This window comes from Acinetobacter sp. GRABPA_MV_2 (assembly GCF_056725885.1).
The window spans coordinates 57,672-115,342 of the sequence record NZ_JBWZNA010000002.1 but is presented as its reverse complement, the minus strand read 5'-3'; the positions used below and the strand labels follow the sequence as shown (position 1 = coordinate 115,342).

The window sequence follows — 57,671 nt, the reverse complement described above, 5'->3', positions numbered from 1 at the left end:
ATTGCATCGCTAATGAATTACCTGCTAAATCACAGGTCACTAAACCATATTCTTTTTTAAAACTAAAAGTAAAACCTTTTCCATCAGCAAGATTTTTAACTGAATACCCTAACTTTTCTAACCAAATACGAAACGCAATCAAATTTTTAGCTTTAACAACCTTTTTCACGTGAGAACTCCTTCTATCCGTGGCATTACATCTCATTTATTAATAGGGTTTTAATTAGATTTTTTAAAGGGGGAAAACTTTGTTTTATTTTGCAACTTGTAAAAAAAGTAAAATAGAGAAAGAAATATTTTTAATTTTATAAAAATATGAAGGTGTTATGTAACTAAAAAATAAGATTTTTTTAGTTAAGGTGTTGTTTGTTTGAGCATTGTTTAGAAAATATGGAATGAATAATATTTTTTAAATAAGGACGAAATTAAAATAAAGTAAATGTAAAAAATAATTACGATCAACAACCCTATGCAAAAAAGATACAGTTTTTTAAATGAAACTGTATCTTTGTATAAGAAGCTTAATTTTAAAAATTATCTTTAAGTGACCGTAGGTGAGCAAAGTCTTCAGCGCTTTCTGCACGAAGAAAAGGATTGGTTGCTAATTCGAGTTCAATGGTACTTGGTAGAGTGATTGATCCTTTATTACGTAGCTCACGGACTTCTTGAACTCGTTCAGATAAGGCGTGGTTATGTGGCTCTACCGTTAAGGCAAATTCGGCATTTGAAAGGGTGTATTCATGCGTACAATAAACTTTGGTTTGTGTTGGTAATGCTGCTAGACGGCTCAGTGAGTGATACATTTGTTCAGCCGTACCTTCAAATAATCGACCACATCCCATTGCAAACAAAGTGTCACCGCAGAATACAGCTTCTAACTCTTCAATAAAATACACAATGTGCCCTAAGGTGTGACCTGGGGTCGCAATAATCTCTACTTTTAATTCATTAAACTTTAGATGGTCATTGTGCTGTAAGGGGTGAGTAATTCCCGGAATCTTTGTGAGCTCATCACGTGGACCATAGACAGTAATATTTTGGGCAGCCGATAAATCCGCAACACCACCGATATGGTCTTTATGCCAATGAGTGAGCCAGATTTGTTTTAAAGTGAGTTGATGATTTTGACAAAATTGAGTCACAAGATCAGCTTGTGTTGGATCAACTGCAACAGCCTCTTGGGTTTCAGTGTCTTCTAAAATCCAGATATAGTTTTGGAGGGCATTTTGTACATCAATAAAATGAATTCTATAACGCATTGTTTTATCCTAAAACCAAATCCAAAGAGTAAGTAATCACTGTTTTTGATAATAACAGAAAATGGTATTAATCCACTCACTCCACCTTTTTATGAGAATGACTTATATGAAACAAAAAAGCCCCCATTTCGGGAGCTTTTTATATAAATAATTTAACGGATCTTAGAGAGCCAGTTACCTAACGTCTGTACAATCTGTACTAAGAGCAATAGGATAATCACTGTTAAAATCACAACGCTTGTATCAAAACGTTGGTAACCATAAGAAATCGCTAAATCACCAATACCACCTGCGCCAACGGCACCAGCCATTGCCGTTGCACCAATTAGGCTAATTGTTGCTGTGGTCAAGTTTAAGATGAGCGAACTGCGTGCTTCTGGCAAAATAAAGCGATAGATAATTTGCCAAGGTGTAGCACCCATAGCCTGAGCAGATTCAATAATTCCTTCATTTACTTCAAGTAATGAAGTTTCAATCAGACGTCCCATATATGGACCAACGTAAATCGTTAAAGGAACGATCGCTGCCCAAGTACCAATTGAAGTGCCTACCAATAGCTTGGTAAGAGGAATAACTGCAATAAGTAAAATAATAAATGGGAGAGAGCGTAGCGCATTTACAATTGGATTGAGCAAATGGTAAATAAATTTATTTGGTAGAATGCCTTCTGGGCGAGTTACAAGCAGAATAACACCTTGGATGAAACCCCAAATACCACCAAATAAAAGCGCAAAAAACACCATATGAAATGTTTCTTGCAATGCTGTTACAAACTGATCTATTGAAAGGGAACTGTGCCAGAAAGGTTGAGTAAGTTCAGTTAACCACTGTACGATTAAATCTCTCATACTTGATCTCCTGATTGAACTACACTCACTTCATTTTTTTCTAAAAACTCGATAGCCTGTTTAACCAACTGAGGCTCACCTAAAAGTTGCACAAACATTTGACCTATCACTGTGCCATTAATTTCAGTCATATTGGCAAACAAGATATTTAAACTAATATCAAATTGTTTAATAAGTGATTGAATTACTGGCTCTTGAGCCGAGCGGCCTAAGAATTGTAAGCAGTAGATGCTGTGATGATGCTGGTTTTCTAGTTGATTTAAAATATTAACCGGCAACTGTTGATGTAAAACAGTTTGTATGAAGTTTTTAGTTGTTGGATGTTGAGGATTGCTAAAAATATCAATGGTTGAGCCTTGCTCAATCACTTTACCAGCTTCCATAACTGCAACGTGATCACAAATGGATTCAATTACATCCATTTCATGAGTAACCATAACAATTGTAATCTTTTGTTCTTGATTAATTTTCTTTAAAAGCTCGAGAACGGATTGTGTAGTTTGTGGATCTAATGCAGATGTGGCTTCATCACATAATAAAATTTTAGGATGATTTGCCAAAGCACGAGCAATACCAACACGTTGCTTTTGACCGCCAGAAAGTTCATCTGGATAAGCATCTTTTTTATGCTTAAGATCAATAAAATCTAATAATTCATTTAAGCGCTTTTCTCGTTCTGCTTTTTTGTAATTCAGCAGGCGCATTGGCATTTCGATATTTTCAGCAACTGTTTTGGTTTGAAGTAAATTAAAATGCTGAAAAATCATACCAATATTTGCACGTTCTTGACGTAATGAACGCGCATCCAAAGCAGTGAAGTCCTTTTGATTAATGATAACCTGACCTTCATCTGGGCGTTCAAGTAAATTAATCAGGCGAATTAAGGTACTTTTACCTGCACCACTATAGCCAATGATGCCAAAAATGCTGCCCTCTGGAATCTCTAAATTGATTTGGTCGAGTGCGCGTATGGTTTGGCTTTTGAGCTGATAGTGCTTTGAAATGTTTTTAAATTGGATCATATCGTCAAAAACTATGCTGGAAAGAAAAAACAGGCAAAGAGAATTTGCCTGTTTCGCGTTTGGGGGTATTATATTACTATTTAGCTTCTGAGAGATAGCTGATTGGTTGATCTACGTCAACTTTTGTTCCACCAAAACGTTCTGTTACATATTTTTTAGCTGCTTCTGTGTGGTAAAGCTTACCAACTTTTTGCAGAACTGCATCATTTTTACGTGATTCAGCAGTTGCGAGAACGTTTACATTAAGTCTTGTGCTTTGATCAACAGGCTCATAGAAAATAGAATCTTTAAGTACGTTCAAACCACCTTCCATTGCTAAAGTGTTACCTAATGCAACGGCATCAACTTCGTCTTTAATACGTAATGCAGTTGCCATTTGGATTGGTTTGATATCAATCTTTTTGCTATTTTCGATAATATCGTTTGGACTACCTTGAGCGGGGTCAAAATTAGCTTTAAGTTTGATTAAGCCAGCACTTTGTAATAAAAGTAAAGCGCGAGCCTCGTTGGCAGCATCATTTGGGATTGCAATAGTTGCACCTTCAGGAAGCTCTTCAACTTTTTTATGTTTACTTGAATAAATGCCCATTGGCTCAAGATATGTGGTCGAAACCGCTGCAATTTTATCTTGGTTTGATTTGTTAAATGCAACAAGATAAGAATAAGATTGGAAAGCATTCAAATCTACTTCTTTATTTGCAATTGCTGTATTCATAGAAACATAGTCTGTGAAGTTTTTTACTTCTAGTTTCAGTCCAGCAGCTTGGGTTTCAGGTAAGGTTGCGATATAACGCCAAATATCAGCATCAGAGCCTGTAGAGGCAATCACAACTGTTTGTAATTGGGAGCTATCATTGTTTTGTTCTGTTTGTGGTGTACTTTCTTGTTTACCACATGCTGCCAATAATACTACTGACATACTTAAAAAAAGGCTGATCAGCTTTTTCATGTAAAAAAGTCCTGATTGAGGAGATATGGAACAATCCGTATTGATCTATATCAATATGAAAAGGGAGGAGTTGGAATTACAACTGTTTAAACTCTGTTATCTTTTTCTGGGGTTCCATAATTTGCTTGCATATTTGGGCTATGACAGAGGGTAATTGTTTATAAACAAAAACTGTTTCCCCAAACAGTTAATCCCCAAACTGTAGCCAAACGAGTGTTCATAAATTTAGAACATTAAAAACTCTCTACCGTCATAATGAGTAGAGCAAGTCGCTATGGAAATTATTAAAACAGCAGTGTTTATTGACAGTTCCAACAGTGTGCTAATGATATCAATAAAAGTGTGATTGATATAGGGGGGGCTTTTTTCTATTTATTTATATCTTTGAAAATATAATAAAATTTATGTTTTTTATAATGTGACACATTATAAAAAAGCTCCCTAAAGAGAGAGCTTTTTCATTATTTTAGTTTTATTCAGCTTTTTCACGGGCAATAGCACGGTAACCAATGTCACTGCGATATTGCATACCTGTGAAGGTCACTTGTCCACATACTTCTAATGCATTGATTTGTGCTTCAAGAACGCTGTCACCCAATGCAGTTACACAAAGAACTCGACCACCAGAAGTTACGATGTGACCATCTTCACGAGTTGCAGTGCCTGCATGGAAGATTTTAGTATCTTCTGGTGATTGTCCAATACCAGAAATTACATCACCTTTGCGTACGCTATCAGGATAGCCTTCGGCTGCAAGTACAATACCGATTGACTTACGTTCATCCCATTCAGCTTCTTTTGGTAAGTTGCCGGCAATACCAGCTTCTACCAATTCAACAAGAGATGACTTTAAGCGCATCATGATTGGCTGAGTTTCAGGATCACCAAAACGACAGTTGAACTCGATTACACGTGGTTGACCTTGTTCATCAATCATTAAGCCAGCATATAAGAAACCAGTGTAGACATGTCCGTCAGCAGCCATACCTTCAACAGTTGGACGCATGATTTCAGTCATAACACGTTCGAAAATTTCAGAAGTTACCACCGGAGCAGGAGAGTAAGCACCCATACCGCCAGTATTAGGGCCTTGGTCCCCTTCAAAAATACGCTTGTGATCTTGTGAAGTTGCCATTGGTAAAATGTTTTTACCATCAATCATACAAATGAAAGAAGCTTCTTCACCTGCGAGGAACTGTTCAATTACAACACGTGAACCAGCATCACCAAATTTGTTGCCTGCAAGCATGTCATCAATTGCAGCAAAAGCTTCTTCGTTGGTCATGGCAACGATTACACCTTTACCAGCAGCGAGACCATCTGCCTTAATTACAATTGGTGCACCATTTTTTTCAACATAAGCTTTAGCTGCATCAACTTCTGTAAATACTTCGTAAAAAGCAGTTGGAATGTTATGACGCTTTAAAAAATGTTTAGCGAATGCTTTTGAGCCTTCAAGCTGTGCTGCGTATTGAGTTGGTCCCCAAATTTTTAAACCCGCTTCACGAGCAGCATCTACTACACCATTAACTAAAGGTGCTTCTGGACCCACAATAATAAGTTCAACATTATTTTCTTTAGCAAAAGCGATAATTGCTGGGTTGTCTAAAATATCAAGCTGAACATTAACGCATTTGTCTTCAGTCGCAGTTCCCGCATTACCAGGTGCAACGAAAACTTGAGTAACTTTGGTATCTTGCGCGATTTTCCATGCTAAAGCATGTTCACGACCACCACTACCTAAAACTAAAATATTCATTTTTAATTTGTTCCTTAACTTTAATCCTTTTCATCCCCCTCTATCCATCAAGGTGGAGTTTAGCTCCATTATTGTGGAAAACCCTCCTGAATAAAAGGAGGGTTAGGGAGGACTAAATTTAAATTAGTGGCGGAAATGGCGCATACCAGTGAAGACCATTGCAATACCAGCTTCGTCTGCTGCTGCGATTACTTCTTCATCACGCATAGAACCACCTGGTTGAATAATGCATTTAATACCAGCTTTAGCCGCATTATCAATACCGTCACGGAACGGGAAGAATGCATCAGAAGCCATTACCGCACCTTCAACAACTAAACCAGCATGTTCAGCTTTAATTGCAGCAATACGAGCTGAGTTAACACGGCTCATTTGACCTGCACCTACACCAATAGTTTGGCGGTTTTTAGCATAAACAATTGCGTTTGATTTTACATATTTCGCAACTTTCCATGCGAAAATAAGGTCATCAATTTCTTGCTCAGTCGGTGCACGCTTAGTGACTACTTTAAGATCATCTTTAGTGATCATACCTAAGTCTTGATCTTGAACAAGTAAGCCACCATTTACGCGTTTATAGTCAAGTTGCGGTGCGCGTGCATCAATTGCAGGTAACTCGCCACATACTAAAACACGTACGTTTTTCTTAGCGCCAGTTACTTCAAGTACGCCATCAGCGATACTTGGAGCAATAATCACTTCAACGAATTGACGCTCTACAATTGCTTGAGCGGTTGCAACATCTAATTCACGGTTGAATGCAATGATACCGCCGAAAGCAGATTCTGGGTCAGTTGCATAAGCTAGATCATAAGCAGCTTTAATGCCGTCTAAAGAAACAGCAACACCACAAGGATTAGCATGTTTTACAATAACACAAGCAGGTTTTGCGAATGATTTAACACATTCAAGTGCTGCATCTGTATCTGCAATGTTGTTATAAGACAATTCTTTGCCTTGTAACTGTTTTGCAGTAGAAACTGATGCTTCTTTTGCATTTGCTTCAACATAGAAAGCGGCAGATTGATGTGGGTTTTCACCGTAACGTAAATCTTGTGCTTTGTTCAATTGAGTATTGAACGTACGAGGGAATAAGTCAGCTTCGCCTTCGGTCTTACCAATGCGAGCGCCTAAGTAAGAAGCGATCATGCCGTCGTATTGAGCTGTATGTTCAAATGCTTTAACAGCTAAATCAAAACGCGTTTCATAAGAAAGTGAACCAGCTGTTTTTAATTCATTGATTACAGTGTCGTAATCGGAAGCATTAACTACAATACCTACTGAAGCATGGTTTTTAGCAGCCGCACGAACCATTGTAGGACCACCGATGTCGATATTTTCGATTGCATCAGGAAGAGTACAGTCAGGTTTTGCAACAGTTGCAGCAAATGGATAAAGGTTTACAACAACAAGATCAATCGGATCAATGTTGTGTTCTTCCATAACTGCTTCGTCTAAACCACGACGAGCAAGAATACCGCCATGAATTTTTGGATGTAAAGTCTTAACACGACCATCCATCATTTCAGGGAAGCCAGTATGTTCAGATACTTCAACAACCGCGATATTATTATCTTTAAGCAACTTATATGTGCCGCCTGTAGATAATAGTTCTACCCCTAAAGCTGCAAGGTTTTGAGCAAATTCGACAATTCCTGTCTTATCAGATACAGAAATCAAAGCACGTTTAATAGTCATGATGTTTAATTCAACAATTTCAAGTCTACGGATTAAAACCAATAAGCATAAAAAAATGCCCACGACGTCGTGAGCATTTTATCATTTATTCACTCATTAAACCGTGAGCTTTTAACTTTTTACGTAAAGTGCCACGGTTGAGTCCAAGAATTTCTGCAGCACGCGTTTGATTACCACGTGTATATTCAAGAACTACAGATAAAAGAGGTTTCTCCATTTCTGCTAGCACCATGTCATATACCTGAGATGGTTGCTCACCTTGCAATTGTGCAAAATAATGACGAACTGCGCGATCCACGTGGATGCGAAGAGCAACATCAGATTGTGCAGTAAAAATAGGAGATTTGCTATTCATGCGAGTTAATCCGAAAATCAAATACTAACTTGGGTAAAGTAGTATATAAATGTGGTCTAAAAATACGGAGTCCTGTTTTAGATCCTAAAACAGTGACTCTAAAACATAAGAACAATTAGCTTGCCATATTTCTTCGTATTGAATAAAAAATAAGCGTAACAATAATTAAATATTTGTTACAGCCCCCTCAAAAACAAAAAAAGTTAGGCTATGTGCTTAAAGTAGAAAAGCACACATGCTTAACAGTATTTTTTTGGGATTGAGAGCGAGGAGTATATGAGTCAAAGCTTTCGTGGCGCGTATAATACCATTGTCTAGGAAAAAGTGAGCAAATTAACTGCATTTTTTTTTATTTTTTTTTCACTTTTTTTACATTTTAGGGGTGGACAATTTCTAATCGATAATTTACTAGCCTTTTTTTGCTTTTGTTTAGCTCAAATTGAAATCGAAAAGGAGTATTGGAAGGAATGCGTTGAATACCCCTTAAGTTTTCAACTAGATATTGTTGAGGAGTTAATATGATTTCCTCTGTTTTGTCTGGCTCTGTTGCAAAAATCAACTTTAGATTAGGAAGTTCAATACTTTTATCATTCTGGTTGAGCAATATGCCTGAGAACTGAGTATGGTCTGCATTAATTCTGCGAACTTTTAACTTTTCTATATAGATAAGTTGATAAAGTTCGGCTGATTTATTGCAATGCAGTATTTGACAAACATAATTAAATGCATGGCTGACGGTTGGGCTTGCATGCATGAGTTTAGGATTAAACCAAAGAATTTGAAAAGTAAAAACTAAAATTAAAATAAGGTTGGCAGAAATCCATAGCGTGTAGTACAGCCAACTATGCTTTTTATTGTTGTCTTGTTCTTGTGATGATGCCTGCTCAGCTAAATTAAGATTTGGTAGAGCATTAATAGGTTCGTTGTGAAAGTAATTTAAGTTGTTGAGATAGGTTAAAAGATCAATATTAGAATTCTCAACTTTTTGATCAAATATATCTAATACGTGAGAATGCGTCATATACTTTGTTTGCATTGAACCATTAGCTAAAGTATTGGAATTGACCATAACTGGCTGTTCAATATTAATCAGATTGGTTAGTGCATTAAAGTTTGAATCACATTTAGGACAACAAACCATACCCTGAGCAACAGTCAATTGAGTAAGAGATACTTTATAGACTGTTAAACACTTAGGGCAGCGGGTTTGTTTTTCATTCATGAGTTAAAATCTCAATTTATTTTTTACGTTTTCCTGAAATGCGACACCAGTTTTCTTCGCGTTTTTCGACATCTAATATATCAAAAAATTCAGAATAAACACCTGAAACATCAGCAACTTGCTCTTCGATTACGCCGGCAAGTGCAAACTCGCCCTCAGATTTAGTTAAATTTGCAAACTCAGACGCAAGTGCCATCAATGGGCCAGCTAAAATGTTTGCAACTAAAACGTCTGCTTGCAGAGGTTTGAATTCTTGATCGAATTCTTCAGGGAGACCTACATATAGTCGATCTAATACCCCATTAAGTTCAGCATTTTGTTTTGTTGCTAAAACAGCTTGCGGATCAATATCAGTGGCATATACTTTTTTAGCGCCTAATAATAAAGCGGCTACACCTAAAATGCCTGAACCACAACCATAATCAATTACGATTTTATCTTTAACGTCAGTTTTGCCCAACCATTGTAAGCATAGGAACGTACTTGCATGGTTACCTGTACCAAATGCAAGACCTGGATCTAGCTTAATATTAGTTGCTTCTGCTTCTGGAGGTTCTAGCCATTCAGGTACGATCCAGAACTTTTCCCCAATTTGGATTGGCTCATAATAATCCATCCATGCGCGTTCCCACACTTGATCTTCAAGTTCTTCATGGCGCATAGGAACATCTGGGAGTTGAGCTTTTAAGAAAGCTTCTAAAGTGTCGACATCAATTGGGTCTTGTTCGTCTTGTTGATAGATGCCAGTCACAATAACTTTGTTCCATAAAGGTGTTTCACCCGGTAATGGTTCAAGTAAAGCCTGATCTTCAGCATCATCCAGCGTTACGCTTACCGCACCTAGAGACATTAAAAGTGTTTCTGTGAACTCAACTTGTTCTTGATCAACGGTAATGTGTATTTGTAACCACTTCACGAAAAGGACCTAAAAATTTTATTTAAAGGCGTATTGTAGCGGACTAGACCATTTTAAAAAAGAAAGCGGCCCATCTTTAATGGACCGTCTTTGAAAATACTGATGAGATATAGCGGAAAATAAATGACTTCTTCTATACCTATGTTAAAACAGATTAAGGAGCAGGGGCCTTAAATTGTAACTTGCCATTTTCGTTTGGTTGGCAAGTACCGTTAAAGGTCACACCGTTGTGATTGTAAGAAACCCATTCACCTTGCTGTTTTTTTGCACAGACTCGAATTTGTTTTTGCATTTCGGCTTTGCTCGTATCAGCAGCATGGGTAAAAGTTACGCCTGAAAAACAAATTAGAGATGCAGTTAAGATTTTTAACATGGTCGTTTTCATTTTGTATTCCTTCTCGTTGCGTTAATTTTAAAGTCATAGAAGTGCTGTACATTTTTTATTCTAAGATGAATTAATTTTAAAAACATTCACTTTGTATTGAATTCATGAAACAAAATGTCAAATCATGTGGCATAGCGTAAATTATGTGAAGACAATTTTGTAATTATGTACATCAATAAGCAGATAATTTTGCTATAATGTTCCGTCTTTTTTTTCTGGTGTTTTTGTACTCATGCACTATCCTAAAGTTTATGATGTTATCGTTATCGGTGGCGGTCACGCAGGTACGGAAGCGGCCCTTGCTGCTGCGCGTATGGGACGACAGACTTTGCTTTTGACCCATAACATTGAGACTTTGGGCCAAATGAGTTGTAACCCAGCAATTGGTGGTATTGGTAAGTCTCACCTAGTCCGAGAAATTGATGCTCTTGGTGGCGCAATGGCTTTAGCTGCCGATAAAGGCGGTATTCAGTTCCGTATTTTAAACTCGCGTAAAGGTGCTGCAGTACGTGCAACACGTGCTCAGGCGGACCGCGTGCGTTATAAAGCTGCTATTCGTGATACTTTGGAAAATCAAGCAAATCTTGACATTTTCCAGCAAGCAGCTGATGACCTGATTGTTGAAGGCGATACCGTTAAAGGTGTTGTTACCCAAATGGGTATCCGCTTTGATGCTAAAACAGTTGTGCTGACTACAGGTACATTCTTGGGTGGTGTAATCCACGTTGGTTTAGAAAAATCAAGCGGTGGTCGTGCGGGGGATCCTCCTTCTATTGCACTTGCTCAACGTTTACGTGAATTAAAATTACCAGTGGGACGTTTAAAAACTGGTACTCCACCACGTATTGATGCACGTTCAGTTGATTTTTCAGTCATGATTCCACAGCCGGGTGATTTCCCGTCTCCAGTGATGTCATTCATGGGTGATGCTTCTATGCATCCTGAACAAGTAAACTGTTATATCACGCATACAAATGAAAAAACCCACGACATTATTCGTGGTGGTTTAGACCGTTCACCAATGTACACTGGTGTTATTGAAGGTGTAGGTCCGCGTTACTGTCCATCAATCGAAGATAAGATTCACCGTTTCGCTGATAAAGACTCACATCAAGTATTCTTGGAGCCAGAAGGTCTAGATACACACGAGCTTTATCCAAACGGTATTTCAACTTCACTTCCATTTGATGTGCAGTTTGAACTTGTTCGCTCTATTCGTGGTATGGAAAATGCGCATATTTTGCGTCCAGGCTATGCGATTGAATACGATTATTTCAACCCGCAAGCTTTGAAATTTACCCTCGAAACTAAAGCGATTAATGGCTTGTATTTCGCTGGTCAAATTAATGGTACAACAGGTTACGAAGAAGCTGGTGCTCAAGGTTTACTTGCAGGTTTAAATGCTGCACGCCGTGCGTGGGAGCAGGAAGAGTGGACACCTAAACGTGACCAAGCTTATATGGGTGTGCTAGTTGATGACCTCATCACGTTAGGTACTAAAGAACCGTACCGTATGTTTACTTCACGTGCTGAATATCGTTTGATGTTACGTGAAGATAATGCGGATCAGCGCTTAACTTCTATTGGTCGTGAACTTGGTTTGGTTGATGATGTACGTTGGGCTGCTTATTGCGAAAAAATGGAAGCGGTTGAGCGTGAAACCTCTCGTCTACAACATTTATGGGCAGCACCAAATAACCCTATGGGTAAAAAATTCGTTGAAATGACGGGTGCTGATTTGAGTAAGGAATGTAGTGCGATTGATTTGCTTAAACGTCCTAATATCACCTTCGGTCAAATTGCTGAACTTACTGGTTCTGAAGTTTCAGAACAAGTGGGTGAGCAAATTGAAATTGCTGTGAAATATGAAGGTTACATTAACCGTCAGCACGAAGATGTTGCTCAATTAAAGCGTCTTGAAGAAACCAAAATACCTGCCGATTTTGACTATGATGTAGTGTCAGGCTTATCACGTGAAATTACACAGAAGTTAAAAACAGTTCTTCCAGAAACTTTAGCTCAAGCAAGCCGTATTCCTGGTGTTACGCCAGCTGCCGTTCAGCTTGTAATGATCACAATTCGTAAGAACAATATGATTAAGAAAACAGCTTAATTATTTAAATGTACAAAAGCCCAGTTAAGACTGGGCTTTTTTTATTTCTGTTCAAAAAATATATGGAAACTTCCTAAGGAAGAAAAGAGATTTCGCTTCCTTTATTTCTTATTTCACATATTTTGAGCCGCCAGTTATATTAAATTCACGTTCAAACAAGAGGGCTTTAATGATGACAATGAAATCAATTCGCTACAATGGATATGAAATGGCATGCCAAAGCTCATGTTCAAAATAGCGCAAAAGAAAGAGCAGATCAGTTTTGGTGGGGGAGAGCATCTTGATCTGAAAACAAGTAAAAATATAAGAACAATATAAAATTAAGAAAATTACAATTCAAAATCTAAAGAGAACCTTATGGTTCTCTTTTTTTATATCTATTTACTCTCAGTTTCAATTTCTCGCACAGCATTGTGTACTTGTACTGGTTCAATATGGAGTAATTTCTTACCAAAACTACGTAACCACCATACCAATTGAGATGTAAAAGGTACAGTCGCTGTGACTTCTACAATATTTTCCTCAAGTGGAGTAATTGTTTGATCTTTACTTAACTGACTTTCATAAAAAGTTTTAGCAGTTTGCTCTGTCATGGTTAAGGTGAGCTGAATTGATTCAGTTGGCTGGTTGTAGTCCACTCTAAAGCCTAAAGCACCTGAATCAATATAATGATCAATATCAAAATTAACAGGATGTAGTGCTCGACTGTCTAATACTTTTGCTGATTTAAAACGGTGCAGAGCAAAAGTTTGAACTTCAGTTTTGTCATGTCGTGTGCAAATTAAATAAATTACTGCACCTTTTTGTACCAATGCTAACGGATTTAAGATATACGTTCGGTCTTCACCCTGATTGACTCGTGCTCGATAAATGCATTCTATTTGCTTGTCTTGGAGCAAGCCTTCATAAATTGCTTGTTGAGCATTTCGATCGACTACAGGTGGAATAAGAGGTTGACTTGCAGGAACAATACGTACACGGTTAATCCACTGTCTCACATTATTTTGAGTAGAAAGACTTCGTTTGGCTAAATCAAACCATGGTCCCATCTCATCAAGCAGGCTTGGAGGGAGTAAGTGCTTAAGGTGCTCCTCAACCATCATAAAGGTTACTGCTTGAGAACTTGTCATGTGAGGTAAGCTTTGAATAGGTGCATCCGATTGCCACCGCCACCCTTGAGGTACGGCTTTATTGCTCTCTATCGGGAAGCGTTGAGCAATTTGATTTAAGTCACGTTGAATAGTCCTTAAACTAATATCAATACCTTCACGTTCAAGCATTTCTTGTAATTCTCGAGTTCCGATCCATTTACCGGTCGGTAGGCGAGATAAAATCTGCCATTGGCGATATAAACTATTCGAAGTTTCTTTTTCTATTACAGACATAAGCGTAATACATCTATATCCAATTGCTTTGGTGTCAACACAATAAAAAATCTTTACAGATTTAGCAAGTTTGTCAGATTCGGTTTATAGCCCGTTGGGCAAACGATGTTAATATTTAGAAGAAAGTTAGAACAATAATGCCGTAAAAGTACTATAGATATATAAGTGGCACTGAAATTGCTTATTTAAAAATGAAATATAGATAAATGATAAGACGAGGTGGTTATGTCAGAACAAGAGCATGAATTACATATTGATAATGATTTTTTTATACAAGAGCAGACAACAACGGCACTCATTAACCCAACCTCTTTTTTAGAACATATTTCTGTTCAAACTAATCTCTTTGAGCAACTCAAATCACAGTTCTTTAATGAGATGCTTGATGATGTAACGTCAAATGGTGAAGCTTCTAAAAAAATTGAACAATGGTTGAGCATCCGTACTTTAGATGAGCTAAAGGAGCTAAATACCCAAGCAAAACAGCATTTTCTTTACCATGGGATCACTTTTAATGTTTATGGTGATAAAGAAGGGACGGAACGCACTATCCCATTTGATTTAATTCCAAGAGTAATCGAGAAAAAACAATGGGAAAAGATTGCCTCAGGCTGTGCGCAACGTGTTAAAGCATTAAATTATTTCCTGGACGATATTTATCATGGACAACATATTTTAAAAGAGCAAATTATCCCTGAAGAACAAATTATGGGGAATGATGCTTTCCAGCCTCATATGCTTAAACATTCTTTAAAGGGGAAAATTTATTCACAAATTAGTGGGATTGATATTATTCGTGACGATGAAGGGGAGTTCTTTGTATTAGAAGATAACTTGAGAACACCTTCAGGTGTGTCTTATATGATTGAAAGCCGAAATATTAGCCAGAAATTAATGCCTGAGCTATGTACAGCCAATAATTTACAAGGAATTGAGCATTATCCAAAACTTTTAAAAGAAATATTGCAAGAGAATTCACCTGCCGATCAACCTTTTATCGTGGTGCTAACACCAGGACGTTTTAATAGTGCTTATTATGAGCATGCTTTTTTAGCGCGTGAAATGGATGTGCCCTTAGTTACAAATCGTGATTTATTTGTAGAAAATGATCAAGTTTTTGTCAAAACTATTCGTGGGCGTCAAAAAGTAGACGTAATTTACCGCCGTTTAGATGATGATTTTCTAGATCCTTTAGCATTTCGACCAGACAGTGCTTTAGGTGTTGCAGGTCTTATGTCTGCTTATTTGCAAAAAAATGTTGTGATTGCAAATGCACCTGGAACTGGTGTGGCCGATGATAAATCTATTTATCCTTATGTAGATCAAATGATTCAATATTATCTGGATGAAACACCAATTCTAAAAAATGTACCTACTTATCAGTGCCGTAAGGAAGAACACTTAGATTATGTACTCTCTAATCTTGATCAATTAGTCGTTAAAGAAGCACAAGGTTCAGGCGGATATGGCATGTTGATTGGGCCTAAAGCAAGCTCATGCGAAATTGATGACTTTAGAAAAAAATTAATTGCTATGCCACATATGTATATTGCACAGCCTACATTAGCTTTATCCGTTGCTCCAACTTTAACGACAGGCGGCGTAGCTGAGCGTCATATTGACTTACGTCCATTTGTATTAAGTTCACCTTATCGTACCGAGATTGTACCTGGTGGCTTAACCCGAGTTGCAATGCAAGCTGGCTCCTTGGTCGTAAATTCATCTCAAGGTGGCGGTATAAAAGATACATGGGTTGTCGAAACGTTACATTCCTGATTGTGGGTTAAAGAGGAACTTTATGGTTTTACTCAATTCGAGTGCGCATCAAATATATTGGTTGGGCCGATATTTGATGCGAGTTAAATTTGCAGCCTCTCATTTACCCTTTACAGAAGATGAGAAAGCAACAAAATTTGCAGCAGCATTTGGTTTGGTTATAGAAAATGCAGAATTACTAAATCACTATATGTTAGACAAGAAGCAAACATTTTCATTACTGAACCAGCTCATTATTGCTAAAGATAATATTCAGGAACTAAGAGGTATTTTGTCATCACATGCTTATGCAGAATTAAATAATGTTATTAATACACTTCAACCTCAACCTGATGCATTAAGTAAAGCTGTCGAACAATGCACACAAATACTAGAAGCAGAACATGAGGATGTACGTTTATTTTTGCATTTAGGCCAAAAAATAGAGCAATTTGATATAGAGCTGCGTTTTGGAGAAGATTTATCTGTTCTTGTATTAGAACTAGATTTGGTGGTGCAACAGCTTGCTAATTTGAATTGGGAAAATATAGATGAAAATTGGCAAGTATTAAAGCAGCAACTTACTTGGGATGCTTACTATACTTTTACACAGCAGTTAGAAAATATGTTTGAGGGCTGATTATGAAATTGATGGTTAATCATCAAACGCATTATAGCTATACTGAAACTGCTCGGAACAGCATTCAGTATATTAAAATGATGCCTCAAACATCGCCTCATCAACATGTTATAAATTGGGCAATTAGCGTGCCGGGTGATAAGACAATAAAGAGAGATATATTTAACAATGTATGGATGACGGCTAGTCAGCGTTATCCATATCAACATCTGACATTTATGGCTCAAGGCATTGTTGAGCTTCAAAATGTAGAATTGGGTTGTGTTGATCTCTCTACACCTACAAATTTGTTTTTGCAGATGACAGGTGCAACTCGATGTGATTCGGAAATGTTGGACTTTGCCAAAAATATTGTAGTGGCTAAGGACCGACAGCATATTGCGTTATTAAGCGAATATATCTTGCAAAAAATACTTTACCAACCTGAAAGTACTTCGGTTCAGACAACTGCGATTGAAGCATTTCATGCAGGTCAAGGAGTATGTCAAGATCATGCTCACATTTTAATTGCGATGTGTCGTGCGCTACAATTACCTGCACGTTATGTCTCTGGTTATCTATTTGATCAAAACTATCCGCACCTTGCCAGTCACGCTTGGGCGGAGGTATTTTTAGAAAATCAGTGGTATTGTTTTGATGTAAGCAATCAATTGTTTACACCCAAACATCACATCTACCTTGCTGTAGGACGTGACTATCTCGATGTGGCACCTATTCGTGGCGTAAGAGAGCAAGGTGGAGTTGAGAACATGATGTCTGTGGTTCAAGTGTTGGCATGTTGAATGTAAAGAGAATGAAATGACCTATTGTTGTGCGCTAAGATTGGAACAAGGTTTAGTGTTTATTAGTGACACAAGGACCAATGCAGGAGTTGACCATATTTCTGTGTTCCGAAAACTGCATACTTTCGGTGTTACCGGAGAACGTTTTATTGCCTTGCAAACAGCAGGTAACTTAGCAACAACGCAAGCTGTTATAGGTCATTTACAAAATGCCCTTACTTTGCAGCAAGAGCCTAACCTATATAGTGTTAATACGATGTTTGAGGCGGCTGAACTAATTGGCAAAACCTTAAAAACTGTTTTAGAGGATATTAGTTCGGACACCCAAGAACAAATGAATTATGCCTGTAGTATTTTGGTAGGTGGGCAGATTAAAGGTGGGGATATGCAACTCTATAATGTCTATCCACAAGGCAATTTTATTTGTGCAACTACAGACACACCTTATTTTCAAATAGGTGAAAGTAAATATGGAAAGCCTATTCTGGATCGAGCTTTATATTATGCAATGCCACTAGACGATGCATTACGTTGTAGCCTGATTTCTTTTGATTCGACTTTGCGTTCAAATGTTTCTGTTGGCTTACCACTTGATGCATTGGTCTACATTAAAGATAGCTTTGTTATCCCCATGGGAAAACGAATAACCGAGGATGATCCTTATTTCTCACAGATTAGTAAACAATGGTCAGATACTCTTCGTCGGGGATTACAGGAAATGCCAAAACCTACAGATGATTACTGGCGATAAATTTTGCGTGTTTAAATAAAAAAATCCAAGCATGCTTGGATTTTTTTTATATTTATTATTTAACTGCTTTTACGAGTGGGGCGATTACTTAAGCGACAGAGTAATTCATATCCTATCGTTCCGTTTGCATCCGCAACATCATCAACTAAGCGATGTGGACCCCAGAGTTCAACTGGAGTGCCTAATTTTACTTGCATGCCTGTCACGTCGATTGCAATCATATCCATGCTCACTCTTCCTACAACTGCACAGAGATGTTTATCAATAGCGACATAGTTTTGTTTAACATAAGCTCGTGGATAACCATCACCGTAACCTATAGAAACAATCGCGATATCCATTGCTTGCTTGGCGCAAAAAGTAGAGCCGTAACCGACATGTTCATTAGTTTGAATATGATTAAGTGCAATCACTTCTGCTGAGAAAGTCATCACTGGTTTTAAGTCAAGATCATAGACTGTTTGATCTGCAAAAGGTGAGGCGCCGTAAAGCATGATACCCGGACGAACATAATCAAAATGTAACTCTGGCCATTTATAAATGGCAGCTGAGTTACAGCAAGAAGCTAAAACTGGATCACAAGCTTGTTTAACTTGTAGAAATTGTTGTTTTTGTTGCTCGTTAAGTGGATGGTCTACATCTGCATTTGCGAAATGCATCGCAAGTACACAAGTAAATCCTTCAGATTTTAAAGTTTTAATAACTTCAATAATTTCTGGATTTTTAAAACCTAGACGATTCATGCCGCTGTTAAGCTTAACCCAGACTTTTAAACCTTGGTTGATGTACGCTTGTTTGTGCTTAATCAACCATTCAAACTGTTGTTGATGGTGAATGACACATTCAAATTTTTGTTTAATTGCAATTGGCATTTCATCTTCAGAAAATACCCCTTCAATTAAAGTGACAGGTTGTTGAAATCCGAGTTCACGGATTTCCAAACCTTCTTGTAGGCAGGCGACACCAAAGGCATCTGATGCATTTAAGGCTGCTAAACAGTCTTTGATTCCATGTCCATAAGCATTAGCTTTTACCATACTTACAATTTTTGAATTTGTTGCGAGTTGTTTGACACGGCTTAAATTATATTGAAGTGCATTACGGTCAATATAAACTGTTGCTTGGCGCACCCTCATTTACTCCTTTGGGCTAGAGATAGAGCTTATTCTTCATCATCATATTGGCTGTAATACTCAGGAGAGAGATTACTAAATCGAGTATATTGACCTTCAAAAGCAAGACGAACTGAACCAATTGGACCGTTACGCTGCTTACCAATAATAATTTCTGCAGTGCCGGCTTCTTTTGACTCTTTGTTATAAACCTCATCACGGTAAATAAACATAATTAAGTCGGCATCCTGCTCGATCGCACCGGATTCACGTAAGTCGGACATTACAGGACGTTTATTTGGTCGGTTTTCCAGACTTCGGTTAAGCTGGGAAAGTGCAATAACAGGACATTGCATTTCTTTCGCTAATGCTTTTAAGCTACGCGAAATTTCTGAAATCTCGCCTACACGGTTATCACCCATGCCTGGGACTTTCATGAGCTGTAAGTAATCGACCATGATGCAACCAATTTTACCATCATGCATTTTGGCTACTCGGCGAGCACGGGCACGAAGTTCAGTTGGAGGTAGGGCAGATGAGTCATCAATATATAGATGCATTTGTTGAAGCTGCAAAATTGTACCAGTCACCTTGGTCCATTCATCTGCATCGAGGTTACCAGAGCGTAAATGTCCTTGATGAACTTTGCCCATTGCAGAAATAAGACGCATTGCAATCGAGTCTGCAGGCATCTCCATTGAAAATACCAGAGCAGGTAACTTGTTATATTGCAAAACACTCTCAACCAAATTCATGGCAAATGTAGTTTTACCCATCGATGGACGTGCAGCAACAATAATTAAGTCACCAGGTTGCATACCAGATGTTTTATTATCAAGTTCTAAGAAGCCAGTCGTTAAACCTGTAATATTGCCATCTAATTTTGAAAGCTCATCAAGCTTACTAATTACGTCTGCGGTAACAGAACTAATAGATTTAGGACCAGCATCTTTTTTATTATTATTGTGCTGTTCAGCTAAAGAGAAAATACTTGTTTCAGCCAAGTCTAAAATTTCACTAACACCGCGACCTTTTGTGTCATAAGCATTTTGTAAAATTTCAGTACTAACTTTAATCATGCTACGTAGGGTAGAAAATTCTTTAATTTTCGTAGCATAAGTTTCTAAGTTATAGAAACTTGAAGGTGAGTCAGCCATAAGCTGCATTAAATATTCTTCGCCACCGATAGCATCAAGTAAATTTTGTTTTAAGAGCCAGTCACTTACTAAGACAGCATCATAAGGTGAGTTTTCTTGTGCTAATTTCTCGATTGCACGAAAAATATATTTATGACGAGTCGCGTAAAAATCATTTTCTTTTAGTACATCGTTGACTTGCTCAAAAGATTCAGCAACTGTCATCAAAGCAGCCAGAACAGCTTGCTCAATCGCTAAGTTGTGCGGGGGAGTGCGAAACTCTTTAAGTTGGCTTGATTCACTCGTTTTATTTTCTGTTGGAGATGAAAGCGCTAAAGAAGTGGCATTCGCCTGAGACATAATTAGACCTGATGATAAAGAAGAGTGTACACAACGAGGCTCTAAAGCCGAGAACTATCTTAAAACAAAATTAAATAAACTACCTAATTAAAAAACCAATTAAACTAAAGAACTGATCAGGAATTAATATATCTTATTTTAAAATTTGAAACATAAAAAAAGAGCATGCAAAAGCATGCTCTTTTTTTGATGAGAAATTACTCAGATACGATAGTAACGAGAACTTCTGCAACAACATCATGGTGCAATTGGATTGCGATGTTGAATTCACCAGTGTGACGAAGCGCGCCATTTGGTAAACGAACTTCTGCACGGTCAACTGTAAGACCAGCATTCGTTAATGCGTCAGCGATGTCACGAGTACCGATAGAACCGAACAGTTTACCTTCGTCACCAGCTTTAGCAGTGATAACGATGTTAACTTCGTTCAATTGTTCAGCACGTGCTTGAGCAGCAGCTAAAACTTCAGCTTCTTGCTTCTCAAGTTCAGCACGACGAGCTTCAAAAGCAGCAGTGTTAGCTTCAGTAGCTGCAACTGCTTTACCTTGAGGGATAAGGAAGTTACGGCCGTAACCAGCTTTAACTGATACTTTATCGCCTAATTTACCAAGGTTCTTAATGCGTTGTAATAAGATAACGTCCACAGATCACCTCACTTATGGTTGTCAGTGTACGGAATCAAAGACAAATAGCGAGCTTGTTTGATAGCAAGTGCTAATTGACGTTGATAACGAGCTTTAGTACCAGTGATACGGCTAGGAACAATCTTGCCGTTTTCAGTGATGTACTGTTTTAAAGTGTCGATATCTTTGTAGTCGATGTACGCAACATTCTCAGCTGTAAAGCGGCAGAACTTGCGACGACGGTAAAAACGTGCCATTGATGTTCTCCTTATTCAGCTTCTTGAGCAACTTGCTGTGCTTCTTCGCGTTGAGCTTTACGCGCACGCTTTTCTTCAGCACTCTTAGCAAGCAATGACTCTTCAGTGATTGCGTGTTCACGACGGATGATAAGGTTACGAATGATCGCGTCGTTATAACGGAATAATTCTTCTAACTCATCAAGCGTAGTTTGACCACATTCAACATTCATAAGAATGTAGTGCGCTTTGTGAATTTTGTTAATTGGGTAAGCCAATTGACGACGGCCCCAATCTTCTAAACGGTGAATTTGACCTTCAGCTTCTTTGATCTGAGAGATATAGCGTTCAACCATACCTACAACTTGATCGCTTTGGTCTGGGTGTACCAAAAGTACGATTTCGTAATGACGCATTGTCAGCTCCTTACGGTTTAAACAGCCCCTAATAAAAAATTAGAAGCAAGGAGTCATAACTTAATAAGTTATGCCGCAAAATTTGCGAAGGCTGAATTATAGGTAAAAGTTCGACTAAAAACAAATCTTTTGATCAGAAAAGTAAAACTTCTTTACTATAAAGAGGAAATCCTCTCTTGTTTAAAAGAGAGGAAGATTTGGAGCAGGGGATTGATAGGTAAAGCTAAAGCTTAAACTTAACATGGTAATTAATATGACCGAGTATAGGAAAAAACGTTTAGCCCACAATTGATCATTTTCGGCTTTAAATCCAATAACTGATAAATATAACCAATATGCAGTCAGAGCATTAAAGGTAATTAAAAAGAATACATTGGTATAGCCAAAACAATATAACCCATTCAAAACAGCTGCAAATAATAGGATATATATTACACATTCAATTTTCGTACGATAAATAGAACGTGCTACAGGCAAAATTGGAATTCCCGCATTTTTGTAATCATCAAAACGATAAATTGCAATTGCCCAAGAATGGGGCATTTGCCATAAAGCGTATGCTAAAAACAAAAGCAAGGCTGCCACATCAAATTGATGAGTTACTGCTGTATAACCAATAACAGGAGGGCTCGCCCCGGAGATACTACCAATGACGGTTTGATGGATTGAGGTACGTTTGGTCCACAAGCTATAAAAACCGACATAGACAATAAAACCAATCATTGCAAACAAAAATGCGTAACCATTTACACCAAACCATAAAATGCTAAAACCAATTACCCCAAGCACTAATGCATATATCAGCGCAACAGTAGGAGAGATTGTTTTTTTAACAAGTGCACGGTTTTGCGTACGCTGCATCTTTGTATCAATATCTTGATCTATAACATTATTAACCACGCAACCAGAGGCCACAACTAAAGTTGTTCCAAGTAAGGTGAGAAGTAATAATGAGACGTCTATAGAGCCTTGGGCGGCTAAGAAAAAGCCGCCCAAGGTGGTAATGAAATTACCGAAGAGAATTCCTGGTTTAGTCAGGAATAGATATTTTTTCAACATGACAATCAGTTTAGATCATCATATTGTAGTGAAGGTAATTCATAATCCACACAGAACCGATTAAAAGCACGGCGATACATAGGATTGTGTAGATGAATGCAATCATATTCCAACGTTGTTCAGATGATGTATTCATGTGTAAGAAGTACACAAGTTGTACAAGAACCTGAGCAACCGCAGTGATTGCAATCACTGTAACTAAAAGACCACGACTGAAACCACCCGCCATCACCATTCCGAAAGGAATGATGGTGAGGATAACAGAAAGGATAAATCCAACAGTGTATTGCTTAAAGTTACCGTGTGACGCACCAGCAGCATTATGCTCATGACTACTCATTAGAGAACTCCCAGTAAGTAAACGACGCTGAATACACAGATCCAAACGATGTCAAGGAAGTGCCAGAACAAGCTTAAGCAAGCAAGACGACGTGTATTCGGTAAAGTCAAACCTTTAGTCTTGATTTGATACATTAATACAAGCATCCACACTAAACCAGAAGTTACGTGGATACCGTGTGTACCAACCAAAGTAAAGAACGATGATAAGAATGCACTGTGAGTTGGACCATGGCCTTCATGTACAAGGTGATGGAATTCATAGACTTCCATTCCAATGAACGATGCACCAAAAAGGAATGTAATAAATAACCAAGTGATAACTTGATTTACATTCTTTTTATAAGATGCAAGTACAGCAAAACCAAACGTTACCGATGAAATCAATAAGGCAAATGTTTCAGTTAACACGAAGCCTAATGAGTCATGGAATAGGTCATATGCACTTGGAGTTCCTGGTGGCACATGGCTGCTTAATACAGCGAACGCAATGAAGAGTGATCCGAAAAGAATCAAGTCACTCATCAAGTATGTCCAGAAACCAAAAACCGTTAAATCAGTATCATCATGTTCATGATGACCGTCATGGCCGTGGTTGTCGTGATGAAGTACTTCAGCCATTTCCTTAGTCCTTCTTCAAGTGTTTTTCAAGTAAAGCATAGCGTTCGTTTTCAATACGCTCAACTTCAGCAGCAGGAACGTAGTAGTCAACATTCTTAGTGAATGAGCTTACGATCAAGCTAACAACAGCTGCAACGAATGAAACAACAACGAGCCACCAAATATGCCAGATGAGTGCAAAGCCAAGAAGAGTAATGAACATTGCAATGACAAAACCAGCAGCACGATCGGTCGGCATGTGGATGTCTTCATATTTAGTGTTACGTGCGTATGCTACACCATTTTCTTTGTCAGTCCAGAAACGGTCGATACCGCTTGCATCTGGTTCATGCGCAAAGTTATAGAATGGGGCAGGAGAAGAGGTTGCCCATTCAAGCGTACGAGCATCCCATGGGTCGCCAGTAAGGTCCATGTTGTCTTTACGTTGTAAGAAGCCAACGATGATTTGCATTAAGAAACATGCAATACCAATTGCAACAAGAACAGCACCAAATAATGCAATTGCAAGGTACGGATCCCACTCAGGGTTGTCATATGTATTCAAACGACGAGTCATACCCATGAAACCAAGGATATAAAGTGGCATGAATGCAAAATAGAAACCGAAGAACCAGAACCAGAACGCAGCTTTACCCCATGCTTCGTTGAGCTTCCAACCAAACATTTTTGGCCAGTAGTAAATGATGCCGGCAAACATACCAAACACCACACCACCGATAATTACGTTATGGAAGTGAGCGATCAAGAATAATGAGTTGTGTACCAAGAAGTCCGCAGGTGGAACCGCCATAAGTACACCAGTTAAACCACCGATACCGAATGTTACAAGGAAGCCAAGCGTCCATAACATTGGAGTAGTAAAGGTGATGCGACCCTTATACATGGTGAATAACCAAGAGAAGATTTTCACACCAGTAGGAATCGCAATAACCATGGTCATGATACCGAAGAACGCGTTAACGTTCGCACCAGCACCCATGGTGAAGAAGTGGTGAAGCCATACAACAAACGCAAGAACAGTAATCGCGATAGTTGCATACACCATAGACTTGTAACCGAACAACGCTTTACGAGAGAAGGTTGCAACGATTTCTGAGTATAGACCAAATGCTGGTAATACCAAGATATATACTTCAGGGTGACCCCATGTCCAGATCAAGTTCACATAAAGCATTGGGCTACCGCCAAGCTCATTTGTGAAGAAATGGAAGCCGAAGTAACGGTCAAGTGTAAGCATTGCAAGAGTACCTGTTAATACAGGGAATGATGCAATGATTAATACAGCCGTACAAAGTGAAGTCCACGTGAAAATAGGCATGTCCATTAATTTCATGCCAGGCGCACGCATTTTGATGATGGTAACAAAGAAGTTAACACCAGATAAAAGCGTACCTAGACCAGAAACCTGAAGTGCCCAGATATAGTAGTCGACACCTACACCAGGAGAATATTGAATGCCAGATAGAGGAGGGTAAGCCATCCAACCAGTCGCAGCAAATTCACCTAATACAAGTGAAAGCATCATCAAACCAGCAGCACCAGCGAATAACCAGAAGCTTAAAGAGTTCAATAATGGGAAAGCAACGTCACGAGCACCAATCTGTAAAGGTACAGAGATGTTCATCATACCTACAACGAGACCCATTGCTACGAAGAAGATCATGATTACACCGTGTGCGGTGAAGATCTGGTCGTAGTGGTCAGGATGTAGATAACCTTCGCCGCCGCCTTTAGCGAGGAAAAGTTGTAAACGCATCATGATCGCATCGGCGAAACCACGCAGAAGCATGACAACAGATACGATGATATACATGATACCAATCTTTTTATGGTCTACCGTAATAAACCACTCATTCCACAAATATCCCCATTTTTTGAAATAGGTGATACCGCCAAGCACTGCAATTGCACCAATTGCCATAAGGACCATGGTGACAAGTACGATTGGCTCTGTCGGGATAGAGTCCCAACCCAGTTTACCAAAAATCATATCCATGTCTTATTCCCCTTGAGCAGCGTGTTCAGCTGCAGCATGAGTGTCAGCTGTTGCGTGTTCAGCAGAGTGGTCAACACCATGATAGTTACTCATATAGTGGTTGATAATTGTTTCAAACAATTTAGGCTCAACAGTAGAGTAATAAGTCACAGGGTGTGGCTTAGTCGGGAACGGTTTCATAGCTTCAGCTTCAGCAACTGCTTTTTCATCACCAGCAGCTTTAGCACGATTGACTAAATGCTCGATCTGATGCTTAGAACGGTTACCATCACGTAAGGTTGCCAATTCAGCTTGGTCAAGCGTAGTTTTTTGAACTGCTTCTGGGTTAATGGTTGAACCATTACCTGCTTTAACCGCAGCTACCCATTCGTTGAATTGTTGCTCTGTAACACTATGCGCCTTGAAACGCATTTGAGAGAAACCGTAACCTGAGTAGTTAGAAGAGAAACCACGATATACACCAGTTTCATTTGCTAACAAATGAAGGTGAGTTTGCATACCTGCCATTGCATAAATCTGGCCGCCTAACTGTGGAATGAAGAATGAGTTCATTGTAAAGTTAGAAGTGATTTTAAAGCTTAACGGAGTTTTTTCAGGGAAACGTACTTCGTTAACTGTTGCAATGTTTTGTTCAGGATAAATAAAGATCCACTTAAACTGTTCAGCAATAACTTGAATAGTTAAAGGTGCTTTATCTGATTCTAAAGGACGGTATGGGTCATACTTGTGGGAACCCCACCAAGTTAACCAAGCTAAAATACCAATAATAATGACAGGGATACCCCATACTACAACTTCAATTGCAGTTGAGTGTGCCCATGTAGGTTTATAGTCTGCATCTTTATTTGACGCGCGATATTTCCAACCAAACCATAATGCCATGATGATTGAAGGAATCACCACAAGTAACATTAAATAGATCGCAGTCATCATAAGGTCACTTTGACCTTGACCAACTGGACCTTTAGAGTTTAGAAGTACCATATCACCACCACACCCAGTCAAAAGTGCGGCAAGCGTTGATAAAGACAATACAGCTAAAATCGTTTGTCTCATTTTACAACCTCGGTGAAGAGTCCCATTCCCTAATTAAATATGGGATAGCGATTAAAGTGTCGCATGATTGAGAACGCTAATCCTTAAATTTAGACTTCTCAATTATATGACACCGCTACGTTGTAGGGCATTATGCCTCATATCGACAAACTAAGCTATACATAAAGTAGGCTGAAATAATTGTTTTAAAACCCGATTTTTTTTGTAGGGTATCTATTTTCAATAGAGCTTTTATTTAAATATCAACTCACTATAGAAAAAAGGAGGCGGGGTGCCTCCTCTTTTTTTAGACATTAAATGAATGAGTCATTCACTATCATTTGATCACTTTTGTTCTTGCAATTTTGTCATGTAAAGCTTGTCGCTTTTGTCCTAATGCAAAAGCGTAGTCAATAATTGTACTGATCGGCATAAACAGTAAGTTTAATATGATAAAAACAATACTTCTTAATAAGAAGATGCGAGTTAAATTAACCTTGCTATTGTCCTCAGCATCTACAATTTTAATTCCAACGATTTTCTTGCCTATACTCTGACCAAACTTTGTTAAAAGAACGGCTTGAATTGCAAGCATAATTACGACGTAAAGAAGCATTGAATGCCAAGCTTCTATTGGAATTAAAGTAAAAAGTTGCTGTTGCAATTCTGCAGCTTTAGTCGATGCGACTTCGGCAGATTGCATCTGTTTTTGCAGCTCGAATAATTGCTTATATTGAGCTTCATTAAAGAAAAAAGAAGGAATTGCAGCGATTGGTAACCAAAGCAATAAATCAATAATTTTTGCTAAAGCCCGAGCTGGAATAGACGCAAGTTCATGAACTTTAGGTTCTACACGAATTTGACGAATAGTTTCATTAGTTGATGTATTCGTATTTATTGTAGGTACAGAATAACCGATAGGTTGATATACAAGTTTACCTTGGGTTAATTCTCCTAAAGCTTTCCATTCTGTCATGCCTTCATGCCAAGCTAAATCAGTTAACAAAATTTGTTGGCTAGCCAACATTTGATTTACTTGTTCTAAAGTATAAGGCCCAGCTTGTTGATTATTACGTGCCAAGTAAATTTGCATAAATAAAAATTCTCTATTCTAAAGATGAAAAAAGACCCACGGATGGGCCTTTTTTTATAACATATTAGATTTGCTTGATTTTTTCTTCAGCAAGGAAGAACCATGTATCTAAAACTGAGTCTGGGTTAAGAGAAACAGATTCAATACCTTGTTCCATTAACCATTTTGCAAGATCTGGATGGTCTGAAGGACCTTGACCACAGATACCTACATATTTACCTGCTTTACGGCAGGCATGGATTGCCATTGAAAGAAGTGCTTTAACAGCTGCATCACGTTCATCAAATAAGTGTGAAACAATACCTGAGTCACGGTCAAGACCTAACGTTAACTGAGTTAAGTCATTAGAACCAATAGAGAAACCATCGAAGTGTTCTAAGAATTGTTCAGCTAACAGGGCATTAGTTGGTAATTCACACATCATGATTACTTTTAAACCGTTCTCACCACGTTTCAAGCCATTTTGTGCAAGTAATTCAATAACGCGTTTCGCTTCAGATACTGTACGTACAAAAGGAATCATGATTTGAATATTGGTGAGACCCATTTCATCACGAACTTTCTTAAGTGCGCGGCATTCTAGTTCGAAACAATCACGGAAGTTATCAGATACATAACGGCTTGCACCACGGAAACCAAGCATCGGGTTTTCTTCTTCAGGCTCGTATAACTTACCACCAATTAAGTTTGCATATTCATTTGACTTGAAGTCAGACATACGAACGATAACTGGTTTGTCACCAAATGCAGCAGCAAGAGTCGCAATACCTTCAACCAATTTTTCAACATAGAAATCTACAGGTGAAGCATAACCCGCTGTACGAGTTAAAACAGCAGCACGAGTTTCACGAGGTAGGCTGTCAATGTTGAGTAGAGCTTTAGGATGCACACCGATCATACGGTTAATGATGAACTCAAGACGAGCAAGGCCAATACCTTCGTTTGGAATTTGAGCAAAGTCAAATGCACGGTCAGGGTTACCTACGTTCATCATAATTTTGAACGAAAGCTTAGGCATAGATTCAATTGAGTTGCGTTGAACTTCGAAATCTAATGCACCTTCGTAAATGAAACCTGTATCACCTTCGGCACAAGAAACAGTTACTTCTTGACCATCAGTTAATACTTCTGTTGCGTTACCACAACCTACAATCGCTGGTACGCCAAGTTCACGTGCAATAATTGCTGCGTGACATGTACGACCACCACGGTTAGTGATAATTGCAGCAGCACGTTTCATTACCGGTTCCCAATCAGGATCGGTCATATCAGATACAAGAACGTCACCTTCTTGTACTTTGTCCATTTCTTTAATTGAGTTAACAATACGGACTTTACCAGAACCAATACGTTGACCAATTGAACGACCTTCACAAAGAACAGTACCTCTTTGTTTAAGAAGGTAGCGTTCCATAGTACCTACATTTTGGCGGCTTTTTACAGTTTCAGGACGAGCTTGAACAATATAAATTTGACCATCATCACCGTCTTTTGCCCATTCGATATCCATTGGCGCACCGTAATGCTGCTCAATGATAAGTGCTTGTTTAGCTAACTCTTGTAATTCATGGTCATTTAAAGCGAATTGTTGACGATCTTGTTTTTCAACATCAACAACAACAACAGATTTACCAGCAGAACCTTCTTCACCATAAATCATTTTTTGGTGTTTAGAACCAAGGTTACGACGTAAAACAGAATGTCTTCCTGCATTTAATAATGGTTTAGATAGGTAAAACTCATCTGGGTTAACGGCACCTTGTACAACCATTTCACCTAAACCGTAAGATGCAGTGATAAATACAACATCACGGAAACCAGATTCTGTATCAAGTGTAAACATTACACCCGCAGCGCCAGTTTCAGAACGAACCATACGCTGAACACCCGCAGAAAGTGCAACGATGTCATGATCAAAACCCTGGTGCACACGGTAAGAAATTGCACGGTCATTATATAAAGAAGCAAACACTTCTTTAATCGCAATAAGTATGTTATCAATACCGCGAATATTCAAGAAAGTTTCTTGCTGACCCGCGAAAGAAGCATCTGGTAAATCTTCAGCAGTTGCAGATGAACGAACGGCAACCGCGATGTCAGGGTTGCCGTTAGAAAGTGCTGTAAAAGCGGCGCGAATTTCTTGTTCTAAGGTTGCAGTGAGTGGAGTCTCTACAATCCATTGACGAATTTTTGCACCTGTTTCTGCAAGAGCATTTACATCATCGACGTTGAGTTGAGCAAGTTCTGCTTGAATTCGAGCGTTAAGACCACTTTGGTCTAAGAACTCACGATAGGCAGCAGCAGTAGTTGCAAAGCCACCAGGTACCGATACACCAGCATTTGATAAATGGCTGATCATTTCACCCAAAGATGAGTTTTTCCCACCTACGAGTTCGACATCGTGTTTCCCTAATTTTTCTAGACCGATTACGCGCGCTTCCAAAGTTTTCACTCCACTTTTGCAGTATTAATGTCTATCTTGGCATGAAATTATAAAAATAAAGTGCTTAGTTGAGAATTATACTAAGCGACAGTCATGTAAGATCAGTTTACTATAAAGATTATATAGCACTAAGACAAATGTTTAAGGAGAATTTTAATGTCAGAAAGTAAACAATTTAAGCGGAGTGTTTTTTTTATTTCTGATGGAACTGCAATTACTGCCGAGACTCTTGGACATTCGTTATTAGCACAATTTCCCAATGTAGATTTTGATATTCACATCATGCCGTATATTACAACTGAAGAGGCGGCAATGGATGTGGTGGTTGAGATTAATCGATGCCAAACCAAAGACGGTTGCCTACCTTTAGTATTTGATACTTTAGTCGATCCGCATGTGCGGGAAATTATTAATACGGCTAAAGCAGTTAATCTTGATGTCTTTGAAGGCTTAATTAGTAAACTTGAGCAAGAGCTTGGGACACCACCAACAACATTGGTCGGGCAGACCCACGCGGTAACCGATTCTGAATATTATAAAGCCCGTATTGATGCTGTTCATTTTGCGCTTGATAATGATGATGGAGCACGTACTCGTCATTATGACAAAGCCGATTTAATATTAATTGGAGTTTCCCGTTCGGGTAAAACACCGACTTCTATTTACTTATCTCTTCAATTCGGTATTCGTGTTGCAAACTATCCATTAACTGAAGAAGATTTAGATGATAACCGGTTACCAGCAGTATTAAGAGCTCATCGTAGCAAGTTATTTGGTTTGATGATTGATGCTGAGCGTTTGGTCGCAATTCGTAGTGAACGTAAAGCGAATAGCCGTTATGCAAGTTTTAGCCAATGCCAAATGGAGCTAAGAGCAATTGAAGGGATTTATATTTCAGAAGGCATTAAATATTTAAACGTGACCGAAATGTCGATTGAAGAGATTTCAACACGTATTTTACAAATGACGGGATTAAAACGTCGTATTGGTTAATTTAATCAAATGCTTATTTTAACCATTCAATTTTTGTATATTAGTTATAGATAAGTTGAATGGTTTTTTTATACATATATCTTAGTGAAAAATAAAAGTTTTAAATATAAAACAAAATGTTATTAAAAGGTTTTTATTGGTTATAAACCCGTGGATATTTTGAAACTCATTTGTAAATTTAAATAATACTATTGAAAAGAAGTGTATATTTTTTATTGTGCTAAAAAATAGTAATTATTTAATTTTTCTAAATATTTTAGAAAATCATCCATAAAAAATCCATAATTTATAAAATGTTAAATAGTTCACATTCTTTTAGTGTTATGTGATTAGTTTTTTATTTTAATTATACTTTCCCACCTCGATATGGGACTATCTGATTATCAAAATGCTAAAAAAATGTGTTTTTTCATTGGTATATATCTTGCCACTTAATTTATATGCCGCTCAAGTGGATGAATTGCGAGAGCAAGCTATTCATACTTACAAAACTGGACAAACTCAACAAGCAATATTGAAATTAGATCAATTGCTAAATAAATACCCACATGACCAAAAATTGCTAGCTGATTATTTAGTTGTAATGTCAAGTGAAAAAAAAGATCTACTGACTTTTTCTCAGCATTTAGCAAATATTAATTATGTGACTTTTCCAGAATATGGCCAATTACCATTAATACGTAATTTGCGTGATTTTAAACACTTTAAAGATGCAATTGAGTGGTCGAACAAATTTAATATTCACAAGACATCTGATGGGCAGATTTTATTAGCAGTTTTATATGCTGAAGCCCAAGATCCTGTAAATGCTAAGGTACATTTAACAAGTATTAAGAGTAAAAATCTTACAGCTGAGCAATTTGTTCAAATTGCTTATGCATATCGACTCATTAATTCACCCGTAGATGCTTTATCTGTAATTGAGCAAGCTTATCAACAGCAACCAAACTCTTTTGCGGTTTTACAAGAATATAGTTATGACTTAGCGGCTGTTGGTTCATATAAAAAAGCTCAGCAGTTATTGCTTGCCAGCGATAAAAATGCACAAACAGAAGCGCTACAGCACTGGCTAAAAGTCAGTGAGTTTTCTCAACGTGTAAATAATGCAATTACTCGCTATAAATATCTCAATCGAGAAGGGATGTCGGATAGTGAAGGCTTTGCTGAGCTTGATGCTGTGTTGAAACAAGGTGAGCAAATACAGCATTTGATTCAACCGTCAGACTCCAATTATTTAAGATTTCATTATGACTATTTATATGCTTTGGACTTTCGTGGGCGTAGCCGTACGGTATTAGATGAATTTACTAAATTAAATGTATCGTTAGAAAAGCTACCGGCTTATGTACGTCATGCGATTGCGGATAGTTATTTAGCAGAAAGACAACCGCAGCAGGCTGAACTCGCTTTTAAAACCTTACTTACCGAAAAAAACTATTCAGATATGACGGTATATACGGGGCTTTATTATTCTTATATTGAACAAGAAAAATATAAACAAGCTGAGCAACTTTTGAATGATGTTGATCGGTTGATTCCTACGTATAAATATAGTCAAGCCAAAGGGGTGGATAAATCAAGTCATCCTGATCGTGATGATTATATCGCTTTACAAGGCATGCATTTAGCTTATGCAAATCATTTGGATAAATCAGAAAAGCATTTTCAGAAACAAGTAGATCTTGCACCTGCTAATGAAGGTTTAATTAACAACCTTGCTCGTGTTGAGCGCTGGAGAGATAAGCCATTACAAGCGAAGCAAACAATTGATCGTTTAAATGGCTTAACGCCAGTTGCTAAAGATACGCATATTAACCAAATGCAAAATGCCCAGGCTTTAGGGAATATTCCTGAATGGCGCAAAAGCACAGAAAGTCTTTTGCAATATTATCCTGAAGATAGTGGTGTAGTTAAAAGTCGAAAAGAGTTAGATGATCGTGATAGAGCAACCATCTCACATTCAACAACTTGGGGTCAAAGTAAAGCAGAGAACAGTGATTCTGTGAGTGGGCAAAATGGTTTGAAAGACCGAGAAATGGAAACTCGTATTAATAGCCCTTGGATTAAAGATAATTATCGCCTATTTGCTTGGCATCAAGATCGCTACGGAGAATACCGTTTTGGTGATGTGCATGATCAACGTTATGGTGTCGGTGCTGAGTGGCAAGCAAACCGTAAGGCATTGTCGGCAATCTTGTCGCAAAGTACAGATGGTGGACAAGCAGGCGTTCGTCTTGATTGGTCACAATGGCTAAACGACCACTGGCAATATCAATTGCAATATGACAGTCAGGCTAATATTCCATTACAAGCAATTGATGCGGGTGAGGATGGACAAGCTTACCGCGCCGCTTTGACGTGGCAAAAAGATGAGTCACGCCAAATTGGGGCAAGTTATGGCTTAACTGATATAAGTGACGGTAATAAACAACAAGAATTTTCGACCTTTTGGCGTGAACGACTATTTGATGCGCCTCATCATATTACCTATGGAACGGTACGTGGATTTTATGGCAGCAATAGCCAAGATGAGACCGCTTACTTTAGCCCAAGCAATCACTACAGTGCTGAGTTGAATTTAAGCCATGACTGGGTCACTTGGCGAGAATACGAACGCTCATTTAAACAGCATTTTGAAGCTGGAGTCGGGCTTTATAAACAAGCAGATTACTCAGCTCGACCAACATATTCTTTGCAATATCAACATCAATGGCAGCTCTCACGGACTTGGCAACTTAATTATGGAGTTGGTTGGCAATACCATCCATACGATGGTCATGATGAACAACATACCTACGGTATTTTTGGATTTGAAGGGCGTTTTTAATGAATAATATGAAGTCAAAGATGTTGAGCTGTGTGTTTGCTTCAACATTATTACCCGTACAATTTTCCTATGCCCACATTGAAACTGAATTACCAAAAAATCATACGGTTTCTTTAACTTTTCATGATGTACGAGATGACGTGCTAAAGGAAGGTGATCGTGATATTTATGCGATTCAGACCAATAATCTGGCGCAGTTTCTCGATTGGCTTAGTCAGTCGGACTGGAAACCAATTCGTTTAAAAGACATTGAAGAGGCGCGTAAGCAAGGTAAGGAATTACCTCATAACTCTATTTTACTCACCTTTGATGATGGTGCTTTGAGTAGTTATAGCCGAGTATTTCCTTTACTTAAGCAATATCAGATTCCAGCAGTTTTTGCACTTCCAACCAGTTGGTTAAATGGTAATACAAAAGCGGGTTATGAAGCCTATGGTCAAGGTAACTTGGTGAACTGGGCTCAAGTTCGTGAAATGCAAGCATCTGGCTTAGCCGAGTTTGCAAGCCATAGCGATGATTTACATCATGGCGTATTGGCCAATCCTCAAGGCAATGAGCAACCGGCTGCGACTTCTTATGCATATTTAAAATCGCAATCACGTTATGAAACCGATGCAGAATATCAACAACGCATTTTGCAGGACTTAAAAAAATCTTATGCAGTTTTAAAAAAAGAAGTAGGGGTTAATCCTAAAGCAATTATTTGGCCTTATGGCGCCGTGAATGAACAGTTAGAGAAGCTAGCACAACAGGCAGGTTTCCAGTTTTCATTCAGTTTGGGACGTGATGGTATGAATCGCGTAAGTGACTCAACTTTTAAACGTAGCTTAGTCATTGATAACCCAACAGCTGAACAACTGACAGAGGGTATGTTAAATATCCTGAACTTCGAAGAGGCAGATTTATTTAAGCAACCACGTCATTTTGTGAGTATGGATTTAAAGCACTTAGCAGCACAACAAAACTCTCAGACTGATGAAAAATTAGGGCAGTTGCTATCAAAACTGTATAGCTTGAAAAACAACGCTTTAATCTTAAAGCCTTTGGAAGACAAAGATGAAGATGGGCAATATGATGTTGCCTATTTCCCTACAAATAAAATGTCTGTTCAACAAGATATTTTAAATCGTAGTTTATGGCAGGCTCAAACCCGTGCAGGCCAATCTGTAATATTAGAATTGCCTGCTTATCTGCAAAAGGATAAACCATTTTTAACTTCAGATTTGGCTAAAGATATTGCACGCTTTAACAGTAATTTAAGTGGTATTCAGCTTAATGCAGGATCATCTTTAAATTGCGCAATGCAAAAAGTAACAGTGCAAGAAAGCAGTTGCATTGAACAATCAAAACAACTCGAACAACTGAGTCAATTGACTAAAAAAGCGGTCAAGCCTTATTTAAATATGAGTAATCAGGCACAGTTTAGTTTATTACTTACACCTGATTTAGACCATATCGAAAATCTACCTGAGCTTATAAAAACGCTTTTATTGCAACATGATTTAGTTAATTTGAAGTTCGATGTGATTGGCAAGAAAAAACAATTTAATCAGTTGTTAATGCTTTTAAATACACTTAATGAAAATGATAAGCAAAGAATAATGCTGACTTTAGTATTACCAGAAAACTCGCAAAAAAATGCTTGGGAAGAGGTTCAGCAAGGGCTCTTTTCTATTCAGCGAATAGGAATCCAGAAATTCGGTATTGATGGCTATAATTTTGAAAAATCAAAAGATGTTCATCAATATTTATATAATCCACTTAGTCTAAATGCTAGCCCTGTGATGTATCAGCCTTTTGCTGGATTGGTAGAGGGGAAAAAGTAATGAGAGTATTACTCGATATTCTGTTTGCTTTTGCTTTTTTATATCCCTTACTGATGGCTTGGACATGGATGGTAGGGGGACTTTGGTTTTTCTTTAAAAGAGAATACCGTGAACAAGCACTTCCCGAACCGACTAGCGAAGGATGCAGTATTATTATTCCGTGTTTTAACGAAGAAGCCCAAGTGCGGCAAACAATTCGTTATGCGCTACAAACCAAATATCCGAATTTTGAAGTGATCGCCGTCAATGATGGAAGTAGTGACAGGACCGCCGAAATTCTCGATGAATTGTCAGTGCAAGATTCACGACTTCGGGTTGTACACTTAGCAGAAAATCAGGGTAAGGCCGTAGCTTTAAGATCAGGAGTATTGGTTAGTAAATACGAATATCTTGTGTGTATTGATGGAGATGCGTTGTTACATCCGCATGCGGTACTTTGGTTAATGCAGCCATTTATTAACTTCCCGCGAATTGGTGCTGTAACGGGTAATCCACGAATTTTAAATCGATCTAGTATTTTAGGAAAATTACAGGTTGGTGAGTTTTCTTCGATTATTGGTTTAATTAAACGTGCACAACGTACATATGGTCGTATTTTTACTGTGTCTGGTGTGATTGCTGCATTCCGTAAAACTGCACTCGTTCGAGTCGGGTTTTGGTCTGACGATAAAATTACCGAAGATATTGATATTTCATGGAAGTTACAACTCGACCATTGGGATATTCAGTATATTCCACAAGCGCTTTGTTATATCTATATGCCAGAGACATTCAAGGGGCTGTGGAAACAGCGTCTTCGTTGGGCGCAAGGAGGGGTGGAGGTTCTTATAGAATATATTCCACAGATGTTTAAATTGCGTGTTCGTAGAATGTGGCCAGTCATGATTGAGGCGCTAGTCAGTATTATCTGGTCTTATGTCATGATTATGATCTTCACGCTATTTTTTGTTGGATTATTTGTTGAACTACCTCAGCAATGGCAGATTAAAACGCTTATGCCACAGTGGTACGGTGTGATACTAGGTGGAACATGTCTGATTCAGTTTTTGGTGAGCTTGTGGATTGATCAGCGCTATGACCGCAGCCGCTTCTTTAGAAATTATTTCTGGGTCATTTGGTATCCGTTGTTTTTCTGGTTACTGACTTTATTTACAAGTGTTGTTGCAGTACCAAAAACTTTATTTAACACAAAAAAACGTGCCCGTTGGGTAAGTCCAGATCGAGGCTTCCGTGGAGATAACCCATGAAACCAGAGGAAAATAAGGATATAGAGACATTAGATATCCCTGAATATATTGACCAGCCGGAATACGTCAAAAATAAAACAGCAAACTATACTTTACAAACGATTGGTTGGTTTTGTTTAATGTGGTTGCTTTTTCCATTGGTTTCCCTGTTTTTATGGGTTTTTGAAGGGCACTTAATTTATGATTATGTTTGGGTTGATCATCTATCAGAAGTTAAGACTTTACTTCATTTAGCCCTACTGATCGGAATTAGCGCGCTCATTTTAATTTTGTGGGCAAGTTATAACTGGATTAGGTTTAGTGGTGAGGATCGACGAGCTAAAGCGCCTAATAGTTCTGTTGAATTATTAGCTGCGCAATTCTTGGTTACTCCCGAAATGTTAACTGAGTTGCAAGAAAAACAGCGAATCATTTTGCATTACGATGATCATGGTAATTTGCAAAAATATGAGTAAATAAAAAAGCATGGCTTAAAACCATGCTTTTTTTACTTTTATGGGATTGCTCTGATAATAATATCAACGGGTTGTTCCATACCATCCATGCTGTGAATAGATCTATTGGTAATTTTAACAATTGGCCATGTTTGCAATTTACAGTTGGGTTTCTGAAGTGCTGCATAATAACTGTCGGATTTAAAAAATACTTTTTTCGTGGTTGCAGTATTGGGAGTCAAAAGACGCTTAAGCCATGGTTCGTTTACTTGAGTTTCTAGAAAACGTAATGCCAGAATGCTTTTAACACGATTGTTAAATAACCTGCGGTTTTTGATAATAAGTGGGTGAGTAATTAACTTATGTGTACCCACCTGACTATGGGGCAAAATAAAATGAGGAGTGATTTGGAAGACAGTCACAAATTTTGCTTGCTGACAGATTTTTTCAAGATGAGTCACGCTATCTTGATTTGTACCAATAATCGCGACAGATGAATGTGAAAAGTCAAACTCTTTAATTGATGTTGATGAAATCACTTGACCAGTAAAATCTTCGAAATCTTGAGAGATATTCTGAAAAATCACTGATTTTGAAGTGTTATTTTTAATATTAATACTCATTTTCCAAAAGTCCTTTTGGTTTTTTAAATCATGATGTTTTTATCGTTTTAATATAAATAACCAAGCAGGAAGTTGGGGTAAAGTCTTTTCAGATAGATGGTCATCCCATACTCGAAATCAATTCAAGTATGGGAGCTTGAAGTAGAGTTTAATGTTCTGTTTTTACATTCATGAGTTGTGTGAAGCTTTCTAAACGTTTAGCTGTATCGTATACATCGCATGTAAAAATAAATTCATCAACATCGTATGTAGCTAATAACTTTTGTAAGCCAGAGCGAACCGTATCTACAGAACCAATTTGCGCCATTGCATAGAAGTTTTCGACAGAAAGTTGTTCTGCTGTATTCCATAATCCCTGCATTGATTCAACTGGAGGTTTAAGCTTTAAACTGTCCCCACGAATTAAACCTAATACACGTTGGTATGCGCTGGTTGCTAAAAATTGTGCTTCCTCATCTGTATCTGCCACAACAACTGGTACACCCATTGAAACATAAGGTTTATCTAGGTACTCGGAAGGTTCAAAGTTCTCTCGATAAAGTTGAATGGCTTGACCTAGCATACGTGGTGCGAAATGCGAGGCAAACGAGTAGGGAAGTCCAAGTTTTGCCGCGAGTTGTGCACTAAATAGGCTAGACCCAAGCAACCAAACAGGAACATGTGTGCTTTGTCCCGGTGTTGCAATAATTTTTTGTCCAGCTTGAGGTACATCGAAATATTTTAAGATTTCGACAACATCTCTAGGAAATTGATCTTCGGTTTCTTGATGGCCACGACGTAAAGCTCGCATAGTGAGTTGATCTGTACCAGGAGCACGACCTAAACCAAGTTCAATACGATTTGGATATAAAGTAGCAAGTGTTCCAAATTGTTCGGCGACAACTAAAGGAGCATGATTTGGCAGCATGATTCCGCCTGAACCCAAACGAATATGCTGTGTATGAGCGGCAATAAAACCAAGTAAGACAGCTGTAGCAGAACTCGCAATCCCATCCATATTATGGTGTTCTGCAAGCCAGAAACGTTCATAACCAAGCTTTTCTGCATGTTGTGCTAATTCTAGAGCGTGTCGTAATGAGAATTCGATGGTTTTATCATTACGAATGGGAGCAAGTTCCAAAATTGAAAACTTGGTATCTTGAAGTGATCGCATGCGATATTCTCGAATAAGGATATATCGAAATAATACGATATATAGGGTGTGATGTATATCGTTTTTTTTCGATATTAAATTTTATCAATTAATAAAAAAGCACCCGAAGGTGCTCTTTTGCTTCATATTTGAATTAACGGTTTTTATACCAGCCACGGTGTAGACCATTGTCATGACGGTGACGGCTACCTTTTTTATAGTAGCGACGATCACCATCGTAATATCTACGGTCATCACGATCATAACGGCCGCGGTCATAGCGGTCATCATAATTACGATCTTCAGCAACTTTACGACCAAGTGCAGAACCACCTGCTGCACCGACTGCTGCACCAATGTAACCACCGTTCGTACCGCCCATATTTTTACCTACGGTGTAACCAGCACCACCACCTAAAGCACCACCAATTGCAGCTTCGGTACGATTACGACGGTCACTTGCTGCTGCTGCACCACCAGCACCCCCTAAAGCAGCACCGATTGTTGCACCAGATGTACCACCAATACTTTTACCAATTGCTGTACCCACTACACTACCTAACGCAGAGGTTGCAGCAACACGGGTGCCGTTATCTGCATGTGCAACTGTAACAATTGAAGATGTTGCAATTAATGCACTAGCTAACCAAATATTCATTTTCATCTTGGAACTCCATGTCCTTTTACTGAAAGGACAGTATTTTTATCTTGAGGTAAATGTAATAAAAAATTTCGTAATAATTATGGAGAACCCAAAAGGCGTTACGATAGTTTTGTGTCTGTTTGTAGTGTTTATATTAATTTATGGATAAACCATGAGCATACGGAATATGAGCGTATAGCTTCATCACAATAAAAAAGCACCCGAAGGTGCTTAAATATCTGTTCGTCAAATTTGATTAGTGATGACGACGGTGTTTTTTCTTCCAGTGTTTAGAAGATTTAGTTGTATAGCGGTCTTTAGAAATTTTATTACCTAAAGCAGAACCACCGGCAGCACCTAAAGCAGCGCCTACATAGCCACCATTTGTACCACCCATGCTTTTACCAACGGTATAACCAGCACCACCACCTAAAGCACCGCCAATCGCAGATTCTGTACGGTGACGACGGTCACTTGCAACAGCTGCACCACCAGCACCCCCTAAAGCAGCACCGATTGTTGCACCAGATGTACCACCCATGCTTTTACCAATCGCAGTACCAGCTACACTACCTAAAGCAGACGCAGCTGCTACATGTGTTGTATTGTCAGCATGTGCCACAGTAACCATAGAAATTGCTAGAACAGCGCTACATAACCAAGCATTTAATTTCATTTTTGACTCCGTGTCCCTAGTTGCAGGACGCTATATCTTTTGTTAGAGCAAATGTAACAAAAGACTTCTTCTTAAATGTGGAGAACCTTGATTCGATTATTGGAGTTTAGTGTCTGGTTTGTATGCTTTCTATTAAAATAGAGTATTTAATGCCCATGTAGAAAAAAGTGATTCTCATTTAACTGGCCCCAAGTTCATCTATTCTCAGTTGAACATAAGAAATCTATAAAAGCTCTTGTGGCAGAAGACATATGCTTGTGCTGTGCGTAAAGTAAGGAAAAGGGGCGTGTATGACCTGCATAACCCTCAAGTAAAGGATGTAGTTTTCCTTGTTGAATTTTTTCATCAACAATAAAGCTGTAACTTTGACATATTCCTAATCCACTTTCGGCAAGTGATACTACTCCTAAAATATCTTCTTTTACCAAAATCCTATTTGTTGGTGCCCACTGAATTTCTTGATCTACATTCTTAAAGAACCATGGAATGACCTTACCACTGCTCGGTAATTCAAAAGCAATACATTGGTGATTATTTAATTCTTGCAAGGTTTTAGGAACACCCATACGTTTTAAATATTCGGGTGAGGCAACAAGTTGAAGAGGTGCAAGTTCCAGAGGTCTGGCAATAAGTGTGCTATTAGGAAGCTGACCTTGACGAATAGCTAAATCAAATCCTTCAGCAATTAAATCAACGTTTCGATTAGAAATACTAACTTCAATTTGAATGCTGGGATATTGCAAAAGAAATTTCTGTAATAAGTGTGGGAGGCGATAGTGCCCATAGGTGGTAGGTACACTTAATTTAATTTTGCCAGAAATTTGCAGTTGTTCACCCTGAATATCACGCTCTGCATGGTCAATTAACTGAAAGGCGTACTGCATTTTCTCATAATAAAGCTGACCTGCTTCAGTGAGACTCAAATGGCGAGTTGTTCTTCTAAAAAACTGGATACCTAACTTTTTTTCCAGTCGCGTAATTGTTCTACTAATGACTGAAGGAGTCGTGGATAAATAGACTGCAGCCGCACTAATAGAAAGTTTCTCAGCCACAATTAAAAACACTTCTACATCTGCAAGATGGTCAAATTGACGAGACATTTTGTCCTCAAACGCAAAAAAGATTTGTGTATATGGTTGTTTTTTTACCTTACTGGCAAAAATAGAATATATCCATCCCAGTTATAAATCCAGCAAATGGTTGAAATGAAGGCCGAATGATGAAATCTCTAAATAAAATAATGCTTGCAATAGTTACCGCTTCAGCAGCATTAAGTGCAAATGCTGCTCATGTATTGGTTGTATTGTCTGATGAAGGACAGCTAGAGCTAAAAAATGGTCAAATTTTTAAAACGGGCTTTTATTTAAATGAATTGATGCAGCCTACAAAAATGCTTTTAGATGCAGGCCATACAGTAACTTTTGCTACTCCAAAAGGTAAAGCTCCAACATTAGATGAATCATCAAATAATGCGATGTATTTTAACCAAGATGAAAAAACATTAAAGCAATATGCAGGTTTATTGCATGATCTAAAATTAACATCTACTCAAGATTCTCCAGTTGTGAGCCTATCTCGTATTGAGCAAATTGGCGTGGGGCAGTTTGATGCTATTTATATTCCAGGTGGACATGCACCTATGCAAGATCTCTTAAAAGATAAACAACTTGGAAAAGTACTTACAGCTTTCCATAAAGCTGGTAAACCTACTGCGTTGGTTTGTCATGGCCCTATTGCGTTGATGTCTACTTTACCTAATGCCTCGGAAGTAGTTGGTCAACTAGAACAAGGTAAAACAGTGAAAACTGGCGAATGGATTTATAAAAATTATCGGATGACTGTAATTAGCAATCAGGAAGAAGAGCAGGCTAAAGCTTTATTAAAAGGTGGAGAAATGAAGTTTTATCCTCAAACTGCATTACAGTCACTTGGCGGTAAGTATCAAAGTAATACCACTGCATGGACTCCAAACATAGTGGTGGACCGTGAACTTATTACAGGACAAAATCCAGCATCGGCTGTTTTGGTGGGTAAAACCTTATTAGAAAAATTAAAATAACTAGGCTGAGCAAAGAGGTTTTTAAACAAAGCCTCTATTGTCCTACAGAGTAAAAAAGATGACTTATTATTTCCTACAGAACAGTCAAATTATAGCCAAGTAAATAAATCTTATTCGAAATCATTATATTTATACGCCTCTAGTTATTGGGAAAGTTGATGAATTGGCTGATTATATATGTCATTTAAGCAGCATAATCTGTAAACTATGCGCTATTTTTACGATTTTGCTTATCTTCTATACTTACATAGCGTTCGATAAGCTTTTTGGACTTTTGAGATATTTCCTCTTATGAAAGCGTCACTCCGTTTACGACTTGATCAACTCTGTGATCGACATGAAGAACTTACTGCATTGCTTGCAGATGCTGAAGTGATCTCCGATAACAAACGTTTCCGTAAATTGTCTCGTGAACATAGTGATTTATCTGAAATTACCGAAGTTTGGGGCAAATACCGTCAAGCAGAAGAAGATATTGAAACTGCTGAAATGATGAAGTCGGACCCAGACTTTAAAGATATGGCAGAAGAAGAAATTCAAGCAAATAAAACATTGCTTGAAGAATTAGAAAGCCAACTCAACATTTTGATGATTCCAAAAGATCCAAATGACTCTAATGCTGCGTATTTAGAAATTCGCGCCGGGACAGGCGGTGATGAAGCTGCGATTTTCTCTGGTGATTTGTTCCGTATGTATAGTAAATATGCCGAGACACAAGGCTGGCGTATTGAAGTTCTTTCTGAAAATGAAGGCGAACATGGTGGCTTTAAAGAAGTTATTTGCCGTGTAGATGGTGATGGCGTTTATGGTCGCTTAAAGTTCGAAAGTGGTGCTCACCGTGTGCAACGTGTGCCAGCCACTGAATCACAAGGTCGTGTGCATACCTCAGCGTGTACAGTTGCGATCTTGCCTGAAATTGATGTTGATACCAACGTTGAAATTAATCCGGCAGATTTACGTATTGATACTTACCGTGCGTCAGGCGCGGGTGGCCAGCACATTAACAAAACCGATTCGGCCGTGCGTATTACTCACATTCCAACTGGTACAGTCGTTGAGTGCCAAGAAGAGCGTTCACAGCATAAAAACAAAGCTAAGGCGATGGCATTGTTAGTATCGCGTTTAGAAAATGCTAAACGTGCAGCAGCAGATGCAGCGACTTCTGAAATGCGCCGTGATTTGGTCGGTTCTGGTGACCGTTCTGAACGTATCCGTACTTATAACTACCCACAAGGGCGTATGACGGACCATCGTATTAACCTAACTTTATATAAGTTAGACGCGATTATGGAAGGTGATTTAACTGAATTGCTCGATAGTTTACATCGTGAATATCAGGCAGATCAGCTTGCGATGCTTGCACAGGAAAATGGCGGCTAATGAATATTGCTCAAGCGCTTGCAATTCGTGGTGAGCCTGACAGTTATGAACGACAAGAAAATGCTTGGTTACTTGAGCATTTTCTAAAAATCAATTCGCTTGAATTAAAGTTTAGACTTGAGCAAGAGTTAACTGCCCAACAAGAGCAAGATTACTTGGCTGGTCTTGAACGTATCCAAAATGGTGAGCCTTTAGCTTATGTGACGGGTTCACAGCCATTTTGGACGCTCGATTTAAAAGTAACATCTGATACTTTGGTGCCACGACCTGATACTGAAATTCTAGTTGAAACTGTTTTAAATCTAAATTTGCCAAAGAAAGCAAACATTGTTGATTTAGGAACGGGAACAGGTGCAATTGCGCTTGCATTAGCGAGTGAACGTCCAGATTGGCAGGTAACCGCAACCGATATTTATGCGCCTACTTTAGATGTCGCAAAAGAAAATGCACTAGCTCATAATTTACAACGTGTGAAATTCGCTTGCGGCGCTTGGTTTGAAGCACTCGAACCACAACAATTTGATTTAATTGTTTCTAATCCACCGTATATCGACCCTGAAGATGAGCACATGCAAGCTTTAGCAACAGAACCGCGCCGTGCATTGGTTGCAGATCATCAGGGACTAGCTGATATTGAAATTATTATTGCTCAGGGGAAAAACTGGTTAGAACTACAAGGCTGGATTGCACTAGAGCATGGCTATGATCAGGGGCAAGCTGTTCGAAAAATATTTGCTGAGCATGGTTTTAGTGAAATTAAAACTATTCAAGACTATGGCCAAAATGATCGAGTCACATTAGCATCATTACTAACAAAATAAGAATAACTTAAACTGTAGAATTCAAGGTAGCTTCTCGATAAGCGCCGGGGCTGACACCTGTCCATTTTTTAAAAGCACGGTGAAATGCACTTGGGTCATGAAAATTTAGATCTTCACTAATATCTTGAATTGAGTCATTCGTTTTACTTAAGCGTTCAACAGCAATATCACAGCGGATTTCATTTTTAATTTGTTGATAGCTTACACCTTCATGTTTCAGTCGACGTTGAACAGTGGCTTCTGAAATATTGAGTTGGTGAGCTACATCTTTGAGTTCAGGCCATTGTGCAGGGTGGAGTTTCAATAAATGGCGACGAATAAGTACACTCAAGGCATTTTCATTTTTAAAGCGAACTAAAAGATTTTGCGGAGTTTGCTCTAAAAAATCATAAAGCGCTTTTTTATCTTTTTTAATTTTAATATCTAAATAGTGGGCATCGAACTCAACTCGATTTGCCTCAGCATTAAATTGAATGTCTTCACCAAAACGTACGAGATAATCCTGAATATCCTGAGGTTTAGCACAACGTACCATAATAGTATTTAAACCAATTCGCTGGTCTACCAACCAACACATCAGTCCGTGTACTAATATTAAAAAGGTTGCATAGGTAAACATACGTTTAGGTTGTTCACGATCATGAATCACTAAATAAGCTTTTTCTTGTTCTCGAATGAGTTCTCCGTGCATATCATCTAAAACAAAGTTAAAAAACTTCAAAATATCGTAAAGTGCTTTTTCTAAAGTTTCAGCCGTACTGACGAGTTTAGTCAGTAATTTATAGCTTCCACGACGCATAGGGTGGCTATCCATCCCAAAAAACTCATCGTTCATGGCATTTGCAAGCTCTATCCACAATTGGGCATATGTTGTAACAGGTACACGCGCCTTTGGAGACATCAGTAATTCAGCGGGGATACCTGCTTTATTTAGAATTATTTGTGTATTTAGGCCTTTGGCATAAGCCGCACTCAGTGCTTCATGTACTAGTGCAATCGAAATTGTGCCTTTACTTAAAGAAGATTGGACAACCATGTCAAAGACTCATATTTTCTTCATATATTTCAAGTGAAATACTACATATTTAAAATTTGGATTGATCAAAAGCTGCAAACATTTTGAGGCTTTTTGAAATTGTATCGGAAAACAACAACTTTTACTCTCACTACTAAGTGTAAAGAACATTTCTATAGGACAATACATAATGAAAATTCAAGGGAAACATTTCGTCATTACAGGTGGTGGCTCAGGTTTGGGTGCTGCAACAGCTGAGTATTTGATAAAGCAAGGTGCTTCGGTTACCTTGGTAGACATGAATATAGAAGCAGGCGAGCAACAAGCGAAACAGTTGGGGCCAAAAGCTGACTTTGTAAGACTTGATGTAACCGATGAAGCTGCTGCTGAACAGTTCTTTAAAGATGTGTTGGTCAAACATGGTCATTTGCATGGTTTGGTTAACTGTGCGGGTATTGGCCCTTCTGCAAAAGTGGTTGGTCGTGAAGGCGTACATGATTTGGCATTATTTTCAAAGACTTTAAATATTAATGTTACAGGTACATTTAACATGCTGCGTTTTGCAGCAGATGCAATGAGTAAAAACACGCTTGAAGAAGGTGAAGAAGACCGTGGCGTTATTATAAACACTGCTTCCGTTGCAGCATTCGACGGTCAAATTGGTCAGGCAGCTTATTCAGCATCTAAAGGCGCTATTGTGGCGATGACTTTGCCGATTGCTCGTGAGCTAGCGCGACATGCTATTCGTATTATGACCATTGCGCCAGGAATTATGGAAACCCCAATGCTTAAGGGCATGCCACAAAATGTGCAAGATGCTTTGGGACAAATGGTGCCATATCCATCTCGTTTAGGAAAACCAGCAGAATTCGCCCGTTTGGTGGCACATATTGCTGAAAACTCTTACTTAAATGGTGAAGTCATCCGTCTAGATGGTGCAATTCGCATGGCAGCAAAATAATAAAAATAAGGATGCTGAAATGATCTTAAATGCTGAACAAAGTATGGTTCAGGAGATGATGCGTAACTATGCGCAAAATCAGTTAAAACCAACTGCTGCACATCGCGATAAAACTCATGAATTTCCAGCTCAGGAACTCAAAGATTTAGGTGCACTAGGCGCTATGGGGATGACCGTGCCCGATGAATGGGGTGGTGCCGGAATGGACTATGTATCTTTGGTACTCGCAATTGAGGAAATTGCCGCAGGCGATGGTGCTATTTCGACAATTGTAAGCGTACAAAACTCTTTGATTTGCGGTATTACACTGGCATACGGTTCAGAGCAGCAAAAACAAACCTATTTGCCAAAATTTGCCTCTGGCGAATGGCTAGGATGCTTTTGTTTAACTGAGCCACATGTCGGTTCCGATGCGAGTGCAATTCTATGTAAAGCCGAGCGCGATGGCGACCACTGGGTACTCAATGGCGTAAAGCAATTTATTACCAGTGGTAAAAATGCCCAAGTGGCTTTGGTGTTTGCGGTCACCGATAAACAAGCTGGTAAAAAAGGGATTTCGTGTTTTCTTGTGCCGACCAATACACAAGGTTACTTGGTCACTCATATTGAAGATAAAATGGGACAACATGCTTCAGATACAGCCACTATTACTTTTGAGGACTGCCGAATTCCTTTAGAAAATTTGGTGGGGCAAGAGGGTGAAGGTTATAAAATTGCATTATCTAATTTGGCAGCTGGACGTATTGGTATTGCAGCTCAATCGGTAGGTATGGCAAGAGCGGCTTTTGATGCAGCGGTGCAATATGCAAATGAGCGTAAAGCTTTTGGAGTCGAATTAGTTCAGCATCAGGCGGTTGGTTTCCGTTTAGCCGATATGGCGACCCAGATTGAAGCTGCGCATCAGTTGGTTTTGCATGCTGCAACTTTAAAAGATGCTGGGCTGCCTTGTTTAAAAGAAGCCTCAATGGCAAAGCTATTTGCGTCTACTATGGCTGAGCGAGTATGTTCGGATGCGATCCAGATTCATGGTGGTTATGGCTACGTGAGTGATTTCCCTGTAGAGAGAATTTATCGTGATGTTCGTGTAAGCCAGATTTATGAAGGTGCTTCGGATATTCAACGCTTGGTGATTGCTCGCGAAGTGGCTCAAGTTTAAATATTAGATTTTAAAAAAGAATCACTGGCTGCAAAAAACCGCAATTGTTATGCGGTTTTTTGCAATTAAATGAAACTCACTTTTTAATGATTAAATTTGAGCTTTGACTTCCTCACCAATTAAATAAAAGGTTCCTCCAGCAATATAGTGCAGACTTCGAAGTTCTTTCGGCGCATCTTGAAAATGCCAGTGCCCATCTCTAAAGACACGGCTATCTGCCCATGCACCTACAACAGAACCAATAAATAAATCATGAGCTGATTGATTATGCGGTTCAGAAATAAGTTTACATACAAGCCATGCGACGCAACCTGATACAAGTGGGCTGGCAATGCCTTCTTGATAGAATAGCTCAACACCGCAATGCTCAAGTTTTTCTGGATCATCCAACTTACTAATGGTTCCAAGTTGATGAGTCAGATCGAGCTGTGCATAGCAGGGAACTTGTAGTGTGAAATAGCCGCTTTGCTCAACGAGCTGTCGTGTTTTAGTGCTTTTGTCGAGAACAACGGACACTTTGGCTGGCTTGAATTCTAAAGCACATGCCCATGCGGCAGCCATTACATTACGGTCGTCACCATGTTGTGCGGAAACAAGGACAGTTGGACCATGATTTAACAAACGATAAGCTTTTTCTAACTCTACAGGTGCAATATATGATTGGGACATATTTAGCCTAAGTAATACAGAAAACAGATAGCCTTATTGTTGCAGAAAGTGTGAGAGAAGTAATGTGATAGGGTATTAACCGAATAAAAAAGTTGTTTCCATTTTATAGCTTTCATAATAACGAACTTAATCATAAAATCACTTGGCTTCTAAGTGAAAGGATTAACGCGTGACCGAGCTTCAAGATATCGATTTTGTAGAGTTAAGTGATGAAGAAATGCATCTCTATAGCCGTCAGATTTTACTTGATGGATGGGATATTGAAGCTCAGGAAAAAATCAAACTTGCTAATGTACTGATTGTCGGTGCCGGTGGAATAGGCTGTACCAGTGCGGAATTACTAGCGCGAGCAGGAGTTGGGAAAATTACATTGATTGATGCAGATACGATCGAGATAAGTAATTTACAACGACAAATCGCATTTGGTCATGAAGATATTGGTCGCTACAAGGCAGAGATTTTGGCTAAACGGTTACAGAAAATTAACCCTTATATCTGTGTTGAATACTACAACGAACGTTTAGACGAACATAACATTGATAGACTTATTGAACACCAAGATGTGGTTTTAGATGGCTGCGATAATTTTACAACCCGTTATCTGGTAAATGCAGCTTGTAAGAAACATCAGGTCGCATTAATTAGCGCTTCAGCAATTGGTTTTCAGGCGCAAATGTTTATGGTTGAAGGAGATTCAGCTTGTTATGAATGCCTTTTTCCGAAAGAACAACATAGCAATGAAGGGCTGCGCTGTGCAGAGTCAGGGGTACTTGCAACCACCCCTGTAATGATAGCGTCATTACAATCACATCACACTTTGCTGTATTTAGGTTTAAATCGTGTACCTTTAAAGCAGAAACTATTATTGTGGGATGGTTTAAATATGACACAACGTATTGTTAGTTTTGATAAAGATGTAAATTGCCCACTTTGTCAGGCAAGCTAATCAGTAAATTAAACAAAATTTGCTACACTCAACCTGAATGATTTGGTTTTGAAGAAATATGAAAAAAAATATTTTGTTTGATGGGCTACGTTCAGTCGCCCGCATTGGTGAAACAGCAGTGGTTGCCGCCAAAGCTGGAATTAAATACGCAACTGAAAAACCAAGTAATGCCAAACTCATGCGAGAGACTTTTGAGTCCCTTGGTTCAACTTATATTAAGCTTGGTCAGTTTATTGCGAGTACGCCATCGCTTTTCCCACGTGAATATGTAGAAGAATTTCAAGGTTGTTTAGACCAGACACCAACACTACCATTTAGTTATATTCAAGGTGTGCTTGCATCTGAGTTTGAAGGACGTGATTTAAGCCAGATTTTTAGCTACATCGATGAAAAGCCATTAGCTTCTGCGTCAATTGCTCAGGTTCATGCAGCTAAGCTGACTACAGGTGAAGATGTTGTTATTAAAGTACAAAAGCCTGGCGTTGAAACCATTTTATATACGGACTTAAGTGTGGTGCATTGGGCTGCCAAGCTGCTTGAACGCGCAGTACCAAAGATCAAATTCGCAGCTCTTTCAGAAATTGTAGATGAAATTAAAAGCCGTATGGTCCGTGAAGTCGATTTCATTGAAGAAGCACAAAACCTAGATGATTTTGTGGAATATCTTAATATTTCACAAAATAAAGCAGCGACAGCGCCTAAAGTTTATCATCAGTTTTCTACGCGCCGTGTCTTAACTATGCAGCGTTTATACGGTGTGTCTTTGACAGATTTTAGTGTCGTAAAACAATATGCTAAAGATCCATCGCAAGTACTGATTACTGCTATGAATACATGGTTTGGTAGTCTCATGCTATGTAAGAGTTTCCATGCTGACTTACATGCTGGGAACTTAATGTTGCTTGAAGATGGGCGTATTGGTTTTATCGATTTTGGTATCGTGGGACAGTTAAAACCTGAAGTTTGGACTGCATGTATTGCATTTATGGATGCCTTACAAAAGACCGATTATCAGGCAATGGCTGAAAATATGCTGAAAATGGGTATGACCCATAACAAAATTGACGTTCAGGTTTTAGCACAAGACCTAGAGCGTTTATTTAATGGTGTGTTAATGGCGGATCCACAGCAGATTTTGGCTTCTAATCCAGCCGATTTAAATGACATCATGATGGATATGGTAGGTGTAGGCGAACGCCACGGGATTAAATTCCCACGTGATTTTGCTTTATTATTTAAGCAAATGCTTTATTTCGATCGTTTTATGCGCGTACTCGCACCATATACTGATATTTATGCAGACCAGCGTTTGAAAATGGTTCAAAATATGGAACCTGCTTCGTTGTTAAAGCACTAAGGTCAGTTTAAATTTATGGATGCCATTATTATTGAAGGCTTGAAAGTTGAGACAGTGATTGGCTGTTTCAACTGGGAAAGACAAATTATTCAACCTTTAATGTTGGATTTAACCATCCATAATGATTTGAGCCGAGCTGCAGCGTCTGACAAGCTTGAGGACACACTCAACTATGCCCAGATTTGTGAGTTATCGGCTCAAACCATTCAACAAGCCAAACCTGAATTAATCGAGCATGCAGCACAACTGGTTTTACAATGTTTGTTTGAAACCTTTCCATCAATTGAAAAAATTACCATAACCATCCGTAAGCCAGCCATTATTGCAGAAGCAAATGCTGTAGGAATTCGTCTTGAACGCACCAGAAACAATTTTTGCGCTCGCCCTAGCGAGTAATTTAGACGCAGATCAGCACTTTACTTTTGCTTATATGCAATTGGCAACATTGGGGAAAGTGCAGTTTTCATCTGTTTATCAAATTCCATGCCGAGATGGTATTGGAGATGATTACTGGAATTCAGCATGTCTATTAAAAAGCACTTTATCGTGTGACCAAATTGAATCTTTTCTAAAGAAACTTGAGACAGATTCGGGGCGTGTTCGTCCGTCGCATCATATTTCTTTAGATGTAGATTTGATTGCATGGGGAAGTGATCTGGACCATATGCAATTTAATTTTAAAAAGCTACCTTTGGCACTCGATGTAAAAATTCCTTTATATGAACTTTGGCCTTGTGAGACCTTAAAGGCTGATAGCACACTTTATCCAGTCGTTAATTTTAAAGTTTAATGCCTTTCAAACTAGATTTTACGCAAACTTTACGCGGTCTTTGACTTCCTCAATAGAGAATTTACGGGCATTTTATCGATACTGAAATTCACTAAATTAGTGTTATTTCAGGACAATAAAGATGCTTATAAATTCTCAAATGCGCATCTTGCATCAGTCTGGCATTGTCTTATGCGGACTTAAAACAAATGATATTTCTCTATCTCTCCTTATTTCCAGTTTGGCAAATCAAGCCAAGGGGTATAGAGGAGAATAGCTATGTTAGAACTTATACTTGTTTTATTTATTGCTATTTTTCTAGCATGGTGCCTCAGTAAATATCTATCCAAAGTGATGGCGAATGAGCCGATGTGGGGTGATGGATTATTTCGTTGGATTGAAAATCCTGTATACCGCTTATTAGGTGTCTCTCCACAGCAACAAATGAACTGGAAACAATATTCTCTAGCATTTGTTGTGAGCTGTATTTTTCTTGCAGTGGCTATTCTTACTATTTTTATGACGCAAGCATGGCTACCATTAAACCCTAACCATGCACCAAATATGAGTTGGGATTTAGCGTTACACACGGTTATTTCATTTTTAACTAATACCAACCAACAGCATTATTCTGGTCAAGCTCAATTATCTTATTTGTCGCAAATGACAGGTATTGTAGGTTTGCAAGTCATTACTCCAATGATGGGGCTGGCTTTGGTTGTTGCAACATTAAGAGCTTTCTTTTATCAGCGTCCAAGCCATATTACGGCCGATGTTGCCGAGCAGCCAGATCAAATTTTAATTGGGAACTATTGGGCAGATGTAATTCGTCCTACAGTTCGCTTTTTGCTTCCACTCTGTTTTGTCTGGTCATTGTTGCTTAACAGCCAAGGCGTGCCAGCAACTTTCCAAGGTGGGCCAGAAGTACAACTTATTGATAAAGCCAATAGCGTTGAAACTCAAAAAATTCCTTTAGGGCCAGTTGCGCCAATGGTAGCGATTAAGCAATTGGGTAGTAATGGTGGCGGTTGGTATGGTCCAAATAGTTCTGTGCCTTTAGAAAATCCAACACCGCTTTCTAATTTATTAGAAATGATTGCGATATTACTTATTCCAATCACAGTCATTTTTATGGTCGGGCATTTTACCCAGCGTAAAAAGTTTGCTTACTTTGTCTTTGGTAGCATGCTTTTCATGTCGATTATTTCAGGTGCAGCGGCTGTCTGGTCTGAGAGTATGTCATCGACAGCATCTCAGCTTGCTGTAATGGAAGGTAAAGAACAACGATTTGGACCAGCAGCATCAGCAGTTTGGGCAGCGCTTACTACACAGGTGAATAACGGCTCAGTCAATATGATGCATGATTCCTCTGCACCGCTTACCGGTTTGGTCGAACTCATTAACATGCTGATTAATGCGATTTGGGGTGGTGTGGGCTGTGGTCTGCAACAGTTTATGATTTATCTGTTACTCGCAGTATTTATTGCCGGTTTAATGACAGGTCGTACCCCTGAGTTGTTTGGGCGCAAGATTGAAGCCGCAGAAATTAAGTTACTCGCGATTATTATCTTGATTCAACCGCTGGTTATTTTTGCCTTTACTGCATTAACCCTCAGCATTCCGAGTCTATCAGGCATCAGCAATCCAGGACCGCATGGTATTAGCCAAGTGTTTTATGAATATGTCTCTGCATTTGCCAACAACGGTTCAGGTTTTGAAGGCCTTGGAGATAACACTGTATGGTGGAACGTCACTTGTAGTATTGCTCTTCTTTTAGGACGTTTTCCGACCTTAATTTTGCCATTAATGATTGCTACGCGATTAGCTGCAAAAAGGAAAGCACCTGAAACAGCAGGAAGCCTCCAAGTTGAAACTCCAACTTTTGCCTTAACGCTGATCACGATTGTGGTGTTGCTTACCTTATTACAATTTATGCCAGTTCTTGTCCTTGGGCCAATTGCCGATCAACTTTTGTTGGTTAAAGGCTAAGGAGGCGAGTGAAAATGAATACACAAACTCATGTAAATAGCCATAAACAAACCATGGCAGTGCCAAATTTTGAAGTTTGGAAAAATGCATTTGTGAAACTGCTACCGCAGCATGCAATTAAAAATCCTGTCATGGCAATTGTCTGGCTTGGAACAGTGGTTACAGGCATTTGTACAATCTTAGGTTACACCACGCTGTTATTTGGTTTAGTGGTTACAGCAATTCTGTTTATTACCATTTTATTTGCTAATTATGCTGAAGCGGTTGCAGAAGCTAGAGGCCGTGGGCAGGCATCTTCATTACGTGCAGCAAGAGAAAATTTAACGGCTCGGAGACTCAACTCTTTGACAGACCGTCAAGCGACTCAAGTTGCAGCGACCAAACTTCATTTAAATGATTTTATTGAAGTACATGCAGGTGAGCTTGTTCCAGCCGACGGCGAGATTGTAGAAGGTTTTGCCACCATTAATGAATCGGCTGTTACAGGTGAATCGGCACCTGTGTTACGTGAAGCTGGAACTGACCGTTCAGGTGTTATTGGCGGGACCAAAGTACTTACAGATCGTATTATCGTTCAGGTTACTGCTGAATCTGGCCAAAGTTTCTTGGACCGTATGATTGCTTTGGTTGAAGGTTCAAATCGTCAAAAAACACCGAATGAGATTGCACTTGGCTTTTTGTTAATGGTGATGACACTCACGTTTTTAATTGTGGTGATTAGCTTGCCGTTTATTGCCAATTATTTGCATGTTGAACTCGATCCGGTGGTGCTTGTGGCGCTATTGGTCTGCTTAATTCCAACAACTATTGGGGGCTTATTGCCTGCAATTGGGATTGCAGGGATGAACCGTGCACTTAAAGCCAATGTTTTGGCGAAATCAGGTAAAGCTGTTGAAGTTGCTGGTGATATCGATGTGCTTTTACTCGATAAAACAGGAACCATTACTTATGGTGATCGTCAAGCGACCTCTTTTTATCCTTTAACTTCGGTAACTGAGTCTGAGTTACGAGTGGCTGCTTGGGTAAGTTCGCTTGCAGACCCAACACCAGAAGGGAAATCAATTGTTAAATTAGCAAAAGAACAAGGGCTAAAACAGCAAGAACCTGAGCAGGCTGAATTTATCTCTTTTAGTGCATCAACCCGAATTTCTGGTGTGAATTTCCCTAATGGTGATCAAATTCGTAAAGGTGCGTTAGATGCCATTTTGAAATTTGTCGATGAAGATTATTCTCAAGATTTAGAGTTAAAAGCACGTGTTGAACAAGTCGCTAAAAAAGGTGCAACACCATTGGTTGTGGCAAATCAACATCATGTGTTGGGTGTGATTGAACTTTCAGATGTGATTAAACACGGCATTAGAGAACGTTTTGCTCGTTTAAGAGAAATGGGCATCAAAACCGTTATGGTTACAGGTGATAACCCATTAACTGCAGCCGCGATTGCTGCTGAAGCAGGGGTAGATGACTATATTGCCGAAGCAAAACCAGAAGACAAATTGGCTTGTATTCGCACCGAACAACAACAAGGTCGTTTAGTTGCGATGGTCGGTGACGGAACCAATGACGCGCCGGCATTAGCGCAAGCAGATATTGGTTTAGCCATGAATTCGGGCACACAAGCTGCAAAAGAAGCTGGCAATATGGTTGATTTAGACTCTGACCCAACCAAACTACTTGCTGTGGTCGAGATTGGGAAACAGCAGCTGATTACCCGTGGTGCTTTAACAACATTTTCGTTGGCAAACGACGTCTCTAAATACTTTGCTATCTTGCCTGCATTGTTCGCTGCTGCGATTCCACAAATGCAAGTATTGAATGTGATGCACTTAGCAAGTCCAAACAGCGCGATTTTATCTGCATTAATTTTTAACGCGATTATTATCCCGCTATTAATTCCGATCGCACTCCGAGGCGTGAAATTTAAACCTTCAACTGCGACTCAGTTACTACGTCGAAATATGTTGATTTATGGTGTGGGTGGTGTGGTTCTACCATTTATTGCCATTAAAGCGATTGATGTAGTGATTGTTCAATTATTTGGTTTGTAATCTGGAGTTTGAAATGAAAACTTATGTACAAAATTCAGAAGCAAATTGGGGTCAGACCTTAAGAGCATCTTTCGGACTTCTAATTTTTACCCTTGTCGGATGTGGTGCTGTTTACAGTGCGATTGCTACAGGTGCGGGACAGGTGTTATTTAACAATCAAGCGAATGGTAGTTTGGTTGAAATAGACCATAAAGTTCTAGGGTCAAAATTAGTCGCTCAGCCATTTGTTGGAGAGGCTTATTTTCATCCGCGACCTTCAGCAGTCGCTTATGACCCGATGGCTATGGCAGGTACAAACTTAGCGCGCACTAATCCTGAGCTACAGCAACAAATTGATGCTCAGATTCTTGACGTGAAAAAACAAGATCACACGGGCAATACACCTATTCCAAGCGATTTGGTGACTAAATCGGGGAGTGGTATTGATCCGCATATTAGTCCTGAATCTGCTCAGTTACAGGTTGCTCGAGTGGCTCAATCTCGTCATTTAGACCCTAAGATTGTGGAAGAGCTTTTGCAAAAGTATGTTGAACCGAAGCAGTTTGGTGTATTGGGGCAAGCTCGTGTTAATGTATTACAGCTCAATATTGCTTTAGATCAATTACAATCTACACATTAACTTAAAAATAAAGTTGTTAGTTTACCGGATGATATCAAGTGCAAAGCAATCGCGAAAATCAGGCTGAGGCCTTATTAAATCATGTCAACAGATATCAAGCCGGTCGACTAACGGTCTTTTTAGGTGCGGCACCTGGTGTTGGAAAAACCTATGCCATGCTTGCCCGTGCCAAAGAGTTATTTCAACAGGGCACAGATGTTGTTGTGGGTATTGTTGAAACCCACGGAAGAATAGAAACTCTAAAAATTTTGGAAGGCTTGCCTCAAATTGCTAGAAAGGAAATGCAATATCAGGGGCATACATTAGAAGAAATGGACCTAGATGCTATTCTGCTTCGGCATCCAGAAATTGTTTTGGTCGATGAGTTGGCTCATCGTAACGTACCGAATAGTCGTCATGAACGACGTTGGCAAGATGTCAATGAATTGCTAGACGCAGGTATTGATGTATTTACGACCATTAATATTCAGCATTTAGAAAGCCTAAATGATGTGGTCTACCAGATTACGGGGATTCGAGTAAATGAAACGGTACCAGATCGGGTATTTGATCGTATTCGAGACATTCGTTTAATTGATTTACCCGTTAGTGAGCTTATTGAAAGGCTCCATCAAGGAAAAGTCTATGTACCAGAGCAAGCAAATCTGGCATTACAAGGTTTTTTTAGCATTTCAAATTTAACAGCATTACGTGAACTCGCAATGCAATGCGTTGCTGAGCATGTCGATTCAGACTTAAAAGAGAGTTATGCCTCAAAGGGTTTGAAATCTATATCGTTGCAAAATGAATTGATGATTGCGATAGATGGGCAAGGCTCTTCTGAATATTTAGTGCGAGCAGGCTGTCGTTTAGCAGAACGTAATGGTGCTACATGGACTGTAGTGAATGTTGCTAAAAGTCTGGACTTTGGACAGAGTTCAGTGAGTTCTTATAAAAAAGAATACATCGAGATTGACCGGGCATTTGAGCTGGCTCGACAACTCGGTGGTCGGACTGAAGTTTTATATGGCCATCGAGTTGCGTCAGTATTAATGGATGCGGCTGTTGATCGAGGTATTTCCAATCTGGTCATTGGCAAAAGTATTTCACCGTGGTGGTTAAAGTTATTTAAGAAAAATTTAGCTCAGCAATTATTAAATCAAGAAAACTCAATTGCTTTAACCATTTTGCACC

54 protein-coding genes (2 of these 54 cut by a window edge) are annotated in these 57,671 nt (G+C 38.9%); 23 read left to right on the top strand and 31 right to left on the bottom strand.

Annotated features, from left to right (window positions below; translation table 11 throughout):
- The 11 genes from ACXM0J_RS02315 to ACXM0J_RS02265 form a co-directional block, all read right to left on the bottom strand.
- Positions 1 to 169, bottom strand: the 5' portion of a protein-coding gene (locus ACXM0J_RS02315; protein ID WP_002119766.1) for a hypothetical protein. The gene continues 35 nt to the left of window position 1, outside the view; only the first 169 of its 204 coding nucleotides appear in the window; the start codon lies at positions 167 to 169; its stop codon lies off the left edge, out of view.
- A 358-nt stretch (positions 170 to 527) separates the two neighbouring features.
- Positions 528 to 1,259, bottom strand: a complete 732-nt coding sequence (gene gloB, locus ACXM0J_RS02310) for a hydroxyacylglutathione hydrolase (RefSeq protein WP_086265896.1) — start codon at positions 1,257 to 1,259, stop codon at positions 528 to 530.
- Positions 1,260 to 1,411: 152 nt separating this feature from the next.
- A complete protein-coding gene (locus tag ACXM0J_RS02305) occupies positions 1,412 to 2,107 on the bottom strand; it encodes a methionine ABC transporter permease (RefSeq protein ID WP_086265897.1) in 696 nt (231 codons plus the stop codon).
- Positions 2,104 to 3,129 (bottom strand): methionine ABC transporter ATP-binding protein, encoded by a 1,026-nt coding sequence (locus ACXM0J_RS02300; protein WP_086265898.1) that lies wholly within the window; start codon positions 3,127 to 3,129, stop codon positions 2,104 to 2,106. Before ACXM0J_RS02300 ends, ACXM0J_RS02305 begins: the two co-directional genes overlap by 4 nt.
- 76 nt (positions 3,130 to 3,205) lie before the next feature.
- On the bottom strand, positions 3,206 to 4,078 hold the full coding sequence (locus ACXM0J_RS02295) for a MetQ/NlpA family ABC transporter substrate-binding protein (RefSeq protein ID WP_086265899.1): 873 nt from the start codon (positions 4,076 to 4,078) through the stop codon (positions 3,206 to 3,208).
- Between the two features lie 472 nt (positions 4,079 to 4,550).
- Complete coding sequence (purD, locus tag ACXM0J_RS02290; protein ID WP_005073571.1) at positions 4,551 to 5,837, bottom strand: phosphoribosylamine--glycine ligase; 1,287 nt, start codon at positions 5,835 to 5,837, stop codon at positions 4,551 to 4,553.
- Positions 5,838 to 5,960: 123 nt separating this feature from the next.
- Entirely contained in the window at positions 5,961 to 7,535 is a 1,575-nt protein-coding gene (gene purH, locus ACXM0J_RS02285; protein ID WP_086265971.1) for a bifunctional phosphoribosylaminoimidazolecarboxamide formyltransferase/IMP cyclohydrolase, read from the bottom strand.
- Between the two features lie 85 nt (positions 7,536 to 7,620).
- Positions 7,621 to 7,890, bottom strand: a complete 270-nt coding sequence (fis, locus tag ACXM0J_RS02280; protein ID WP_001086304.1) for a DNA-binding transcriptional regulator Fis — start codon at positions 7,888 to 7,890, stop codon at positions 7,621 to 7,623.
- Positions 7,891 to 8,266: 376 nt separating this feature from the next.
- On the bottom strand, positions 8,267 to 9,112 hold the full coding sequence (locus ACXM0J_RS02275; protein WP_086265900.1) for a zinc-ribbon and DUF3426 domain-containing protein: 846 nt from the start codon (positions 9,110 to 9,112) through the stop codon (positions 8,267 to 8,269).
- Between the two features lie 16 nt (positions 9,113 to 9,128).
- Positions 9,129 to 10,028, bottom strand: coding sequence for a 50S ribosomal protein L11 methyltransferase (gene prmA / locus ACXM0J_RS02270; protein ID WP_479750192.1), 900 nt, complete (start codon positions 10,026 to 10,028; stop codon positions 9,129 to 9,131).
- A gap of 154 nt (positions 10,029 to 10,182) precedes the next feature.
- Entirely contained in the window at positions 10,183 to 10,413 is a 231-nt protein-coding gene (locus ACXM0J_RS02265; protein WP_002119672.1) for a hypothetical protein, read from the bottom strand.
- Between the two features lie 232 nt (positions 10,414 to 10,645).
- Between ACXM0J_RS02265 and mnmG the strand changes: the two genes are divergently transcribed.
- Positions 10,646 to 12,526 (top strand): tRNA uridine-5-carboxymethylaminomethyl(34) synthesis enzyme MnmG, encoded by a 1,881-nt coding sequence (mnmG, locus tag ACXM0J_RS02260; RefSeq protein WP_017385460.1) that lies wholly within the window; start codon positions 10,646 to 10,648, stop codon positions 12,524 to 12,526.
- Between the two features lie 377 nt (positions 12,527 to 12,903).
- Here the strand turns inward: mnmG and ACXM0J_RS02255 are convergent, their stop codons facing one another.
- Positions 12,904 to 13,911 carry a helix-turn-helix transcriptional regulator gene (locus ACXM0J_RS02255; protein WP_199976093.1) on the bottom strand — a complete coding sequence of 336 codons (1,008 nt, stop codon included), beginning with the start codon at positions 13,909 to 13,911 and terminating at the stop codon, positions 12,904 to 12,906.
- 225 nt (positions 13,912 to 14,136) lie between these two features.
- Between ACXM0J_RS02255 and ACXM0J_RS02250 the strand changes: the two genes are divergently transcribed.
- From ACXM0J_RS02250 to ACXM0J_RS02235, 4 genes are read left to right on the top strand one after another with little or no spacing between them, the layout of a single operon-like run.
- On the top strand, positions 14,137 to 15,687 hold the full coding sequence (locus tag ACXM0J_RS02250; protein ID WP_086265902.1) for a circularly permuted type 2 ATP-grasp protein: 1,551 nt from the start codon (positions 14,137 to 14,139) through the stop codon (positions 15,685 to 15,687).
- A 22-nt stretch (positions 15,688 to 15,709) separates the two neighbouring features.
- Positions 15,710 to 16,306, top strand: coding sequence for an alpha-E domain-containing protein (locus tag ACXM0J_RS02245; RefSeq protein ID WP_086265903.1), 597 nt, complete (start codon positions 15,710 to 15,712; stop codon positions 16,304 to 16,306).
- A gap of 2 nt (positions 16,307 to 16,308) precedes the next feature.
- A complete protein-coding gene (locus ACXM0J_RS02240; protein WP_086265904.1) occupies positions 16,309 to 17,088 on the top strand; it encodes a transglutaminase family protein in 780 nt (259 codons plus the stop codon).
- A gap of 16 nt (positions 17,089 to 17,104) precedes the next feature.
- Positions 17,105 to 17,839 (top strand): proteasome-type protease, encoded by a 735-nt coding sequence (locus tag ACXM0J_RS02235; protein WP_002119721.1) that lies wholly within the window; start codon positions 17,105 to 17,107, stop codon positions 17,837 to 17,839.
- A 59-nt stretch (positions 17,840 to 17,898) separates the two neighbouring features.
- On the opposite strand, the gene alr is transcribed toward ACXM0J_RS02235, so the two are convergent.
- The 12 genes from alr to ppsA all read right to left on the bottom strand — a co-directional run bounded on the left by alr (position 17,899) and on the right by ppsA (position 30,317).
- The gene (gene alr, locus ACXM0J_RS02230) at positions 17,899 to 18,969 is read right to left on the bottom strand and encodes an alanine racemase (RefSeq protein WP_086265905.1); all 1,071 of its coding nucleotides are present in this window, start codon (positions 18,967 to 18,969) and stop codon (positions 17,899 to 17,901) included.
- A gap of 32 nt (positions 18,970 to 19,001) precedes the next feature.
- Complete coding sequence (gene dnaB / locus ACXM0J_RS02225) at positions 19,002 to 20,447, bottom strand: replicative DNA helicase (protein WP_086265906.1); 1,446 nt, start codon at positions 20,445 to 20,447, stop codon at positions 19,002 to 19,004.
- A 197-nt stretch (positions 20,448 to 20,644) separates the two neighbouring features.
- Positions 20,645 to 21,091: a 50S ribosomal protein L9 gene (gene rplI / locus ACXM0J_RS02220; RefSeq protein WP_000382591.1), complete on the bottom strand. Its 447-nt coding sequence runs from the start codon at positions 21,089 to 21,091 to the stop codon at positions 20,645 to 20,647.
- 8 nt (positions 21,092 to 21,099) lie between these two features.
- Positions 21,100 to 21,327, bottom strand: coding sequence for a 30S ribosomal protein S18 (rpsR, locus tag ACXM0J_RS02215; protein ID WP_000090661.1), 228 nt, complete (start codon positions 21,325 to 21,327; stop codon positions 21,100 to 21,102).
- Positions 21,328 to 21,338: 11 nt separating this feature from the next.
- Positions 21,339 to 21,722: a 30S ribosomal protein S6 gene (gene rpsF, locus ACXM0J_RS02210; protein ID WP_002119610.1), complete on the bottom strand. Its 384-nt coding sequence runs from the start codon at positions 21,720 to 21,722 to the stop codon at positions 21,339 to 21,341.
- A 180-nt stretch (positions 21,723 to 21,902) separates the two neighbouring features.
- Entirely contained in the window at positions 21,903 to 22,781 is an 879-nt protein-coding gene (gene cyoE / locus ACXM0J_RS02205) for a heme o synthase (RefSeq protein ID WP_086265907.1), read from the bottom strand.
- Positions 22,782 to 22,791: 10 nt separating this feature from the next.
- On the bottom strand, positions 22,792 to 23,121 hold the full coding sequence (locus tag ACXM0J_RS02200; protein ID WP_000094534.1) for a cytochrome o ubiquinol oxidase subunit IV: 330 nt from the start codon (positions 23,119 to 23,121) through the stop codon (positions 22,792 to 22,794).
- Complete coding sequence (cyoC, locus tag ACXM0J_RS02195; protein WP_086265908.1) at positions 23,121 to 23,741, bottom strand: cytochrome o ubiquinol oxidase subunit III; 621 nt, start codon at positions 23,739 to 23,741, stop codon at positions 23,121 to 23,123. The genes ACXM0J_RS02200 and cyoC overlap by 1 nt, the downstream gene beginning before the upstream one ends.
- A gap of 4 nt (positions 23,742 to 23,745) precedes the next feature.
- Positions 23,746 to 25,737: a cytochrome o ubiquinol oxidase subunit I gene (gene cyoB, locus ACXM0J_RS02190; RefSeq protein WP_005068497.1), complete on the bottom strand. Its 1,992-nt coding sequence runs from the start codon at positions 25,735 to 25,737 to the stop codon at positions 23,746 to 23,748.
- A 3-nt stretch (positions 25,738 to 25,740) separates the two neighbouring features.
- On the bottom strand, positions 25,741 to 26,793 hold the full coding sequence (cyoA, locus tag ACXM0J_RS02185) for a ubiquinol oxidase subunit II (RefSeq protein ID WP_002119579.1): 1,053 nt from the start codon (positions 26,791 to 26,793) through the stop codon (positions 25,741 to 25,743).
- Between the two features lie 316 nt (positions 26,794 to 27,109).
- The gene (locus tag ACXM0J_RS02180) at positions 27,110 to 27,865 is read right to left on the bottom strand and encodes an RDD family protein (RefSeq protein WP_002119677.1); all 756 of its coding nucleotides are present in this window, start codon (positions 27,863 to 27,865) and stop codon (positions 27,110 to 27,112) included.
- 64 nt (positions 27,866 to 27,929) lie between these two features.
- The gene (gene ppsA / locus ACXM0J_RS02175) at positions 27,930 to 30,317 is read right to left on the bottom strand and encodes a phosphoenolpyruvate synthase (protein ID WP_171265347.1); all 2,388 of its coding nucleotides are present in this window, start codon (positions 30,315 to 30,317) and stop codon (positions 27,930 to 27,932) included.
- 147 nt (positions 30,318 to 30,464) lie between these two features.
- Here ppsA and ppsR point away from each other — a divergent pair, with 147 nt between their 5' ends.
- The 5 genes from ppsR to pgaD all read left to right on the top strand — a co-directional run bounded on the left by ppsR (position 30,465) and on the right by pgaD (position 37,656).
- Positions 30,465 to 31,301 (top strand): posphoenolpyruvate synthetase regulatory kinase/phosphorylase PpsR, encoded by an 837-nt coding sequence (gene ppsR, locus ACXM0J_RS02170; RefSeq protein ID WP_002119749.1) that lies wholly within the window; start codon positions 30,465 to 30,467, stop codon positions 31,299 to 31,301.
- A gap of 388 nt (positions 31,302 to 31,689) precedes the next feature.
- Positions 31,690 to 34,128: a poly-beta-1,6 N-acetyl-D-glucosamine export porin PgaA gene (pgaA, locus tag ACXM0J_RS02165; RefSeq protein WP_086265910.1), complete on the top strand. Its 2,439-nt coding sequence runs from the start codon at positions 31,690 to 31,692 to the stop codon at positions 34,126 to 34,128.
- Entirely contained in the window at positions 34,128 to 35,954 is a 1,827-nt protein-coding gene (gene pgaB / locus ACXM0J_RS02160; RefSeq protein WP_086265911.1) for a poly-beta-1,6-N-acetyl-D-glucosamine N-deacetylase PgaB, read from the top strand. Before pgaA ends, pgaB begins: the two co-directional genes overlap by 1 nt.
- Positions 35,954 to 37,201 carry a poly-beta-1,6-N-acetyl-D-glucosamine synthase gene (gene pgaC / locus ACXM0J_RS02155; RefSeq protein ID WP_086265912.1) on the top strand — a complete coding sequence of 416 codons (1,248 nt, stop codon included), beginning with the start codon at positions 35,954 to 35,956 and terminating at the stop codon, positions 37,199 to 37,201. Before pgaB ends, pgaC begins: the two co-directional genes overlap by 1 nt.
- Positions 37,198 to 37,656, top strand: a complete 459-nt coding sequence (gene pgaD / locus ACXM0J_RS02150) for a poly-beta-1,6-N-acetyl-D-glucosamine biosynthesis protein PgaD (protein ID WP_086265913.1) — start codon at positions 37,198 to 37,200, stop codon at positions 37,654 to 37,656. The genes pgaC and pgaD overlap by 4 nt, the downstream gene beginning before the upstream one ends.
- 38 nt (positions 37,657 to 37,694) lie before the next feature.
- Here pgaD and ACXM0J_RS02145 read toward each other — a convergent pair whose 3' ends face one another.
- The 5 genes from ACXM0J_RS02145 to ACXM0J_RS02125 form a co-directional block, all read right to left on the bottom strand.
- Complete coding sequence (locus ACXM0J_RS02145; RefSeq protein WP_086265914.1) at positions 37,695 to 38,258, bottom strand: NAD(P)/FAD-dependent oxidoreductase; 564 nt, start codon at positions 38,256 to 38,258, stop codon at positions 37,695 to 37,697.
- A gap of 148 nt (positions 38,259 to 38,406) precedes the next feature.
- Positions 38,407 to 39,411, bottom strand: a complete 1,005-nt coding sequence (locus ACXM0J_RS02140) for an LLM class flavin-dependent oxidoreductase (RefSeq protein ID WP_086265915.1) — start codon at positions 39,409 to 39,411, stop codon at positions 38,407 to 38,409.
- A gap of 133 nt (positions 39,412 to 39,544) precedes the next feature.
- Positions 39,545 to 40,054, bottom strand: coding sequence for a hypothetical protein (locus ACXM0J_RS02135; RefSeq protein WP_086265916.1), 510 nt, complete (start codon positions 40,052 to 40,054; stop codon positions 39,545 to 39,547).
- Positions 40,055 to 40,289: 235 nt separating this feature from the next.
- The gene (locus ACXM0J_RS02130; RefSeq protein ID WP_086265917.1) at positions 40,290 to 40,709 is read right to left on the bottom strand and encodes a glycine zipper domain-containing protein; all 420 of its coding nucleotides are present in this window, start codon (positions 40,707 to 40,709) and stop codon (positions 40,290 to 40,292) included.
- A 194-nt stretch (positions 40,710 to 40,903) separates the two neighbouring features.
- On the bottom strand, positions 40,904 to 41,809 hold the full coding sequence (locus ACXM0J_RS02125) for a LysR family transcriptional regulator (protein WP_086265918.1): 906 nt from the start codon (positions 41,807 to 41,809) through the stop codon (positions 40,904 to 40,906).
- Positions 41,810 to 41,928: 119 nt separating this feature from the next.
- Between ACXM0J_RS02125 and ACXM0J_RS02120 the strand changes: the two genes are divergently transcribed.
- The 3 genes from ACXM0J_RS02120 to prmC all read left to right on the top strand — a co-directional run bounded on the left by ACXM0J_RS02120 (position 41,929) and on the right by prmC (position 44,969).
- Complete coding sequence (locus tag ACXM0J_RS02120) at positions 41,929 to 42,768, top strand: type 1 glutamine amidotransferase domain-containing protein (RefSeq protein ID WP_213034458.1); 840 nt, start codon at positions 41,929 to 41,931, stop codon at positions 42,766 to 42,768.
- A gap of 291 nt (positions 42,769 to 43,059) precedes the next feature.
- Positions 43,060 to 44,148, top strand: coding sequence for a peptide chain release factor 1 (gene prfA, locus ACXM0J_RS02115; protein WP_002119588.1), 1,089 nt, complete (start codon positions 43,060 to 43,062; stop codon positions 44,146 to 44,148).
- Positions 44,148 to 44,969 carry a peptide chain release factor N(5)-glutamine methyltransferase gene (gene prmC, locus ACXM0J_RS02110; protein WP_086265919.1) on the top strand — a complete coding sequence of 274 codons (822 nt, stop codon included), beginning with the start codon at positions 44,148 to 44,150 and terminating at the stop codon, positions 44,967 to 44,969. Before prfA ends, prmC begins: the two co-directional genes overlap by 1 nt.
- 7 nt (positions 44,970 to 44,976) lie before the next feature.
- On the opposite strand, the gene ACXM0J_RS02105 is transcribed toward prmC, so the two are convergent.
- Positions 44,977 to 46,005 (bottom strand): AraC family transcriptional regulator, encoded by a 1,029-nt coding sequence (locus ACXM0J_RS02105; RefSeq protein ID WP_086265920.1) that lies wholly within the window; start codon positions 46,003 to 46,005, stop codon positions 44,977 to 44,979.
- A gap of 169 nt (positions 46,006 to 46,174) precedes the next feature.
- Between ACXM0J_RS02105 and ACXM0J_RS02100 the strand changes: the two genes are divergently transcribed.
- A complete protein-coding gene (locus tag ACXM0J_RS02100; protein WP_086265921.1) occupies positions 46,175 to 46,945 on the top strand; it encodes a 3-hydroxyacyl-CoA dehydrogenase in 771 nt (256 codons plus the stop codon).
- A 19-nt stretch (positions 46,946 to 46,964) separates the two neighbouring features.
- On the top strand, positions 46,965 to 48,101 hold the full coding sequence (locus ACXM0J_RS02095) for an acyl-CoA dehydrogenase family protein (RefSeq protein WP_086265974.1): 1,137 nt from the start codon (positions 46,965 to 46,967) through the stop codon (positions 48,099 to 48,101).
- Between the two features lie 90 nt (positions 48,102 to 48,191).
- Here ACXM0J_RS02095 and ACXM0J_RS02090 read toward each other — a convergent pair whose 3' ends face one another.
- Complete coding sequence (locus tag ACXM0J_RS02090; RefSeq protein ID WP_086265922.1) at positions 48,192 to 48,770, bottom strand: flavin reductase family protein; 579 nt, start codon at positions 48,768 to 48,770, stop codon at positions 48,192 to 48,194.
- A 169-nt stretch (positions 48,771 to 48,939) separates the two neighbouring features.
- On the opposite strand from ACXM0J_RS02090, the gene ACXM0J_RS02085 reads away from it, so the two are divergent.
- From ACXM0J_RS02085 to ACXM0J_RS02050, 8 genes are all read left to right on the top strand, one after another.
- Positions 48,940 to 49,716, top strand: a complete 777-nt coding sequence (locus tag ACXM0J_RS02085; protein ID WP_086265923.1) for a HesA/MoeB/ThiF family protein — start codon at positions 48,940 to 48,942, stop codon at positions 49,714 to 49,716.
- Between the two features lie 58 nt (positions 49,717 to 49,774).
- The gene (locus tag ACXM0J_RS02080) at positions 49,775 to 51,073 is read left to right on the top strand and encodes an ABC1 kinase family protein (RefSeq protein ID WP_086265924.1); all 1,299 of its coding nucleotides are present in this window, start codon (positions 49,775 to 49,777) and stop codon (positions 51,071 to 51,073) included.
- Positions 51,074 to 51,088: 15 nt separating this feature from the next.
- A complete protein-coding gene (gene folB / locus ACXM0J_RS02075) occupies positions 51,089 to 51,469 on the top strand; it encodes a dihydroneopterin aldolase (protein ID WP_086265925.1) in 381 nt (126 codons plus the stop codon).
- Positions 51,426 to 51,863 (top strand): 2-amino-4-hydroxy-6-hydroxymethyldihydropteridine diphosphokinase, encoded by a 438-nt coding sequence (locus ACXM0J_RS02070; RefSeq protein ID WP_086265926.1) that lies wholly within the window; start codon positions 51,426 to 51,428, stop codon positions 51,861 to 51,863. Before folB ends, ACXM0J_RS02070 begins: the two co-directional genes overlap by 44 nt.
- A gap of 258 nt (positions 51,864 to 52,121) precedes the next feature.
- Positions 52,122 to 53,831: a potassium-transporting ATPase subunit KdpA gene (gene kdpA, locus ACXM0J_RS02065; RefSeq protein WP_086265927.1), complete on the top strand. Its 1,710-nt coding sequence runs from the start codon at positions 52,122 to 52,124 to the stop codon at positions 53,829 to 53,831.
- 8 nt (positions 53,832 to 53,839) lie between these two features.
- A complete protein-coding gene (gene kdpB, locus ACXM0J_RS02060) occupies positions 53,840 to 55,879 on the top strand; it encodes a potassium-transporting ATPase subunit KdpB (protein ID WP_086265928.1) in 2,040 nt (679 codons plus the stop codon).
- A 13-nt stretch (positions 55,880 to 55,892) separates the two neighbouring features.
- The gene (kdpC, locus tag ACXM0J_RS02055) at positions 55,893 to 56,498 is read left to right on the top strand and encodes a potassium-transporting ATPase subunit KdpC (RefSeq protein ID WP_086265929.1); all 606 of its coding nucleotides are present in this window, start codon (positions 55,893 to 55,895) and stop codon (positions 56,496 to 56,498) included.
- 38 nt (positions 56,499 to 56,536) lie between these two features.
- Positions 56,537 to 57,671 carry the 5' portion of a sensor histidine kinase gene (locus ACXM0J_RS02050; protein WP_086265930.1) on the top strand. 1,520 nt of this gene lie beyond the right edge of the window, so the window shows 1,135 of its 2,655 coding nt (coding positions 1–1,135); it begins with the start codon at positions 56,537 to 56,539; its stop codon lies off the right edge, out of view.

Bases quoted from the DNA above. Each gene is read 5' to 3' on its own strand.
- ACXM0J_RS02135 (WP_086265916.1), bottom strand. From the start codon at position 40,054: ATGAAAATGAATATTTGGTTAGCTAGTGCATTAATTGCAACATCTTCA.
- ACXM0J_RS02250 (WP_086265902.1), top strand. From the start codon at position 14,137: ATGTCAGAACAAGAGCATGAATTACATATTGATAATGATTTTTTTATA.
- cyoA (WP_002119579.1), bottom strand. From the start codon at position 26,793: ATGAGACAAACGATTTTAGCTGTATTGTCTTTATCAACGCTTGCCGCA.
- pgaB (WP_086265911.1), top strand. From the start codon at position 34,128: ATGAATAATATGAAGTCAAAGATGTTGAGCTGTGTGTTTGCTTCAACA.
- pgaA (WP_086265910.1), top strand. From the start codon at position 31,690: ATGCTAAAAAAATGTGTTTTTTCATTGGTATATATCTTGCCACTTAAT.
- ACXM0J_RS02305 (WP_086265897.1), bottom strand. From the start codon at position 2,107: ATGAGAGATTTAATCGTACAGTGGTTAACTGAACTTACTCAACCTTTC.
- mnmG (WP_017385460.1), top strand. From the start codon at position 10,646: ATGCACTATCCTAAAGTTTATGATGTTATCGTTATCGGTGGCGGTCAC.
- ACXM0J_RS02245 (WP_086265903.1), top strand. From the start codon at position 15,710: ATGGTTTTACTCAATTCGAGTGCGCATCAAATATATTGGTTGGGCCGA.
- ACXM0J_RS02265 (WP_002119672.1), bottom strand. From the start codon at position 10,413: ATGAAAACGACCATGTTAAAAATCTTAACTGCATCTCTAATTTGTTTT.
- ACXM0J_RS02130 (WP_086265917.1), bottom strand. From the start codon at position 40,709: ATGAAATTAAATGCTTGGTTATGTAGCGCTGTTCTAGCAATTTCTATG.
- prmC (WP_086265919.1), top strand. From the start codon at position 44,148: ATGAATATTGCTCAAGCGCTTGCAATTCGTGGTGAGCCTGACAGTTAT.
- ACXM0J_RS02200 (WP_000094534.1), bottom strand. From the start codon at position 23,121: ATGAGTAGTCATGAGCATAATGCTGCTGGTGCGTCACACGGTAACTTT.
- ACXM0J_RS02125 (WP_086265918.1), bottom strand. From the start codon at position 41,809: ATGTCTCGTCAATTTGACCATCTTGCAGATGTAGAAGTGTTTTTAATT.
- ACXM0J_RS02105 (WP_086265920.1), bottom strand. From the start codon at position 46,005: ATGGTTGTCCAATCTTCTTTAAGTAAAGGCACAATTTCGATTGCACTA.
- rpsR (WP_000090661.1), bottom strand. From the start codon at position 21,327: ATGGCACGTTTTTACCGTCGTCGCAAGTTCTGCCGCTTTACAGCTGAG.
- ACXM0J_RS02140 (WP_086265915.1), bottom strand. From the start codon at position 39,411: ATGCGATCACTTCAAGATACCAAGTTTTCAATTTTGGAACTTGCTCCC.
- ACXM0J_RS02275 (WP_086265900.1), bottom strand. From the start codon at position 9,112: ATGAATGAAAAACAAACCCGCTGCCCTAAGTGTTTAACAGTCTATAAA.
- ACXM0J_RS02145 (WP_086265914.1), bottom strand. From the start codon at position 38,258: ATGAGTATTAATATTAAAAATAACACTTCAAAATCAGTGATTTTTCAG.
- ACXM0J_RS02080 (WP_086265924.1), top strand. From the start codon at position 49,775: ATGAAAAAAAATATTTTGTTTGATGGGCTACGTTCAGTCGCCCGCATT.
- cyoE (WP_086265907.1), bottom strand. From the start codon at position 22,781: ATGTTGAAAAAATATCTATTCCTGACTAAACCAGGAATTCTCTTCGGT.
- ACXM0J_RS02240 (WP_086265904.1), top strand. From the start codon at position 16,309: ATGAAATTGATGGTTAATCATCAAACGCATTATAGCTATACTGAAACT.
- pgaD (WP_086265913.1), top strand. From the start codon at position 37,198: ATGAAACCAGAGGAAAATAAGGATATAGAGACATTAGATATCCCTGAA.
- ACXM0J_RS02180 (WP_002119677.1), bottom strand. From the start codon at position 27,865: ATGCAAATTTACTTGGCACGTAATAATCAACAAGCTGGGCCTTATACT.
- dnaB (WP_086265906.1), bottom strand. From the start codon at position 20,447: ATGTCTCAGGCGAATGCCACTTCTTTAGCGCTTTCATCTCCAACAGAA.
- cyoB (WP_005068497.1), bottom strand. From the start codon at position 25,737: ATGGATATGATTTTTGGTAAACTGGGTTGGGACTCTATCCCGACAGAG.
- fis (WP_001086304.1), bottom strand. From the start codon at position 7,890: ATGAATAGCAAATCTCCTATTTTTACTGCACAATCTGATGTTGCTCTT.
- cyoC (WP_086265908.1), bottom strand. From the start codon at position 23,741: ATGGCTGAAGTACTTCATCACGACAACCACGGCCATGACGGTCATCAT.
- ACXM0J_RS02090 (WP_086265922.1), bottom strand. From the start codon at position 48,770: ATGTCCCAATCATATATTGCACCTGTAGAGTTAGAAAAAGCTTATCGT.
- ACXM0J_RS02300 (WP_086265898.1), bottom strand. From the start codon at position 3,129: ATGATCCAATTTAAAAACATTTCAAAGCACTATCAGCTCAAAAGCCAA.
- purH (WP_086265971.1), bottom strand. From the start codon at position 7,535: ATGACTATTAAACGTGCTTTGATTTCTGTATCTGATAAGACAGGAATT.
- kdpA (WP_086265927.1), top strand. From the start codon at position 52,122: ATGTTAGAACTTATACTTGTTTTATTTATTGCTATTTTTCTAGCATGG.
- ACXM0J_RS02120 (WP_213034458.1), top strand. From the start codon at position 41,929: ATGAAATCTCTAAATAAAATAATGCTTGCAATAGTTACCGCTTCAGCA.
- folB (WP_086265925.1), top strand. From the start codon at position 51,089: ATGGATGCCATTATTATTGAAGGCTTGAAAGTTGAGACAGTGATTGGC.
- ACXM0J_RS02100 (WP_086265921.1), top strand. From the start codon at position 46,175: ATGAAAATTCAAGGGAAACATTTCGTCATTACAGGTGGTGGCTCAGGT.
- ppsR (WP_002119749.1), top strand. From the start codon at position 30,465: ATGTCAGAAAGTAAACAATTTAAGCGGAGTGTTTTTTTTATTTCTGAT.
- ACXM0J_RS02295 (WP_086265899.1), bottom strand. From the start codon at position 4,078: ATGAAAAAGCTGATCAGCCTTTTTTTAAGTATGTCAGTAGTATTATTG.
- ACXM0J_RS02235 (WP_002119721.1), top strand. From the start codon at position 17,105: ATGACCTATTGTTGTGCGCTAAGATTGGAACAAGGTTTAGTGTTTATT.
- ACXM0J_RS02095 (WP_086265974.1), top strand. From the start codon at position 46,965: ATGATCTTAAATGCTGAACAAAGTATGGTTCAGGAGATGATGCGTAAC.
- pgaC (WP_086265912.1), top strand. From the start codon at position 35,954: ATGAGAGTATTACTCGATATTCTGTTTGCTTTTGCTTTTTTATATCCC.
- gloB (WP_086265896.1), bottom strand. From the start codon at position 1,259: ATGCGTTATAGAATTCATTTTATTGATGTACAAAATGCCCTCCAAAAC.
- kdpC (WP_086265929.1), top strand. From the start codon at position 55,893: ATGAAAACTTATGTACAAAATTCAGAAGCAAATTGGGGTCAGACCTTA.
- purD (WP_005073571.1), bottom strand. From the start codon at position 5,837: ATGAATATTTTAGTTTTAGGTAGTGGTGGTCGTGAACATGCTTTAGCA.
- prfA (WP_002119588.1), top strand. From the start codon at position 43,060: ATGAAAGCGTCACTCCGTTTACGACTTGATCAACTCTGTGATCGACAT.
- ACXM0J_RS02255 (WP_199976093.1), bottom strand. From the start codon at position 13,911: ATGTCTGTAATAGAAAAAGAAACTTCGAATAGTTTATATCGCCAATGG.
- rpsF (WP_002119610.1), bottom strand. From the start codon at position 21,722: ATGCGTCATTACGAAATCGTACTTTTGGTACACCCAGACCAAAGCGAT.